Annotated in this window: 39 protein-coding genes and 4 pseudogenes (2 of these 43 cut by a window edge); 23 read left to right on the top strand and 20 right to left on the bottom strand. The window is 61.2% G+C overall.

Annotated elements, in window-relative coordinates; all coding sequences use genetic code 11:
• A pseudogene (locus CAG02_RS30310) lies at positions 1–126 on the bottom strand (HAMP domain-containing protein); its annotated part reaches 1,164 nt to the left of the window's first position; the annotation flags it as partial.
• Positions 127–440: 314 nt separating this feature from the next.
• On the opposite strand from CAG02_RS30310, the gene CAG02_RS22310 reads away from it, so the two are divergent.
• From CAG02_RS22310 to CAG02_RS30320, 3 genes and pseudogenes are all read left to right on the top strand, one after another.
• On the top strand, positions 441–1,760 hold the full coding sequence (locus tag CAG02_RS22310; protein ID WP_085712531.1) for a Na+/H+ antiporter family protein: 1,320 nt from the start codon (positions 441–443) through the stop codon (positions 1,758–1,760).
• A gap of 125 nt (positions 1,761–1,885) precedes the next feature.
• Positions 1,886–2,662 (top strand): annotated as a pseudogene (locus tag CAG02_RS30315) (cache domain-containing protein); the annotation flags it as partial.
• A 312-nt stretch (positions 2,663–2,974) separates the two neighbouring features.
• Positions 2,975–3,568: pseudogene (locus CAG02_RS30320) on the top strand (methyl-accepting chemotaxis protein); the annotation flags it as partial.
• 21 nt (positions 3,569–3,589) lie between these two features.
• Here CAG02_RS30320 and CAG02_RS22320 read toward each other — a convergent pair.
• Positions 3,590–4,525, bottom strand: a complete 936-nt coding sequence (locus CAG02_RS22320) for a LysR family transcriptional regulator (RefSeq protein ID WP_085712529.1) — start codon at positions 4,523–4,525, stop codon at positions 3,590–3,592.
• Between the two features lie 111 nt (positions 4,526–4,636).
• On the opposite strand from CAG02_RS22320, the gene CAG02_RS22325 reads away from it, so the two are divergent.
• The 3 genes from CAG02_RS22325 (at position 4,637) to CAG02_RS22335 (ending at position 6,226) form a co-directional block, all read left to right on the top strand.
• On the top strand, positions 4,637–5,125 hold the full coding sequence (locus CAG02_RS22325) for a DMT family transporter (protein ID WP_085712528.1): 489 nt from the start codon (positions 4,637–4,639) through the stop codon (positions 5,123–5,125).
• 4 nt (positions 5,126–5,129) lie between these two features.
• Positions 5,130–5,585 (top strand): DMT family transporter, encoded by a 456-nt coding sequence (locus CAG02_RS22330; RefSeq protein ID WP_085712588.1) that lies wholly within the window; start codon positions 5,130–5,132, stop codon positions 5,583–5,585.
• A gap of 473 nt (positions 5,586–6,058) precedes the next feature.
• Complete coding sequence (locus tag CAG02_RS22335; RefSeq protein WP_085686659.1) at positions 6,059–6,226, top strand: metallothionein; 168 nt, start codon at positions 6,059–6,061, stop codon at positions 6,224–6,226.
• Between the two features lie 23 nt (positions 6,227–6,249).
• On the opposite strand, the gene CAG02_RS22340 is transcribed toward CAG02_RS22335, so the two are convergent.
• Both CAG02_RS22340 and CAG02_RS22345 read right to left on the bottom strand, forming a co-directional pair.
• Positions 6,250–6,522 (bottom strand): hypothetical protein, encoded by a 273-nt coding sequence (locus tag CAG02_RS22340; protein WP_085712527.1) that lies wholly within the window; start codon positions 6,520–6,522, stop codon positions 6,250–6,252.
• Between the two features lie 38 nt (positions 6,523–6,560).
• Positions 6,561–6,788: a DUF6555 family protein gene (locus CAG02_RS22345; RefSeq protein ID WP_064597962.1), complete on the bottom strand. Its 228-nt coding sequence runs from the start codon at positions 6,786–6,788 to the stop codon at positions 6,561–6,563.
• Positions 6,789–6,925: 137 nt separating this feature from the next.
• On the opposite strand from CAG02_RS22345, the gene CAG02_RS22350 reads away from it, so the two are divergent.
• From CAG02_RS22350 to CAG02_RS22360, 3 genes are all read left to right on the top strand, one after another.
• The gene (locus CAG02_RS22350) at positions 6,926–7,714 is read left to right on the top strand and encodes a helix-turn-helix domain-containing protein (protein WP_085712526.1); all 789 of its coding nucleotides are present in this window, start codon (positions 6,926–6,928) and stop codon (positions 7,712–7,714) included.
• Positions 7,715–7,803: 89 nt separating this feature from the next.
• Positions 7,804–7,977: a DUF1427 family protein gene (locus tag CAG02_RS22355; protein WP_085712525.1), complete on the top strand. Its 174-nt coding sequence runs from the start codon at positions 7,804–7,806 to the stop codon at positions 7,975–7,977.
• Positions 7,978–8,007: 30 nt separating this feature from the next.
• Positions 8,008–8,964: a zinc-binding alcohol dehydrogenase family protein gene (locus CAG02_RS22360; RefSeq protein WP_085712524.1), complete on the top strand. Its 957-nt coding sequence runs from the start codon at positions 8,008–8,010 to the stop codon at positions 8,962–8,964.
• A gap of 3 nt (positions 8,965–8,967) precedes the next feature.
• Here CAG02_RS22360 and CAG02_RS22365 read toward each other — a convergent pair whose 3' ends face one another.
• Together CAG02_RS22365 and CAG02_RS22370 are read right to left on the bottom strand one after the other, a co-directional pair.
• On the bottom strand, positions 8,968–9,990 hold the full coding sequence (locus CAG02_RS22365; RefSeq protein WP_085712523.1) for a purine nucleoside permease: 1,023 nt from the start codon (positions 9,988–9,990) through the stop codon (positions 8,968–8,970).
• Positions 9,991–10,004: 14 nt separating this feature from the next.
• The gene (locus tag CAG02_RS22370; RefSeq protein ID WP_085712522.1) at positions 10,005–10,964 is read right to left on the bottom strand and encodes a nucleoside-specific channel-forming protein Tsx; all 960 of its coding nucleotides are present in this window, start codon (positions 10,962–10,964) and stop codon (positions 10,005–10,007) included.
• 405 nt (positions 10,965–11,369) lie between these two features.
• On the opposite strand from CAG02_RS22370, the gene CAG02_RS22375 reads away from it, so the two are divergent.
• The 3 genes from CAG02_RS22375 (at position 11,370) to mnmH (ending at position 24,123) form a co-directional block, all read left to right on the top strand.
• Positions 11,370–21,887: an autotransporter-associated beta strand repeat-containing protein gene (locus CAG02_RS22375; RefSeq protein WP_085712521.1), complete on the top strand. Its 10,518-nt coding sequence runs from the start codon at positions 11,370–11,372 to the stop codon at positions 21,885–21,887.
• A gap of 98 nt (positions 21,888–21,985) precedes the next feature.
• Positions 21,986–23,020, top strand: coding sequence for a selenide, water dikinase SelD (gene selD, locus CAG02_RS22380; RefSeq protein WP_085712520.1), 1,035 nt, complete (start codon positions 21,986–21,988; stop codon positions 23,018–23,020).
• Positions 23,020–24,123, top strand: coding sequence for a tRNA 2-selenouridine(34) synthase MnmH (mnmH, locus tag CAG02_RS22385; protein WP_085712519.1), 1,104 nt, complete (start codon positions 23,020–23,022; stop codon positions 24,121–24,123). Before selD ends, mnmH begins: the two co-directional genes overlap by 1 nt.
• Before the next feature lie 31 nt (positions 24,124–24,154).
• Here the strand turns inward: mnmH and CAG02_RS22390 are convergent, their stop codons facing one another.
• Entirely contained in the window at positions 24,155–24,829 is a 675-nt protein-coding gene (locus CAG02_RS22390) for a histidine phosphatase family protein (RefSeq protein ID WP_085712518.1), read from the bottom strand.
• 295 nt (positions 24,830–25,124) lie between these two features.
• Between CAG02_RS22390 and CAG02_RS22395 the strand changes: the two genes are divergently transcribed.
• Both CAG02_RS22395 and hemB read left to right on the top strand, forming a co-directional pair.
• Positions 25,125–25,823, top strand: a complete 699-nt coding sequence (locus CAG02_RS22395) for a glutathione S-transferase family protein (protein WP_085712517.1) — start codon at positions 25,125–25,127, stop codon at positions 25,821–25,823.
• Positions 25,824–25,966: 143 nt separating this feature from the next.
• A complete protein-coding gene (gene hemB, locus CAG02_RS22400) occupies positions 25,967–26,941 on the top strand; it encodes a porphobilinogen synthase (RefSeq protein WP_085648205.1) in 975 nt (324 codons plus the stop codon).
• Between the two features lie 25 nt (positions 26,942–26,966).
• Here hemB and CAG02_RS22405 read toward each other — a convergent pair whose 3' ends face one another.
• The 4 genes from CAG02_RS22405 to CAG02_RS22420 all read right to left on the bottom strand — a co-directional run bounded on the left by CAG02_RS22405 (position 26,967) and on the right by CAG02_RS22420 (position 31,663).
• Complete coding sequence (locus CAG02_RS22405; RefSeq protein WP_085712516.1) at positions 26,967–27,530, bottom strand: hypothetical protein; 564 nt, start codon at positions 27,528–27,530, stop codon at positions 26,967–26,969.
• The gene (locus CAG02_RS22410; RefSeq protein ID WP_170931633.1) at positions 27,527–28,246 is read right to left on the bottom strand and encodes a hypothetical protein; all 720 of its coding nucleotides are present in this window, start codon (positions 28,244–28,246) and stop codon (positions 27,527–27,529) included. The genes CAG02_RS22405 and CAG02_RS22410 overlap by 4 nt, the downstream gene beginning before the upstream one ends.
• Positions 28,243–29,991 carry an NUDIX hydrolase gene (locus tag CAG02_RS22415; protein ID WP_139831906.1) on the bottom strand — a complete coding sequence of 583 codons (1,749 nt, stop codon included), beginning with the start codon at positions 29,989–29,991 and terminating at the stop codon, positions 28,243–28,245. Before CAG02_RS22415 ends, CAG02_RS22410 begins: the two co-directional genes overlap by 4 nt.
• 142 nt (positions 29,992–30,133) lie before the next feature.
• Positions 30,134–31,663, bottom strand: coding sequence for an FAD-dependent oxidoreductase (locus CAG02_RS22420; protein WP_085712514.1), 1,530 nt, complete (start codon positions 31,661–31,663; stop codon positions 30,134–30,136).
• Between the two features lie 184 nt (positions 31,664–31,847).
• Between CAG02_RS22420 and CAG02_RS22425 the strand changes: the two genes are divergently transcribed.
• Together CAG02_RS22425 and CAG02_RS22430 are read left to right on the top strand one after the other, a co-directional pair.
• Entirely contained in the window at positions 31,848–32,936 is a 1,089-nt protein-coding gene (locus CAG02_RS22425) for a DUF1615 domain-containing protein (protein WP_085712513.1), read from the top strand.
• Positions 32,937–33,025: 89 nt separating this feature from the next.
• Positions 33,026–33,649, top strand: coding sequence for a glutathione S-transferase (locus tag CAG02_RS22430; protein WP_085712512.1), 624 nt, complete (start codon positions 33,026–33,028; stop codon positions 33,647–33,649).
• On the opposite strand, the gene CAG02_RS22435 is transcribed toward CAG02_RS22430, so the two are convergent.
• Positions 33,650–34,090: a CBS domain-containing protein gene (locus CAG02_RS22435; protein ID WP_085712511.1), complete on the bottom strand. Its 441-nt coding sequence runs from the start codon at positions 34,088–34,090 to the stop codon at positions 33,650–33,652.
• Between the two features lie 413 nt (positions 34,091–34,503).
• Between CAG02_RS22435 and CAG02_RS22440 the strand changes: the two genes are divergently transcribed.
• The gene (locus CAG02_RS22440) at positions 34,504–37,809 is read left to right on the top strand and encodes an NEL-type E3 ubiquitin ligase domain-containing protein (RefSeq protein WP_170931634.1); all 3,306 of its coding nucleotides are present in this window, start codon (positions 34,504–34,506) and stop codon (positions 37,807–37,809) included.
• Positions 37,810–37,852: 43 nt separating this feature from the next.
• Here CAG02_RS22440 and CAG02_RS22445 read toward each other — a convergent pair whose 3' ends face one another.
• Complete coding sequence (locus CAG02_RS22445) at positions 37,853–40,627, bottom strand: RHS repeat-associated core domain-containing protein (protein ID WP_170931635.1); 2,775 nt, start codon at positions 40,625–40,627, stop codon at positions 37,853–37,855.
• Positions 40,628–40,812: 185 nt separating this feature from the next.
• Here CAG02_RS22445 and CAG02_RS22450 point away from each other — a divergent pair, with 185 nt between their 5' ends.
• Positions 40,813–43,173, top strand: coding sequence for a DNA polymerase II (locus tag CAG02_RS22450; protein ID WP_170931636.1), 2,361 nt, complete (start codon positions 40,813–40,815; stop codon positions 43,171–43,173).
• Here CAG02_RS22450 and CAG02_RS22455 read toward each other — a convergent pair.
• The 3 genes from CAG02_RS22455 to CAG02_RS22465 all read right to left on the bottom strand — a co-directional run bounded on the left by CAG02_RS22455 (position 43,138) and on the right by CAG02_RS22465 (position 45,701).
• Positions 43,138–43,608, bottom strand: coding sequence for a DUF1810 domain-containing protein (locus tag CAG02_RS22455; RefSeq protein WP_085712507.1), 471 nt, complete (start codon positions 43,606–43,608; stop codon positions 43,138–43,140). The genes CAG02_RS22450 and CAG02_RS22455 overlap by 36 nt on opposite strands.
• A 29-nt stretch (positions 43,609–43,637) precedes the next feature.
• Positions 43,638–44,459 (bottom strand): aldo/keto reductase, encoded by an 822-nt coding sequence (locus tag CAG02_RS22460; protein WP_085712506.1) that lies wholly within the window; start codon positions 44,457–44,459, stop codon positions 43,638–43,640.
• Between the two features lie 93 nt (positions 44,460–44,552).
• Positions 44,553–45,701 carry an aldose epimerase family protein gene (locus CAG02_RS22465; protein ID WP_085712505.1) on the bottom strand — a complete coding sequence of 383 codons (1,149 nt, stop codon included), beginning with the start codon at positions 45,699–45,701 and terminating at the stop codon, positions 44,553–44,555.
• Positions 45,702–45,946: 245 nt separating this feature from the next.
• On the opposite strand from CAG02_RS22465, the gene CAG02_RS22470 reads away from it, so the two are divergent.
• The 5 genes from CAG02_RS22470 (at position 45,947) to CAG02_RS22490 (ending at position 49,980) form a co-directional block, all read left to right on the top strand.
• Entirely contained in the window at positions 45,947–46,696 is a 750-nt protein-coding gene (locus tag CAG02_RS22470) for a hypothetical protein (protein WP_085712586.1), read from the top strand.
• Positions 46,697–46,777: 81 nt separating this feature from the next.
• Complete coding sequence (locus tag CAG02_RS22475) at positions 46,778–47,992, top strand: MFS transporter (protein WP_085712504.1); 1,215 nt, start codon at positions 46,778–46,780, stop codon at positions 47,990–47,992.
• A 102-nt stretch (positions 47,993–48,094) separates the two neighbouring features.
• Positions 48,095–48,880, top strand: a complete 786-nt coding sequence (locus CAG02_RS22480) for a sulfite exporter TauE/SafE family protein (RefSeq protein ID WP_085712503.1) — start codon at positions 48,095–48,097, stop codon at positions 48,878–48,880.
• Positions 48,881–48,893: 13 nt separating this feature from the next.
• Positions 48,894–49,235: a hypothetical protein gene (locus CAG02_RS22485; protein ID WP_085712502.1), complete on the top strand. Its 342-nt coding sequence runs from the start codon at positions 48,894–48,896 to the stop codon at positions 49,233–49,235.
• 181 nt (positions 49,236–49,416) lie between these two features.
• Positions 49,417–49,980 carry a DUF4174 domain-containing protein gene (locus tag CAG02_RS22490; RefSeq protein WP_085712501.1) on the top strand — a complete coding sequence of 188 codons (564 nt, stop codon included), beginning with the start codon at positions 49,417–49,419 and terminating at the stop codon, positions 49,978–49,980.
• Between the two features lie 72 nt (positions 49,981–50,052).
• Here CAG02_RS22490 and CAG02_RS22495 read toward each other — a convergent pair whose 3' ends face one another.
• The 4 genes and pseudogenes from CAG02_RS22495 to CAG02_RS22510 all read right to left on the bottom strand — a co-directional run.
• The gene (locus tag CAG02_RS22495; RefSeq protein WP_085712500.1) at positions 50,053–52,194 is read right to left on the bottom strand and encodes an autotransporter outer membrane beta-barrel domain-containing protein; all 2,142 of its coding nucleotides are present in this window, start codon (positions 52,192–52,194) and stop codon (positions 50,053–50,055) included.
• A gap of 97 nt (positions 52,195–52,291) precedes the next feature.
• On the bottom strand, positions 52,292–55,879 hold the full coding sequence (locus CAG02_RS22500) for an ATP-binding protein (RefSeq protein WP_085712499.1): 3,588 nt from the start codon (positions 55,877–55,879) through the stop codon (positions 52,292–52,294).
• Between the two features lie 3 nt (positions 55,880–55,882).
• Entirely contained in the window at positions 55,883–56,506 is a 624-nt protein-coding gene (locus CAG02_RS22505) for a response regulator transcription factor (protein WP_085712498.1), read from the bottom strand.
• Positions 56,507–56,717: 211 nt separating this feature from the next.
• Positions 56,718–57,671: pseudogene (locus CAG02_RS22510) on the bottom strand (AAA family ATPase); its annotated part runs 180 nt beyond the window's last position; the annotation flags it as partial.

Raw genomic sequence — 57,671 nt, forward strand, 5'->3', positions numbered from 1 at the left:
GACCAGTTCGGAACTGTGCTCCATGCGATACAGCGAAAGACCCACCAACAGGGTCACGATACCGGCCAGGCAGAGGCCGGCGAGCAGGGTGATTTTCCATTGGATGGAAAGTTGTCTGAGCGACATGGAGACGTCCTTATTCGATAAATATCTGAGACTTTGCACTGTAACGGCCGCGTTTCGACTTTCTTTATGGCGCAAACGCAATATGGCGAATTGACGCACTTTGTGGCGGATATGCCGTTGTCGCCGGTTTGATCATGGAAAGTTACACAGTGACGCGACCGGTCGCTTTGACACTGCGCGCGCTCTGCGGCACAGTGCGCGCCCTTCTAATAAGACCCTCTATGCAAATCCGCTGGCGACCCTCGTGGCTTGCCGGCCGGACTCATCCTGTCTGGCGGTGAATGGCTTTACCGTCGTGTTTTTGAGGTAGTGAAATGAATGCAGTGATTGCTGCGGTCGGCGTCATGCTGATCCTCAGCCTGTCCCGGGTGCATGTGGTGATCGCGTTGATCGTCGGTGCGCTGGTCGGTGGCCTGACCGGCGGCCTGGGCATCGACGCCACGCTCAAGGCCTTCAACAGTGGCCTGGGTGGCGGGGCGACGGTGGCGCTGTCCTACGCGTTGCTCGGCGCTTTCGCCGTGGCGATTGCCAAGTCCGGCCTGGCCCATGCGCTGGCCGACAAGGCCCTGGCGATGGTCGATCGCCAGCACGCATCCGGTGGCGGCAGCGTCAAATGGCTGTTGATCGGCCTGCTGTGGGTGGTGGCGATCGCTTCGCAGAACATCCTGCCGATCCACATTGCGTTCATTCCATTGCTGGTGCCGCCGCTTCTATATGTATTGACCAAGCTGCAACTGGATCGCCGGTTGATCGCCTGCGTCATGACCTTCGGCCTGATCACGCCGTACATGGTGTTTCCTGTGGGTTTCGGCAACATCTTCCTCAACCAGATTCTGCTGGCCAACGTCAGCAAGGCCGGCGTCGATATAAGCCAGGTCAACGTCATGCATGCGATGGCCATTCCGGCCGCAGGCATGGTGTTTGGTCTGTTGATGGCGGTGTTCTTCAGCTACCGCAAGAAGCGTGTCTACGATCTGGAGAAGATCGAACAGGTCGAACAGGTCAGCGTCGCCTACAACCCGATGACCATCGGGATTGCCGGTCTGGCGATCGCTGCAGCCTTCATTATCCAACTGCTGCTGGACTCGATGATTATCGGGGCGCTGGCCGGGTTCCTGATTTTCTCGGCGTCGGGCATCGTCAAGTGGCGCGAGACTGACGGCCTGTTCACCGAAGGCATGAAAATGATGGCGATGATCGGCTTCATCATGATCGCCGCTTCGGGTTTTGCCGAAGTATTGAAGGCCACCGGTGAGGTGCGCACGCTGGTCGAAAGCGCGGCGGCGCAGATCGATCACAGCAAGGCCATTGGCGCGCTGCTGATGTTGCTGGTGGGGCTGATGGTGACCATCGGCATCGGTTCGTCCTTCTCCACGGTGCCGATCCTGGCGGCGATTTTCGTCCCGCTGTGCGTGCAACTGGGTTTCAGCCCGATGGCGATCGTCTGCATCGTCGGCACAGCCGGGGCCCTGGGCGACACCGGCTCGCCGGCCTCGGACTCGACCCTCGGCCCGACCTCCGGCCTGAACATCGACGGCCAGCATCACCACATCTGGGACACCGTGGTGCCGACCTTCCTGCACTACAACCTGCCGTTGCTGGCGGCCGGCTGGATGGCCGCAATGGTCTTGTAACACCCCAACCGGATCGTTACTGCTCAGAACGTGGTAACGATCTGGTTAGACCTCAGCTCAACTTTTGCTTTCGCGTGCCGTTAACGCCTTTAACCACGCCAATAAAACCAAAAGAGTGAGCCCCCATGCGCCTGAGTCTCAAGGCTAAAGTCCTGTCCCTTGCCGTCCTTCCGGTCTTGCTCTTTGCACTGGTGATCAGCCTGACCACGCTGTTCATTCTCCAGGAACAGGCGCACAAGGAAGTCGAACAGACCCGCGAACGCCTGCTGGGCGATGCCAAGGCCACTCTGGCCAGTTATGTCGCGGTGGCCATGACCACCATCAAACCGCTTTACGACGCTGCCGCCCCCGGTGACAACGAGGCACGGGCGCAGGTGATCAAGCTGCTCTCGGGCATCAAGTACGGCAAGGACGGCTACTTCTTCGGCTACGATTCCGAGACCGTGCGCCTGTTCAAGTCCACCGATCCCGAAGGCGTGGGCAAAAGCTTCAAGGACAACCGCGACCCGAACGGCGTCTACGTCAACCGCGACCTGGTGAAAGTGGCGAAGGACGGCACTCATTACCTGCAATACAGCTCGCCGCTGCCGGGCAATGCGCAGGTACTGGTGCCGAAACTCGGCTACACCGAATACCTGGCGAAGTGGGACATGGCGGTCGGTACGTCGGTCAACCTCGACGGCATCGAGGCGCAAGTGGCGCTGGTCCAGGCCCAGGTTCAGGAGCGCATGGAAGGCGTGGTGCTGAGCATCGTCGGCGTGGCGGTGGTCGTGTTGCTGGTGATCGCGGTGGCGGGGCTGGTGCTGGCCAACACCATTCTGCGGCCGCTGAACCTGATGAAAGCCAACCTTGACGACATCGCGGCAGGCGAGGGCGACCTGACCCGCCGTCTGACCATCACCAGTCAGGACGAACTCGGCGAACTGGCCGGCTCGTTCAACCGCTTCGTCGACAAGATCCACGGCCTGGTGCGGCAGATCACCGAGATGACCACACAACTGACCGGGCTGGTGACGCAAGTCTCGGATCAGGCCCAGCGTTCGGATCAGGCCATGGAGCGTCAACGCCACGAGACCGATCAGGTGGCCACGGCGATCAACGAAATGTCCGCCGCCGCGCAAGAAGTCGCCAAGAGCGCACAGAACGCCGCCGTTGCGGCGCAGCAGACCGACGAAGAAGGCCAGACTGCCAAACGCGTGGTGGCCGGCAGCATCAAGCAGATTCATGCGCTGGTGGACGACATCCGCAGCAGCGGCGTGTCTCTAGATAGTCTGCAGCAGGACGTATCGTCGATTGTCGGCGTACTCGGAGTGATTCGCTCGATTGCCGAGCAGACCAACCTGCTGGCACTCAACGCCGCCATCGAAGCGGCCCGGGCCGGTGAGGCCGGGCGCGGGTTTGCGGTGGTGGCGGACGAGGTGCGGGCGCTGGCTTCGCGCACGCAGATCAGCACGCAGGAAATTCAGGGGATGATTGATCGCTTGCAGGCCGGTACGCAGTCGGCGGTCGAAGCGATGCGCCGGTCCAGCGAGGCGGGTGACGGCACGTCGGCTCAGGCCAATCAGGCGGGGGCATCGCTGGATGCCATGGCGGATTTGATTGCGACGATTAACTCGATGAACGCGCAGATTGCCAGTGCCGCTGAAGAGCAGACCGCCGTGGCCGAAGAGATCAACCGTAGCGTGCATCAGATTGCGGTGGCGGTGGATAACGTGGCGGATGAGACACAGTTGGGGGCGCAGACTTCGCGGAGTCTGGCGGATTTGGGGCAGCGGTTGGGCAAGCTGGTCGGGCAGTTCCGTATCTGATGGCGTTGCCGGGGCAGGCCGTCAGGGTCTGTCCCAATACGGCACCTCCCCAAAACACTCGATAAAGAAATCAATCACCGTCCGCACCTTCACCGACAACCGCCGACTCCCCGGCCACAGCACCGCAATCTGCTGCGGCTCCACACTGTTCGACACCTGATAATCCCCCAACACCGGCACCAGCGTGCCCTCACGCACTGCCTCGCCAATCAGCCATGACGGAAACATCACCAGCCCCAGCCCCTGCTCAGCGGCCTGGGTCAGGGTGTCTGCATGATTGCCGGTAATCGGGCCTTTGACCGAGTACGGCGTCCACTCGCCCTGATCCTGACGGAAGAACCAGCGTTGCTGTCCGGTCGCACCTTTGTAGGCCAGGCACTGATGGCGGGCCAGGTCTTCAGGATGCTGCGGCGTGCCGAAACGTTTGAGATAGACCGGGCTGGCCGCGACTTGAAAGCGGTGCGGCGCCAGTATCCGTGCCTGCATGCTCGAATCGTGCAGCGGGCCGATGCGGAACAGCAGGTCGGCGCCTTCCTGCAGCGGGTCGATGTAGTGGTCGGTCTGCTGGATGTCCAGCTGAAGCTTCGGATAGCGCTCGCACAAGCGGCCCAGCCATGGCGTCAGATGGCGCTGGCCGAACACCACCGGGGCGTTGATCCGCACCAGCCCGGTGGGTTCGCTTTGCTGTTCCTGCAACGCCTGTTCGGCTTCTTCCAGCTGCACCAGCACCAGCCGCGCGTGGTGGCCGAGCATGCGCCCGGCTTCGGTCGGCGTGACCGCGCGGGTGTGGCGATAGAGCAGTTGCTGGTTCAGCGCCTGTTCCATCAACTGGATTTGCCGGGAAATCGAGGAGGGCGCCACACCTTCGCGGCGGGCCACTTCGGAAAAACTGCCATGGTCGAGCACCGCCACAAACAGCCTTAGCGCCTTGAATCCCAGTTCGTTGAGCCCGTGCATCGTTGATCCTGCTATGCGAGTTGCGCAAAAGTGTTGTCAGGATGCTCCCATTTATCGCACAGCTGCGCCAGCCGATAATCCGCGCCATCGTTTCCTTCAGAGGTTTTGTTGATGCAGTCGTTTGATGAGGTGAGTACCGCGCCGGCGCCGGTCGCGCGGCCGGGTTTGCGATTGTTGCTGTTACCGCTGGTGATTCTGGCCGGCATGGGTTTGTCGGTGGAGGCCGGGTTGCTCGGGCCACTGGGTGAGCAGGTCGGGCATTTGTGGGCGACCTTGAGCATCTTCGGGGTTGGGTCGGCGATTCTGTTTTTGCTGTTGCTGTTTGCAGGGCCTCAGAAAGGCCCGGCGTTGACGGACTTGCCACGCTGGCAGTTGATCGGCGGGTTTCTGGGGCCGATGTACGTGGTGGTGCTGACGCTGGCGACGCCGCATATCGGGATTGCGATGACGATGATCGCGATTCTGTCGGGGCAGGTGGGCAAGAGTGTGCTGATTGACCATTTCGGCTGGTTTGGCGCTACGCGCAAGAAGGTCAACGGCGAGCGGTGGTTGGCGCTCGGGTTGATTGTGGCGGCACTGATTTTGATTGCGCGGGGTTGATGAGATGAGTCTGGTAATTTTGCTGGCGGTGGTGGTGTTGGCCGGTGCGGTGTTGAGTGTGCAGGCGGCGATCAATGGGCGGTTGGGGGAGACTGTTGGGGTGTTGCGCAGCAGCCTTCTGACGTTTGTGGTCGGCGCGGTGAGTACGGCTCTCCTGATCCTGTTTTTCGAGCCTGCTCATGCCGTCAGCCTGCTGGACGTGCCGAAATGGCAGCTCAGCGGTGCTTTGTTCGGTGTGGTTTATATGATGGTCATGGTCGGTGCGGTGCCGCGCGTTGGTACGGCCGTGGCCACGGTGGCGGTGATTGTCGGGCAGCTTGGAATGGGGATGCTGATCGATAATTTTGGGTGGTTGGGGAATCCGGCGATTGAGCTGTCGGGGGCGCGGGTATTGGCGATGATTTGTTTGGGGCTGGCGCTGGTATTCATGTATCGCAGTAGTGTTCGGCAGGCTGTTTGAACGTGGCGGCCTTTGGGCCGACCAGGTTCCCGGGTTATTGGGTACATATCCGTTTCTTCGGGTGCTGGCACTGGCGGTTTCGCCCTTACGGCGAGTCCCTTTGGCAAACGCCCCAAAGGAACCAAAGGTCTGGGCCCCTGCGTTCGGCCCCTCGCTGGGGCTCGGGGTTCCTTCGTTACGGGATTCATCCGGGGGCATCGCCTCCGGTTTGCTTCGCTGCACCTCCTCTCGATGTGTTCGACTTCGTCGAACGGCGCTTCGCGCCTACCCCCGGATGAATCCCTTCACTCAGCCTGCCGAAGGGGCCGGCACGGCAAAAGCGGTACTCGAGCTAACGCTCATCGTGGTGAGTGGTGAGTGGTGGAGGAGTGGGTGGTTTGGTTGTTGGGTTGTCTGGTGGTTTTCACCTTCTACACTGGTAGCACGGCTTGTTCCTTCAGCCTCAGACAACCAACACCAAAGGAGTCTGTTCCATGGCCGACAGAAAATGCGATTGCCCGGGATGTAGCTGCAAGATCAAGGAAGGCGAGCATTCCTATGTGGCGCACGGCAAGCACTATTGCTGTGAAGCCTGCGCTCATCACCATAAGGGCGGTGAAGAGTGTTCCGGCAAGGGTTGCCATTGCGCGCACCCGAAATAACGGGCTGCATGAAAAAGTGGAGCCTAGTCAGGCTCCACTTGCAGTTTCAGGCTGTCGTCGTCCAGGCGTTCGGTGTGGCGGACGGTGCCTTGCAGGCGTCGGCCTTCGACCCGGACGTCGACGGTTATGGCCTGTTCAAGGTCTTCCGGTTGTGGGGCCGGGACGCGCAGGGCGAAGCAGTAGGGATCGTTTTCGACGGGTTCCAGGCCAACCGGGCAGTCGATGCTTCGGGTGACTCGGCCGGAGGCAGTGTCCAGGCTGTAGTCCAGATGCGCCGGGCTGCTGATGGTCGTCATGTGTGTTCCCCCGAAATACTCCCCGCCTGCGCGCAAGTTTAGCTTGCCGGTCGCCACGTGACGTTTTCCACGCCGAATTTTTCTGCCATCGGCTTGCTGGTCTTTTGCACTTTCTCCCGGCCGAAGCGCGGGATGCGACCCACCCCGGCGTCGCAGCTTGCCCAGTGCCACGCCTCGGTGTTGTCCATTTTGTCCGAGCGGATAATGAACGACTTTGGCGTGCCGTGAAGGGTGTAATCGATGACGTACAGTTTTGCGTTGTTCATAAAGCCGTTCTTCCTCCCTGTGGTAATAGAAGGATCGCTGCGCACCGGGAAAATTCACTCGGATTGTCCGACGGTATCTATCAATGGCGATTGACCGGGCGCACTGGTTACCATGACGCCTTCGCCAACTCTGATGAATGTTCGCCATGGCCCTCGCCGCGCCCCCCGATCTGAGTGATACCGATGTGCCGGTGCAGCCGCTGGCGCGCACCTATCCGCGTGGGTTGTTCATCGAACCGCACGAGCATGTCTGGGGGCAGTTGCTGTATGCGATGAGCGGCGTGATGTGGGTCGAAACCCCGCACGAGGCGCTGGTGGTTCCGCCGCAGCGGGCGGTGTGGTTGCCGCCGGGGGTGCCTCACGGGATTCGCGTGGTGTCGGATTTGCAGATGCGCAATATCTACCTGCGCCCGGCGCTGGCGGCGACGCTGGATCAGACGGTGCAGGTGATCGAGGTCGGCGGCTTGCTGCGCGAGCTGATCGTCGGGCTGGTGGCGCAGGGCGACAGCGGCGATGCCGAATATTACGAAGCGCTGGTCGGTCTGGCGCTGCTGGAGCTGAAACGCGCAAGGCGTTCACAGTTGAAGATCCCGCTGCCGGACGACGCCGACCGGCGGCTGATGAGTCTGTGTCAGGCGGTGATGGCCGCGCCGTCGCTGGACATTCCTTTCGAGCAACATGCCGAAAACGCCGGGGCCAGCGTGCGAACGTTGGCGCGGTTGTTCAAGGAAGGTCTGGGCATGGGCTTCGCCGAGTGGCGGCGGCAGGTGCAACTGGCGACGGCAGTGGCCGAGTTGATCCAGGGCGTGCCGGTCAGCGCGATTGCCCGGGAGCTGGGTTATTCGCCAAGCAGTTTCAGCGATATGTTCCGTCGTGAGCTGGGCGTGGCGCCTTCGCAGTTCGGTGCCGGTCAGCTTCCGGGCTGATTTGGCCGAAATTCAGAAGTCCTTGGCCGGTGCTTTCGCACAGCCTTCCCTAGACTTTGCCCATTCCCTTTATGTGGCGGAGTGATCCCATGAACTACCTGATTTCCCTGGGCATCGGTCTGGGCGTCGGCCTGTTGTATGGCGCGCTGGATTTCCGTTCGCCGGCGCCACCGGCCATCGCGCTGGTCGGCCTGTTGGGCATGCTGGCGGGCGAGCAGTTGTGGCCTCTGGGCCGGCAACTGGTCAGCGGCTGGTTGTCCTGAATTTCCTTTTTTCATTCGGTGGATGAACTCATGAAAGCACTGCAATTCGATAAAACCGGCGACCTGTCTTCCCTGCGCTTCGTCGAGGTGCCGACGCCGGTGCCGGGGGCCGACGAGGTACTGGTGCAGATCAAGGCTGCGGGCCTCAATCCCAGTGATGTGAAGAACGTGCTCGGGCGTTTCCCGTACACCACGCTGCCGCGCATTCCCGGTCGGGACTTTGCCGGGGTGGTGGTTGAAGGGCCGCAAGCGTTGATCGGTCAGGAAGTCTGGGGCACCGGGCGTGAGCTGGGTTTTTTCGCCGATGGCTCCCATGCGCAGTTCGTCAAACTGCCGGCCAATGGCGTGGCGCACAAACCTTCGCACCTGAGTTTCACCCAGGCCGCCAGCCTCGGCGTGCCTTATACCACGGCGTGGGATGCGCTGGAGCGCAGTCTGGTGAATGCCGAAACCCGTTTGCTGGTGATCGGTGGCGGGGCGGTGGCGACGGCGGCACTGGCGCTGGCCAAGGTGCGTGGCGCGCAGTTGCTGGCGGCGGCGCGGCGGCCGGAGCAGGTCGAGGATTTGCAGGCGCAGGGTTATCAGACGATCCAGTTGGACAAGCCTGAAGAGCTCGGCGCGCAGGTCAATGCGGTGTACCGCGGCGGCGCCGACGTGATCTTCGACACCACCGGGTTCTGGCTGCCGGCTTCGGTTTCCGCATTGGCGCCGTTCGGGCGTATCGCGATCATCGCTGCGCCGGTGGACGGTCATGTACAACTGCCGGCGCTGGCCCTGTATCGCAAGGGGGGCTCCGTGGTCGGCATCAACTCGTTGCTGTACGGCGTTGAAGCCTGTGCGGCGATGCTCGAGCAGTTCGGCCGGTTCTTCGACGAAGACCTGCTGCCACTGCCGCAAGGACTGGTCGAAGCACCGTTGGCCGAAGGGCTGGCGCGCTATGCCGATGTCAATCAGGGCAGCGGCGACAAGGTCATCCTGATGCCTTGATCCTTATGCGTCCGGCACGCCGTGCTCCCACGCCGACCAGTGCTTCAGGATGTCCTGCACCAGCGGGTTCCCCGTGCGGTAGAGGTTTTCCAGTGCTGGGACAAATCCGCCCTGATCGGCGTACTTGAGCAGGTTGTCCACTTCGCTGCCGCCCGGCGCCGGGCGGTCGAAGTCGGAGCCGGCGCGCACCACGGCCAGGCGCTGCACGTCCACCAGACCTTCGCGGCTGGCGCGCAACAAAGCCTCGTAGGTGGAGTTGTCTTCCTGTTGGGTGGTGCAGTATTCACCCTTGTTGTCGGTCAGCAATCTGGTCCAGACCTCGGCGCGTTCGCTCAGACGCGTGCCGGAAAACCAGGTGTTGCCCGCCAGCGTGTCGCAGCGGGTGACCACCGGCGGCTGATTGGCCGGTGCTGCCGGGTATTTCTGGCGCCACGCGGCCGACTCCTTGCTCTCGCTCAGTTCGACCTTGTGGCTCAGGGCGAAGGCCTTGGCCTGCAGTTTCGGGTTGAGTTCGAAGACCTCGGTCTTGTAGTCCAGCGGCGGTTTTTCGTTCGGACCTTTGGTGTTGATGCCGAGGTAACCGGTCGGCCAGCTCGACGGCGCATCGCGTGAATCCAGTTCCCACTGGGTGCCGAACTCCACCAGATAGTGCGCCCAGGCAGCGGTGCCGATGGTTCCGTGTTTCGGGCTGATGCCGGCAATCCCGGCGATCAGGAAGTAGCTTTTGCGCAGGTCGAATTTCGGTGACAGCGCCAGTGCCAGGGTCGAGGCAGCGGCGTTGGTCTGGCCCATGCCGGTGGTCATCAGGCACACCTGCTGCGTGTTGCAGCGGATGGTCGGGTACTCGGCCGACAGGCCCGGCACGCGGATTTCCTGTTTGAGTTCGAGGCGCTCGATCCAGTTTTGCGCCTCCGGGGCGAACATGGTGATCAGCACCACTTTCGGTTGAATCGGCGCCTCGGCCGCCCAGGCGGTGGAGGAGAGCAGGGCCGCAACGGCCAGTGATACACGCGTCATTGCTTTCATGATGGCTCCTGGATTCAGAACTGATAACCGATGCCGGCGTAGTAACCCCAGCCGTTGGAACGTGCGCGGAAGTTGCCGTCGCCGAAGTTCAGCTCGCTGCCGTCCTCCCAGTTGCCGCCGTTGTGGAAGTAACGGCCGACCAGGGTGAAACGCAGGTGGGTGAAGGAGTACAGCAACACGTTGGTCGCCACCGTGGCATTGGCGGTGCGCGCCGGGTTGTCCTTGTGCAGGTCCGAGCCGAAGTCGAAGTTGGTGAAACCAATGTAGGTCAGCGAGGCACCGTTGCTGAATTTGTCGATCGGCACGATGTACTTCAGCTGCGCACGGTAGCCGTCCCACGAATATTCGTTGCTGGCGCCGTAGTTTTCCCACTGGTAGCGCCCGTACAGGTTGGCCGACAGGTTGACCCGCGAGTGGGTGTCGATGTCGGTCCCCAGACCGCTGTACAGCGTGTTGGCGCGGTTTTCCTTGCGGCTGCCGTGGTCGTAGATCCAGTCGAACGCCACGTACCATTCCTTGAACGGCCCGATGGCCAGGCTGCGGCCGGCGAGATAGTCGATGGAAATGCGCGGTTCGTGCTCCATGAACACCGGCGAGCCGTGATCCCACACGCCTTTGTCGTGGCTGTTGCCGATGTTGAAGATCTTCGGAATGTCGATGTAGCCGTACAGCTCGAACGGCCCTTTGCGCCCGAAGTATTCGTATTCCAGGTAAATATCGTCGGCCGGTTGCGGGCCGAAGCTGATGTCCTTGCTGCCGATCAGCATCAGGTCCTGGTTGTACCAGTCCGACAGGTACGCGCCTTTTTTCGGCGGGCTGGCTTCGGGGCTTAGGGCTTCGCCCTGGGCGGATTCCTCGGGCAAGGCAGGTTGCGCCAGCGCAGTGTGGCTGAGAAATCCGGTAACGCCGGCCAGTAGCAGGGAAACAGCAAACGGTCGCGCACCACGACGGCGGCGGCAGGAAGAAGCGTGCATTCAAAGTCCTTTTTGCGGATCAGGGCCCGGTTTTTCGGGGCTGTACGGTTTTGTTACGAAAATGCGGTCAACAGCGACTCGCAAACGTTTGCACAAGCCGTACCAATTTTCGCAATGCCCTGAAAAATCGATCAATTCGGTGGTTTATCTGGCACCTCGGTCAGGTGCGGGCCTGGCTCGTATCAAGCACCTCAAAACCCTGTTCAGAACGGCTGGAAGTATCACCGCAGCGCCTTATCGCACAAAAGTATTAACACTATTTAATCAATGCCCCATCGCAGGGCATCAACTAGCGTGTGTCTGGAATAGACGGTTTATCTGATGACCGTCATACGCTTGATACGCGTGTTGGATCTTGCCGCCGCACGCCTTCAAGGATGAAATTGGCCACGAAAGGAGTAACCCGTGGAAGCAAGGTTTGGTGTCGCCCTCGTTTCGCGCTTTTCCCCACTTTCCCTTGCAGTGCACCTGAGCGTCGCCGGACTTCTGTTCGGCGGGGTCAGCGAGCAGGCGTTCGCCACCTGCTCGGCCGCGGGCTCGACGATCACCTGTTCGGGTGTTCCGACGCTGCCGCTGTTTCTCAATGACTACAGCAGCGCCAGCAGCGGCGTGACGGTCAACGTCACCAACGGCGCGCAGATGAACTCCACCCTCGGCGGCAAGGTGATCAACCTGACCGGGGCCAACATCAACCTGAACAACTCCGGCACCATCGACCCGGCCTTGCTCGGCCTGGTTTCGATTCTCAGTGGCGGTGCGTTCATCGGCACCGGCGCGACCAGCACGGTGAGCATCGCCAACAACACCACCGGGATCATTCGCGGCACCGGCATGCTGCTCGGCCTCAACCTGACCAGCATCGACGGTCTGGGGATTGCCGTGAACAACTCGGTGTCGGGCACGACGACCATCACCAACGACGGCACGATTACCTCGACCGGGCTGTCGGTCGGCGGGATAACCCTGGCCGATACCCCGGTGGTCGGGGTGTATGGCGGTTCGCAGGTCAACATGACCAACAGCGCCAGCGGCACGATCAACGGCCGGATGGCGTTCGAAACGTCGGTGGCGGGCAACACCTTCACCAACGCCGGTAACATCACCGGCGGTTTGTCGATGGGGGCGGGCAGCACCAACACCTTCTACGCGATCACCGGTTCGAGCGTTAACGTCGGTGACGGCGTGCAAGTCTCTGTCGGCCTTGGAGGCCTGATCGGCGTCAACCTGACCTTCGCCCCGACCGGCACGATCGATGGCGGCGCGGCGGGGACCAACACGCTGATCCTGCAAAACCCGATCGGCCTCGGCGGCGGCACCACCGGGACCGGCACGGCGTCCAGCGCGGTCTATGTCAACTTCAACAACCTGACCCTCAATAGCGGCACCTGGACCTTGCAGGGTCCGTTGGTCAGCGGTGCGACCACCCTCAATGGCGGTGTCGCGCAGTTCAACGACAACGGCGCGTTCGGCAGCGGAGTGCTGACGTCCAACGGCGGCATCCTTCAGGCCAGCAACGCCGGTTTGACGCTGGCCAACCAGATCAACCTCGGTGCGGGCGGCCTGACCCTGCAGGGCATCAACGGCACAACCCTGAACGGTGTGATTTCCGGTACTGGCGGCCTGACCAAGATCGGCAGCGGCCAGCTCAACCTCAACGGCATCAACACATACACCGGCAACACCGTACTCAACGGCGGTGTGGTGCTGGTGGGCAACAACCAGGCGTTCAGTACCGGCGGCATCACCGTCGGCGGCTCTTCGAGCATCTCGGCGACGGCGCCGATTTCGCTGGCCAACGCGATCACGCTCAACAGCACCCTGACCGCGACCGGCACCGGTGCGCTGACCCTGGGCGGGGTGATCAGCGGCGCCGCCAACCTGACCAAGACCGGCAGCGGCAGCCTGACCCTCAACGGCATCAACACCTACACCGGGATCACCAGCCTCAGCGCCGGCACCTTGCGCGTCGGCAACAACAACGCCCTGGGCACCGGGGTCCTCAACACCAGCAACGGCACCAGCCTCGACAGCACCGGCAACGTGACCCTGGCCAACAACGTCGGCATCACCGGTGCGTTGAACGTGCTCGGCAGCAATGCCCTGACCCTGGCCGGCATCGTCTCCGGCACCGGCGCGATCACCAAGAGCGGCAGCGCCAGCCTGACCCTGACCGGTAACAACACCAACAGCGGCACCACCGCGCTTAACGGCGGCACCTTGTTCGTCGGCAGCAACACCGCCCTCGGCACCGGCGCATTGAACGCAGCGGCCGGCACTACGCTGGATGCGACCACGGCGGTGACCCTGGCCAACGCAGTGGCGCTGGCGGGCGGGCTGACCATCGGCGGCACCCAGGCGCTTGGCCTGAGCGGCGTCATCAGTGGCGCCGGCAGCCTGATCAAGGGCGGCACCGCGAACCTGACCCTCAGCGGCAACAACACCTTCTCCGGCGGTACCACGCTGAACAACGGGACGCTGATCGTCGGCTCCAACACCGCGCTCGGCACCGGCGCACTGACCACGGCGGCGGGCACCACCCTCGACGCCAGCACCACCGTGGCGCTGAGCAACGCCGTCGCCCTCGGCGGCAACCTGAACATCGCCGGCAACGCCAACCTGACCCTCGGCGGTGTGGTCAGCGGCAGTGGCGGGCTGACCAAGAACGGCGCGGCCAACCTGATTCTCAACGGCGCCAACACCTTCAGCGGCGGCACCACCCTGAATGCCGGGACGCTGACTGTCGGCAACGCCGCCGCACTGGGCAGCGGCGCCCTGACCGTCGCCAATGCCGCGACCCTCGACAGCAACACCTCGGTCATCCTCAACAACAACGTCGCCCTCAACGGCAACCTGTCCATCGCTGGAAGCAACGGCTTGATCCTGGGCGGTGTGCTCAGTGGCGCCAGCCAACTGATCAAGAACGGCACCGCCAACCTGACCGTCAACGGCGCCAACACCTTCACCGGTGGCACCACGCTCAACGCCGGCAGCCTGACCGTCGGCAACGGCGCGGCACTCGGTACCGGCACGCTGACCGTGGGGGGGAGCGCAACGCTCAACAGCAGCGCCAACGTGACGCTGAACAACGCGATTGCCCTGAACGCCAACCTGACTGCCGGCGGCGCCAACCCGCTGACCCTTGGCGGCGTGATCAGCGGTGGCAGCAACCTGATCAAGACTGGTTCTTCGACCCTGACCCTGACCGGCAACAACACCTACACCGGCGCTACATCGTTGAACGCCGGGACACTGATCGTCGGCTCCAACACCGCCCTCGGCACCGGCGTACTCAATGCCGGCAACAACACCACGCTGGATGCCAGCACCGCGACCAGCCTGGCCAACAACGTCAACCTCGGCGGCAACGTGACCATCGGCGGCAGCAACGCGCTGACCCTCGCGGGCGTGGTCTCCGGTGTCGGCGGCCTGACCAAAAGCGGCCCCGCCGACCTGATTCTCAACGGCGCCAACACCTACTTCGGCAACACCGCACTCAACGTCGGCAAGCTGATTGTCGGCAGCAATACCGCGCTCGGCAGCGGCGCATTGAACGCCGCGGCGGGCACCACGCTGGACACCAACACCGCCGTCACGCTGGGCAATCAGGTCAACCTGGCCGGTGCGATGAACGTGGGTGGCAGCGCAGACCTGACCCTCACCGGCACTGTCGCCGGAGCCGGCAGCCTGGTGAAAAACGGCGCGGCCAATTTGAACCTTAATGGCACCAACACTTACGTCGGCGGCACCACGCTGAACGCCGGTACGGTGACCGCCGGCAACAGCTCGGCCCTCGGCACTGGCGCCTTGACCGTCGGTGGTGCAGCAACCCTCGACAGCAGTTCGCCGCTGGTCAGCCTGGCCAACGCGGTCGTGCTCAATGCGGCACTGAGCGTCGGCGGCACCCAGGACCTGACCCTCGGCGGTGTGATCAGCGGCGCCGGCCAGTTGATCAAGAACGGCGCGGCTAACCTGACCGTGAACGGCACCAACACCTACAGCGGCGGCAGCACACTCAACGCCGGTACGTTGACACTGGGCTCGGCCGCTGCCTTGGGCAGTGGCGGCCTGACCGTCGGTGGCGCGTCGACGCTGGATACCAGCACCGGCATGAGCATCGGCAACAACATCACCCTCAACGCCGGCCTGACCCTGGCCGGCAGCAACACCCTGAACCTCAGCGGCGTGATCGATGGCGCCGGCAGTCTGACCAAGGACGGCTTCGGCGACCTGACGCTCAGCGGCAACAACACCTTCACCGGTGCGCTGAACATCGCCTCCGGCAGCGTCACCACCGTGAGCAGCGGGGCTCTGGGCAACACCTCCGGCGCCAACATCAGCGCCGGCGCCAATCTCTATCTCAACAGCAGCGCCAGCCTCAACGGGCTGAGCGGCAGCGGCAGTGTGCAGATCGCCGGCGGCAACACCCTGACCGTGGGCGGCGTGAACAGCACCAGCACCTTCGACGGCGACCTCGGCGGCAGCGGTGCGCTGACCAAGGTCGGTACCGGGACGCTGAACCTCACCGGCAGCAGCGGCATTACCGGCAATACCAATGTCAACGCCGGCACGCTGAATCTCACCGGATCGCTGGCCAGCACCCAGCTCAACGTCAACAACGGCGCCACGCTCACAGGTACCGGTTCGGCGCTTGGCTTCATCACTGTCAACAGCGGCGGTCATCTGGCGTTGTCCTCGGGCAATACCTTGTCCACCTCGTCGCTGATCCTTACGGCCAACAGTAATGTCGACGCGAGCCTCGCCACGCCATCGACTTCGTCGCTGATGAACATCGGCGGCAACCTGACCCTCGACGGTAATCTCAACGTCACCGATGCCGGCGGTTTCGGTGTCGGTGTCTATCGCCTGTTCAACTTCATCGGTGCACTGACCGACAACGGCCTGACCGTGGCCGGCGTGCCGGTGGGTTACGGCCTCGGCGACATCCTCGTGCAGACCCTGGGTAATCAGGTGAATCTGGTAGTGTCGGCGCCGAACACCAACCTGCGTTTCTGGGACGGCAGCCAGACAATCCCGAACGGCACGGTGGATGGCGGCACGGGCACCTGGGATGCCGGCGGCACCAACTGGACCAATTCCAACGGCACGCTGAACCAGACCTGGGCCGGCGACTTCGCGGTGTTCCAGGGCACGGCGGGCACGGTGTCGGTCAACGGCACGCAACTGTTCACCGGGATGCAATTCCTCACCAATGGCTACAACGTGGTCAACGGTACGTCGGGTCTGCTGACCGCCGTCAACGGCAGCGGTGGCACCACGGCGATGCGGGTCGATCCGGGCGTGACCGCCACCGTCGGTGTGAACATCGACGGTAGCGGCATTCTTAACAAACTCGACGCCGGCACCCTGGTGCTCAACGGCGCCAACAGCTACACCGGCGGCACGCAACTGGACGGCGGCACCCTGGTCGTCGGCAGCAACACCGCGCTGGGCACTGGCGCACTGATCGCCAACGCCGGCACGCAGCTCGACAGCAACACCGCCGTGACCCTGACTAATGCGACCACGCTGAACGGTAACCTCACCGTGCTCGGCAGCAATGCGCTGACCCTCAACGGTGTGATCTCCGGCACCGGCGGTTTGATCAAGAACGGTTCGGCCAGCCTGACCCTCGGCGGCAACAACGCCTTCCTCGGGCCGGTGGCACTGAACGCGGGCGGTCTGATCCTGGCGTCGAACAGCGCGCTGGGCTCGGCCACCCTGAACGCGGCCAACGGCACCACCCTCGATGCCAGCGGCGCCTTCAGCGCGGCCAACGCGATCAACCTGGCGGGCAACCTTGCTATCGTCGGCAGCAACGATCTGACCCTCAGCGGCGCCATCAACGGCGCCGGCAGCCTGACCAAGAATGGTGCGGCCAACCTGATCCTGAGCGGGGCCAACAACTTCCTCGGTGGCGTCACCCTCAATGCCGGCACCCTGACCGCCGGCAGCAACGGCGCCCTCGGTCTGGGCAACCTGACCGTGGCCGGTGCCTCGGCGCTGGACAGCAACACCTCGGTGTCGCTGGGCAACAACGTGGTGCTCAACGCCAACCTGACCAACACCGGCAACAGCGACGTAGCCATCAGCGGCGTAGTCAGCGGCACCGGTGGATTGATCAAGAACGGCGCCTCGAACCTGACCCTCAACGGCATCAACACCTACAGCGGCGGCACCACGCTGAATGCCGGCACTGTGACCCTCGGCACCTCGGCGGGCCTGGGCTCCGGCGCGGTGACCGTGGCGGGCGCCTCGACCCTCGACACCACGGCGCCGCTGGTACTGGCCAACAATGTCAACGTCAATGCCAACCTCAGCGTGGCGGGCAACAACAACCTGACCCTCGGTGGCGTGATCGCCGGGGCCGGCACCCTGACCAAGAACGGTCTGGCCGACCTGACGCTGACCGGCAACAACACCTTCAGCGGCACCTTCGATGTGCAGTCCGGCAGCCTGACCACCCTGGGCAACTCGGCACTGGGCAGCAACGCCGGGGTCAATCTCGGCGCTGCGGCGACCCTCAACCTCGGCGGCTCCGGCAGTCTCGCCAGCCTGACCGGCAGCGGCACCGCACTGATCGGCGGCGGCAACACCCTGAGCATCGGCGGCAACAACGCCAGCAGTATTTTCGACGGTGTGCTTACCGGCACCGGCGAACTGAGCAAACTCGGCACCGGAACGCTGACCCTGACCGGCCTCAACAGCCTGACCGGCAACACCACGGTCAACGCCGGCACCTTGAACGTCAGTGGCTCGCTGGACAGCGCCAGCGTACTGGTCAACAGCGGCGGCACCCTGACCGGCGGCGGCTCGCTCGGCGGGGCGGTGACCGTGGCGGATGGCGGTCATCTGGCCGGCGCCACCGGCAGCACGCTGTCGGTGAATTCGCTGGTGTTCAACGCCAACTCCAACTTCGACGTCGGCCTCGGCGCACCGGTGTCCGGTGGCGGCAACGCGCTGGTCAACGTTGGCGGCAACCTGACCCTCGACGGCACCCTCAACGTCAGCGACATCGGCGGTTTCGGCAGCGGCGTGTACCGGTTGATCAACTACACCGGCGGCCTCACCGACAACGGCATGCTGATCGGCACCGTTCCGGGCAGCGTCACGCCTGGCGACCTGACCCTGCAAACCGCGCTGGCCAACCAGATCAACCTGCTGGTCAGCGCACCGGGCGTCACCGTGCAGTTCTGGGACGGCAACCAACTGATCGCCAACGGTTCGGTGGATGGCGGCAACGGCACCTGGGGCACCGGCACCACCAACTGGACCGATGTCAACGGCACCACCAATCAGGCCTGGACCAACAGCTTCGCAGTGTTCCAGGGCGCGGCGGGCACCGTGACCGTCAACGGCGCGCAAACCATCACCGGCATGCAGTTCGTCACCGACGGCTACAACCTGCAGAACGGAACGGCGGGTTCGCTGAATCTGGTCAACGGTTCGCTGGGCAACGCCACCGTGCGGGTCGATCCGAACGCTACGGCGACCATTGGCGTTGCGCTCAACGGCGCCGGCACACTGGGCAAATACGACACCGGCACCCTGGTGCTCAACGCCGCCAACGGCTACACCGGCGGCACTGCGCTCAACGGCGGCAAGATTGTGGTCGGCAACAATGCGGCCCTCGGCACTGGCGTATTGACCGCCGCCAACGGCACGGCGCTGGACAGCAACACGGCGGTCAGCCTGGCCAACGATGTGGTGCTCAACGGTGGGCTCACCGTTGCCGGCTCCAACGCGTTGACCCTCGGCGGCGTGGTCAGCGGCAGCGGCAGTCTGATCAAGACCGGTCCATCAAGCCTGACCCTCAATGGCAGCAACACCTACAGCGGCGGTACCCAACTCGCTGGCGGTACGCTGGTTCTGGGCAACAACAGCGCGATCAGCAGCGGTGCTCTGACTGTGTCGGGCAACGGCACCCTCGACAGCACCTCGGCGCTGCAACTGGCCAACGCCATCAATCTGGGTGCGCAACTGACCCTGGCCGGCAACCAGAACACCACGCTGATCGGTGCGGTCACCGGCAGCGGCAGCCTGGTGAAAAACGGCAATGGCGATCTGTTGCTCAGCGGCGCCAACACCTACAGCGGCGGCACCACGCTGAACGGCGGCAGCACCCGTGGCGATACCAGCAGCCTGCAAGGCGCCATCGTCAACAACGCGACGCTGACCTTCGAGCAGAACAGTGACGGCAGCTACACCGGCAATCTGACCGGCGCCGGCATCCTGAACAAAACCGGCACCGGCGCCTTGCTGCTGACCGGCAACAACACCTTCACCGGCAACACCTCGGTTCAGGCCGGTACGCTGAACGTCAATGGCGTGTTCAACAGTGCCAGCGTCGATGTCGCCAGCGGCGCGAAGATCGGCGGCAGCGGCCAGTTCGGCGGGGCCGTGCAACTGGCCAGCGGTGCGACCCTGCTGGGTGGCGGCAGCGCGACGCCGTTGTCGGTCGGATCTCTGGCATTGTCTTCGGGGACCAATCTGGACTTCACCCTCGGCTCGGCCGCCAGCTCCACAACCGTGGTCAACGTTGCAGGCAACCTGACCCTCGACGGTACGCTGAACATCACTAACGCCGGCGGCTTCGGCACCGGTGTGTATCAACTGTTCAGCTACGGCGGCACGCTCACCGACAACGGTCTGGTCTACGGCAGCCTGCCGGTTTCGGCGGCCAATCTGACCCTGCAAACCGCGCTGGCCAATCAGGTCAACCTGCTGGTACAGAACACGCCGGGCGAAGTGCAGTTCTGGAACGGCGGCAAGACCAACCCGGACGGCAGCATCGGAGGCGGCAGTGGCGTGTGGGGCCCGAGCACCAACTGGACCGACCCGACCGGCACTCAGGCGCTGGGCTCCAATGGCCAGTTCGCGGTGTTCGGCGGGCAGGGCGGGACGGTCACGGTGCAGGGCAATCAGAACTTCACCGGGCTGCAATTCCTCGTCAACGGCTACAGCCTGGTACCGGATGCCGGCGATACGCTGACCCCGGTCAACGGACCTGGCGGCACACCGGCGCCGATCCGCGTCAATGCCGGCGCTACCACGCAAATCGATGTGCCATTGATTGGCGCTGGCGGGATCGAGAAACTCGACTCCGGCACCCTGATCCTCACCGCAGCCAACACTTACAGCGGTGGCACCACCGTCAGCGGCGGTACGCTGATCGGTAACACCACCAGCCTGCAAGGCAATATCGTCGATAACGCTTCGGTAGTGTTCCAGCAGAACACCGATGGCCAGTTCAATGGTCGTCTGAGTGGCGTCGGCGCACTGGCAAAACGCGGTGCGGCGCGCATGCTGTTGACCGGCGACCAACCGTTCAGCGGCACCGTGTCGGTGGATCAAGGCGTGCTGCAAGTCGGCAGCCGGGCAGCGCGGGCATCGCTGGGCGGTCAAGTGACCGTCGCCAACGGCGCAGCCCTGAGCGGTAACGGCAGCGTCGGTTCGGTGGTCAACCACGGTGTGGTGGCCTCCGGTGGCGGTGACGGCACCTTGAGTGTGGCGGGCAACCTGACCAACGCCCCGGACGGTGTGCTGGCCCTGACCGTCAGCTCGCCAACCGCTACGCCTCTGGCCGTCGGCGGCACGGCAACCCTGGGTGGAGGCCTGCAAGTGAACAGCCTGGCGCCGTTTACCGGCAACACCGTGTACTCGCTGATCACCGCCGGCGGTGGCGTGAATGGCACGTTCAGCGCCGCCGATCTGCCGCAATACGCGTTCCTCGACACGGCGCTGGTGTACAGCCCAGACGCGGTGAACCTGGTGGTCAGCCGCAACGGCAATTCGTTCGCCGACGTCGCCGCCACCCGCAACCAGCGCAACACCGCCTCGGCGTTGATGCGCAACGGTCCGGCGGGTGCTGCGTTGCAGAATGAAATCGTCAACCTCAGCGTGGCCGGTGCGCGTCACGCCTTCGACAGTCTGTCGGGGGAAATCCATGCCAGCACCGCCAGCGCGGTTCTGGAGGATTCACGTTTCGTGCGTGAAGCGGTCAACGACCGGATGCGTCAACCGACCTGCAGCGCATCGGACGATCCACGCCGGACCCTGGCACCGAGCGACACCCAGTTGAGCAGCAACGGTTGCCACGGTGAAATGGTCGGCTGGGCCCGCGTCATCGGTGCCTGGGGCGACATGGGCGGCGACAGCAACACGGCGAAAGTCGATCGCAGTCTCGGCGGTTTCATGCTCGGAACCGACAAGCAGCTCGACGATCAATGGCGCGCCGGGATGGCCGCGGGTTACACCCGTGGCAACCTCAACGCCCACGATCGCAACTCCGATGCCAAGGTCGACAGCTACCACCTGGCGGCGTACCTGAGTTCGCAGTTCGATGCACTGGCCGTGCGCCTCGGCGCGGCTTACAGCTGGCACAGCATCGAGACCAAACGCGACGTCAGCGTCGGTGCCTACAACGACCGTCTGAAGGCCGACTACGACGCCCGCAGTGCCCAGGTGTTCGGTGAAGTGGGTTACGCCATCAATGCGGCCGGCGTGGCCATCGAACCGTTCGCCGGCCTGGCCTACGTCAACTACGACAGCGACACCGCCAAGGAAAAAGGCGGGGTGGGGCGCCTGAAAGGCGATGCCGATCAGGACATCACCTACTCGACCCTCGGTGTGCGCATCGGCAAGTTGGTGACCCTGGCCAACGGCAGTCAACTGACCCCGCGCGCAGCCATCGGCTGGCGGCATGCCTACGGCGACACCAAGCCGGATGCCGACCTGACCTTCATCGACGGCGGCGCGTCGTTCAGCACCCAGGGCGTGCCGATCGCCAAGGACAGTGCGCTGCTCGAAGCCGGCGTGGACTTCCAGATCAGCCCGACCGGCAAGCTCGGCATCGGCTATTCGGGCCAGGTGTCCAGCGACAACAACGACAGCGCGATGACCATCAGCTTCAGCCAAAGCTTCTGATCGTGGTCGAAGCACTTTGACCGCCCGAAAGGGCGGTTTTTTTTGCTCGGCAATCCCCTCTGCTAGAATCCGCCCCATTCCCAGCCAGAGGTTGCCCCATGAGCGAACCCATCCGTCTGACCCAATACAGCCACGGTGCCGGTTGCGGCTGCAAGATTTCGCCGCAGGTGCTGGAAGTGATCCTTGCCGGCAGCGGCGCGCAGAACCTCGACCCGAAGCTGTGGGTCGGCAACGCCTCGCGTGATGACGCGGCGGTGTATGAAATCGATGCCGAACGCGGTGTGGTGTCGACCACCGACTTCTTCATGCCGATCGTCGATGACCCGTTCGACTTCGGCCGCATCGCGGCGACCAACGCCATCAGCGATATCTACGCCATGGGCGGTGACCCGTTGATGGCCATTGCGATTCTCGGCTGGCCGGTCAACGTGCTGGCGCCGGAAGTGGCGCGGGAAGTGATTCGCGGTGGTCGCGCGGTGTGCGACGCGGCGGGTATTCCGTTGGCCGGTGGCCATTCGATTGATGCGCCGGAACCGATCTTCGGACTGGCCGTCACCGGTCTGGTGGAAAAGCGCTTCATGAAGCGCAACGACACCGCCACCGCCGGATGCCTGCTGTACCTGACCAAACCGCTGGGCATCGGCATCCTCACCACCGCGGAAAAGAAGGGCAAGCTGCGTAACGCCGACATCGGCGTGGCCCGGGACTGGATGTGCACGCTGAACAAGCCCGGCAGCCGTTTCGGCAAGTTGTCCGGGGTTACCGCGATGACCGACGTCACCGGTTTCGGCCTGCTCGGGCATCTGGTGGAAATGGCCGATGGCAGCCACCTCACCGCGCGCATCGCCTATGACCGCGTGCCGCGTCTGGACAGCGTCGAGTACTACCTCGATCAGGGCTGTGTACCCGGCGGCACCTTGCGCAATTTCGACAGCTATTCAAGCAAGCTCGGGCGTGTGCAAGAACTGCACAAGCGAGTGCTGTGCGATCCGCAGACCAGCGGCGGCCTGCTGCTGGCCGTGACCCCGGAAGGCAACGCCGAATTCCTCGCGGTCGCTGCGGAGCTGGGCCTGAATCTGGCGCCGATCGGCGAACTGGTCGAGCGACAGACCCACGCAGTCGAGGTGATTTGATGCTCCCCGACTGCACCGATTACCGCGACATTTTCCTCAACGACCGGCCGCTGATGGATGCCCGCGCGCCGGTCGAGTTTCACAAGGGCGCGTTCCCCGGCGCGGTCAATCTGCCGCTGATGAATGACCTCGAACGGCAAAAGATCGGCACCTGCTACAAACAGCATGGTCAGCAGGCCGCCATCGAACTTGGCCACCATCTGGTGTCCGGTGCGGTGAAGGCCGAACGCATCGAGGCCTGGGCCGAATTCGCCCGGGCCCATCCCGACGGATATCTCTATTGCTTTCGCGGTGGCCTGCGCTCGCAGATCACCCAGCAGTGGCTCAAGAGCGAGGCCGGGATCGATTATCCGCGCATCGGTGGCGGCTACAAGGCCCTGCGCAACTTCCTGATCGACACCCTCGAACAAGCGGTGAGCCAATGTGATTTCGTGCTGCTGGGCGGCATGACCGGCACCGGCAAGACCGAATTGCTGGTGCAATTGCGCAACGGCCTGGACCTGGAAGGCCACGCCAACCATCGCGGTTCCAGCTTCGGCAAGCGCGCCACCGGCCAGCCATCGAACATCGACTTCGAAAACCGTCTGGCCATCGACCTCCTCAAGAAACGCGACGCCGGTATCGACCAGTTCGTCCTCGAAGACGAGAGCCGGGTGGTGGGCAGTTGCGCGCTGCCGCTGCCGTTGTATCAGGGCATGCAGCACTACCCGATGGTCTGGCTGGAGGACAGTTTTGATGATCGGGTGCAGCGGATCCTGCGCGATTATGTGGTGGATCTGTCGGCCGAGTTTTCGACGGTGCATGGCGAGCAGGGTTTCGAGCTGTTCTCCGAACGTTTGCTCGAGAGCCTGAACAATGTGCAGAAACGTCTGGGCGGCGAACGCCACCGGCGGATGCTGCTGTTGATGGAAGACGCGCTGGCCGAGCAGGGGCGCAGCGGTTCGGTGGACTTGCACCGGGGCTGGATCGAAGGCTTGCTGCGTGAATATTACGACCCGATGTATGTGTTTCAGCGCGAGAAAAAGGGCGCGCGGATCGAGTTCGCGGGGGAGTGCGGGGCAGTGATCGAGTATCTGCGCCAGCGGTTGAATCAGAAGCGCTGAAACGAGAGCCCCGGCAGGGGCTCCAAGGTACTCAAGTCGGGCAAGTGACCTTGCCGTTGTCCAGCCCCTGCTTGTAGCTGTGGCTCTGCAGGCTGGCCTTGCCGTTGTGCCAGGTCAGGGTCAGCACATACAGCGAGTCATAGTCACCGGACGCCCAGTCCTCGGTGATGGTCTGTTTCTCGCCCACCGCCTTGCCGGCGACCTTGTTGATCAGCTCCGGCAGGTAACCGTGGGACCACGCGGTGTAGATGATCGAGTTGTGGTACTTGTCGGCGATCAGTTCCCGGGCCAGGTCGCTGGTGTCGTTGGCCGAGAACTCGATGTTCACCGGCAGGCCGAGCTTGATGGCGGCGGGGCTGATGGTCATCAGGGGGCGGATGTAGCTGTAGGAGTTGTCCAGCTCGCCTTCCTCGACGTTGCGCGTCGGGTTGGCGGCGAACACGTAGTCGGCCTTGCCGAATTTCTCCGGCAGCAGGGTCGACAGTTCGATGGCGCGGTTCAGGCCTTGGCAGTTGAGCTGGCCGAGCCCGCCGGCAGGTTTTTCCCCGTGGCGCAGGAAGATCAGGGTCTGGGTGCCGTCCACCGGTTGCGCGCGGCTTTCGCTGGATTCGAGGGACAGGAACAGCGCGCTCATCGCCAACAGAGAGGGCAGGGCAACGTAGGCGCGATGTTTGAAACGTCTGGCGACTTTCATCAAGTTCGTCATGAAATAAAGGATCTTCAGTCTGTTCGGTTAAGGCTGACAAACCTCTGCACCGCAGGCTGCCGGGGCCGGGTGTTTTCCCTGTCTTGAGTGGTTTCCTTGGAGCCCTCTGCAGGCCTTTGGTTCGAACCGTTTGGCGGGGCACACTTTAAAGGCGTCGCCGCACGGCTGGAGGGCAGGTTAACGACAGGATGTTGCGGATTTAAGTAAGTCCGCTGGCCGGGACAAAAAGAACCCGAGCCAGCGCGGAAAACGTGGATTATGCTCAGGCCTTTCATTTTGTGACTGGATGCTACACATGACCGATCTGTCCGCGTTCCCGATCACCCAGAAATGGCCGGCGCAGTACCCTGACTGGATTCAGCTCTATTCCCTGCCGACCCCCAACGGCGTCAAGGTCTCGATCATGCTCGAAGAGATCGGTCTGCCCTACGAGCCGCACCGCGTGGGCTTCGACACCAACGACCAGATGTCCCCGGAGTTCCTGTCGCTGAACCCGAACAACAAGATCCCGGCGATCCTCGACCCCCACGGCCCCGAGGACAAACCGCTGCCGTTGTTCGAGTCCGGCGCGATCCTGATTTACCTCGCCGACAAAAGCGGTCAGTTGCTGGCCCAGGAAGGCGCACTGCGCTACGAAACCATTCAGTGGCTGATGTTCCAGATGGGCGGCATAGGCCCGATGTTCGGCCAGCTCGGCTTCTTCAACAAATTCGCCGGCAAGGACTACGAAGACAAGCGTCCCCGCGACCGCTACGTCGACGAAAGCAAACGCCTGCTCAGCGTCCTCAACACCCGCCTCGAAGGGCGCGACTGGATCATGGGTGAGCGCTACACCATCGCCGACATCGCCACGTTCCCGTGGGTGCGCAACCTGATCGGGTTCTACGAGGCGGGCGATCTGGTCGGCATCAAGGACTTCCCGAACGTCACCCGGGTGCTGGAGCGCTTCCTGGCACGGCCGGCGGTGGTACGCGGGTTGACCATCCCTTCATAAGTCGGTGTGGGCCGGGTGCGCACATTATTGCGCGCCCGGTAATGCACTGTTGATTGATCCAGGTTTGTACCCCGTCCCCAGCAAGGCATAAGCTTCGCCCCTACGACTTTCGTCTCATCTGCCCGTTTTTCAGGAAAGGCCCCATGTCCAGTCAGTTCCCCGAAGCACGTCCACGCCGTCTGCGCCGCAATGCGAGCCTGCGCAGCCTGTTCCAGGAAACCGAGTTTTCGCTTAACGATCTGGTGCTGCCGATCTTCGTCGAAGAAGAGATCGACGACTTCGTGCCGATCAAGAGCATGCCCGGCGTGATGCGCATTCCGGAGCGCAAACTGGCCGGCGAGATCGAGCGTTACGCCCGTGCCGGGATCAAGTCGGTGATGACCTTCGGTGTGTCCCATCACCTGGACGCCAACGGCAGCGACACCTGGCGCGAAAACGGTCTGGTGTCGCGCATGTCGCGGATCGCCAAGGACGCCGTGCCGGAAATGATCGTGATGTCCGACACCTGCTTCTGCGAGTACACCGACCACGGCCATTGCGGCGTGATGCACAACCATGAAGTCGACAACGACCAGACCCTGATCAACCTCGGCAAGCAAGCCGTGGCCGCCGCCCGTGCCGGTGCCGATGTGATCGCACCGTCGGCCGCGATGGACGGCCAGGTGCGGGCGATTCGCCGGGCACTGGACGATGCCGGGTTCACGCAGATTCCGATCATGGCTTACTCGACCAAATTCGCCTCGGCGCTCTACGGCCCGTTCCGCGAGGCCGGTGGCAGCGCGCTGAAAGGCGACCGCAAAAGCTATCAGATGAACCCGATGAACCGCCGCGAAGCCCTGCGCGAATCGTTGCTCGACGAGCAGGAAGGTGCCGATGCGCTGATGGTCAAACCGGCCGGCGCGTACCTGGACATCATCCGTGACATCCGCGAAGCCTCGAACCTGCCGCTGGCGGCGTATCAGGTCAGCGGCGAGTACGCGATGATCAAGTTCGGCGCCCAGGCCGGGGCCATCGACGAAGATCGCGTGGTGCGCGAAAGCCTCGGTGCGATCAAGCGCGCGGGTGCGGACCTGATCTTCACCTACTTTGCGATGGACCTGGCGCTGGCCGGGATCTGAAACCGGAACAGTGTTGCGCCGGCGTTTATCGCGCCGGTTTGAGGTTGAAGTTCGTTGGCAGTGTCTGTTCTCCAGCCGCATAAATACCCGAATACGGGGAGCGGCTAGGAGAAAGCTGTTGATGGAATCGCAAGTGGCAGAACTTGACACCCGGATAGATTCGAATGCGGTCGTGAGACAGGTTGATGATTTCCAGTGTCAGCCTTGAGGCGATGCCCATGCCGAAAGTGGCTGCCACGAAATTGGAACCGAAATTCAGATTCAGTCCAATGCGGGCATAGCACGACAGCAGACCCATATCGGCACACAGGTTGTGCCCCAACCGCAGCCTTTCCAGCGATGAAGCCAGGTAAAGTTTTCCGGGCTCCAACACATAACCTTCGGCCGGTATCGTGACTTCGGTGAATAAGGAAGCCGTGTCCGTTGAGCGGCTGTCGATGACGACCGGCGCGGAATCGCGAACCAGCAATCGGTCGTGCAACCGAAGCAGATAGCTGGACGAGCGCAGGCATTGAACATCGAAATCGATGATTTCCAGCTCCGCACCGTTCTGTGCTTGCAGAATATCGGCGTCACTCAAAACACTCACAAAACGATCTCCGTAGCCTGGTCGCACTGTTCGATGTCAAACAAGGCTGAGTAATTTTCCGGCGCGAGCAGATAGCTGCTGATGCCGGCGTCGCGGATGATTTCCAGTGACGCCCTGTCCATGATGTAGTGACCGGAGTTTAGGGCTTCAAAGGACTCGGCGCGCTCGATGAGGTTGTCTATCGGCCATTTCTCGATACGTGTGGGAGCATCGAATCCTGCGGAAAACAAAGGCACTTTTGCCTTGAAGACGATCAGTCGTTCGGCGGATATCGCCTGTGCCGCCGCCGCTGCCAGGGAGTCGGTGGATGCAAATCGTGTATCGGGATCGACAAAAAAGACCGATGCATCGCTGGCGGCCATGACCGTTTTCAACTCATGGACGGGCAGAAGTGTGTCATGGACGACGGCGTCGTATTTTTCGCAGCAGGAAAGGAAGATTCGCTGCAAGGTTCTCACATGATCTGTGCCGATTATTTTCAGGTCATCGCTGCTGGCACCCAGTTCTTTTGCAAGGTTCAGTTGCAGGTGCGAGCCGACGCCGCCCGAGACGATCACCAGTTTGTGGGTGTCATTCCGAGAGGAGATCAAGGTGAGCAGGTCACGGTAGAAACCGGCGTCTATCCGATAGTCACGGTAACCCAGCCATTCGATACTGGAGGCGGCCGGCCCCTTTTTGATCATGCCTGCACCTGGCAGTTTGATGACGATGGTCATGACAGATAGCCCAGTTGCTTGAGTACGCCGAGTGCGCCGGGGGTGAGTTTGTCCGTGTAGCCTGAAAGCTTCTCGACTGGAACAAACTTGTCGTAACTGATTTCGGAACTGTCGAGAATGAAGTTTTGACTGGTCAGTTGAGCCTTGAATACAAACCATAGATGTCTATTGCCCCCGTGACGGCAGGCGTCGTCAAGTAAAAACGCCGGTGCAATCAGTTGAGGTGAAGTCAGGGTAACACCCAGTTCTTCATAAACTTCTCTGTGGATAGCCTCTACTGGGGTTTCATGTCGATTCACGTGCCCGGCGACAATGCTGTATTTTTCCTGATAGAAACTGTCGGATTTTTTTATTAATAGTATTTTTTTGTTTTGTTCGATCATCAGAGCTACGGAGAAGTGAGTGACTGTCCCATCAGGTGACATGATTTCACTAACTTGATCGCCGGTCTTTAGGAGTTCGGAAACTTTTAACAGGGTGCGCGAGATGTCATTAATTATTTTGTCCGATTCAGGATCCTTGGCGGTGTCCCTTATTCTTTTTTGTGAGCTGGAAAGTTCTTTTGATGTGAAACCTTGTGTGTACAGCCATTGGCACATTTCTTTTATGGCTTGTTCGGTGATGGCTTTTCTTGACGTGCTGTCGAGTTTGATTGTTTCTACTTGATTGCTTTCGCGGAAGTTTTTCAAGTCTTCTTTTAAGGTTTTTATCTGATCGTACTGCACAACATCCACTGCAAATCGGTAGATGTTGTTGGCGTAAGTCAGAGGTCCGGGCTGAATTTGTGCATAACCCTGCTGCTCCAGCATTTTTATTTTCACGCCGGGATAACGTTCAGTGAAGAGGTGCAACTCGATGTTCAGGTCCTTCGAAAGCTTGGACAGTTCGCGAATGGCACCGAGAATCTTGATCATCCTGCGGATCATGTCAGCTTCAATGTTTACACCGTAATCTGCGTGGTCAACAAATTGGCCCCACTGTCTGGTGAACGCAGGGTTTTCATATTCCTGTTTGAGGTCAAGCAGAGATTGGTGAGTATCAATGTAGGGACTGCAGATATAAAAATGCAGAGTTTTAATATCTTCCTTGTGATTGGAAATGGTGGTGATGAAGTCAGAGGAAAGTTGTGAAGTTGTTGTGAAGATGTGAATGATTTCGTTGTCGGTGTCGTCAAGCTTTTTCGAGAATACGTCATCTGATACGAGCTTTAGATCGTCGCCAATCACATAGTCGGAAAGGGGGGTCAACGACTCTACGATTTTTTGGGTAGAAGGGAAGTCGGACGTCGCTTTTTTAAGAAGAAAACGCCGATATTCGTGCCATTTCGAAGCTTTGCTGACGGCTGTTTTGAAGTCTGAAAATTTAAGTGAACTCGATTGTTTTATATCTTTCTCACCTTGTAGGGTAATCACCAGTGCTGCGGCTGATTTGTCAGAAAGCCCGTCAATGAATTCGCGTGTGAGGCTGTCATCTTTGAGAATCCAGCGTTTGAAAAAATCTTTGAGTTTTGTGAGGTTTTGCGGGCTTGGATCGGTGAGAAAGATTTTTGCTTTCCATTTCCAGATAAGCGTGAAGGGGGCGCTGAATTTTGTCAGATAGCGTTTAGTTGTAAGGTCCCAGAAAAGAACGTTTACAATGAGTGCGCCGATAAGCTGAAAGTAAAATTCTGATGTTTTGAAGGTAAGGTCGTATAGGTAAAGTATTGCGAGTGTAAGCAATACATGTTTGAAAATTCCTTTATACACAATCGTCCTCGGTACAGTAGGTCGGAAATGATCTGAAAAGATTCAAAATTACCAGTCAGAGTTAGACGGCGTTGAATGGATGGGTGGCATGGTAGCACAAAGCTATTATTTGATCAGGTTTCAGCCGCGCCGCGCCCTATGCTCAAGCAAAAAACGGCCGGACCCCATGGTCCCGAAAATACCGTTCGATCACCTTCGGATCCGCGCTGTTGTCGGCAATCGCCACGTACGTATCCGGGCGCAGCAGGTAAAAGCCGTTGCGCCCCAGTCCCGCCGTTTCAAACGCCGGCCGCCAGTCGAACACGTGCAGCGGCAAGTGATGTTCATTGCACCAGGCGATCATTTCGTCGCTGGTGTCGCCGTACACATGCACCTGCCAGCACGGGTTGCGCAACGGTTCGTAATTGTCCCCCTCGCCATCATGGGCCCACGGCAAACGGTCGCCGCCGTGCACGTGCCCGGCCACGCCTTCGCTCAATGCCATGCCCCGATAGTTGACGGTGATTTGCGACACCGTGCGAAACAGGAACTCGCGGCTGGTCTCGAATGAGGCCATTTTCGGGATCACGAACGGTGCCAGTCGTGTGCGCAACAGATCGGCCATTCGCCCTTCGGCGGTGACGAAGCTGAAGACCTTGTCGGTAGTCGACACCAGGCGCCGGGCGAAGGCGATGCGTTCGGTTTCGTAGCTGTCGAGCAGCTTTGGCGTAGCTGCGCCGCCGAGCACCGCCGCGAGTTTCCAGGCCAGGTTGATTGCATCGCCGATGCCGGTGTTCATGCCCTGGCCACCGGCGGGGCTGTGCACGTGGGCCGCGTCGCCAAGCAGAAACGCCCGGCCCTTGCGAAAGTGATCCGCTACCCGGTGATGCACGCGGTAGGTGGAGAACCAGTTGACGTCCTCAATGTGCACGTTCAAATGCTCGATGGCGCGGCTGCTGACATCGGAGAATTCCAGAGTTTCGGCACGATCCGCACGTTCGTCGCGCACCGTGCCGATCAGCCGCGCGCGACCTTCGCCGGCCAGCGGGAATACCGCGAGAAAGTCCGCTTCATCCAGATCCAGATGCAATTCGCCGTTGAGCGCCGGGCCGCTGGCCTTGACGTCGGCGACATAAAAAATCTGCTGATAGGTGCCACCCGGAAAACCGGTATCGAGGGTCTTGCGCACCACCGAGCGGGCGCCGTCACAACCCGCCAGGTAGCAGGCCTGACAGATCTCCTGCTCGCCATCCGGCAGGCGCAAATGGGCGGTGAGACCGTCGCCGTTTTCCGTGAAACTCTCCAGCGTCGTGTTGCGCTCGACGGTCACGTCGTAGTCTTCGAGGCGATCGATCAGCAGTCGTTCGTGTTCGTCCTGCGGGTAGATTTCCAGGAAGGCGTAAGGCGTCAGGCCTTCGCCGATGCGGTTGAGCGGCAGTTGCGCCACGGCTTTGCCCTTGACCCAGAAATTCGCCGCCGCCACCCGGTGCCCGTTGCGCACCACGGCTTCGGCGAGGTCCAGTTGCCGGTACAGCTCAAGCGTTCGCGCCTGCACCGCCAGCGCTCGCGAGGTGGTGCCGGGGCCGGAGGTCTTGTCGAGGATGCGCACGCGCACGCCCAGTTTGCTCAGCCACAGGGCCAGTACCAGTCCGGTGGGGCCCGCGCCGATGATCAGAACGTCACTGCGGTTCATGGTCTGTCCTCCTCGCGTGCCCTTTGCCACTGAGTGTGCAGCAGCAAGTATGGATCAGCGGGCGGGCACGGCCAGTCGGCCTGCCAAACGGGACGATGGAACAGCGTCGCCGGCCCGCAGTCCTATCCTGCAACCCGGGATTGAGCGTAGGGTAAACCCGGCTCAACGGACTTCATGGAGCGTTATGCAAAGCCCTCGATTATTTCTCAGCCTCGCCGCGCTGCTGATGCTGGCCGGTTGCGCCGGGCAGCGCAGTCAGGAACCGGCCCCGCGCCCGCCGGCCGAGGTCAAGGCGCAGATCGTGCGCCTGCTGCCGGCGAAAACCGCCGACCGCCAGGGCTGGGCCACGGACATCTACACAGCGTTCGCCGCCCAGGGCATCAGCCCGACCACGCAAAACCTGTGTTCGGTGCTGGCCGTCGCCGAGCAGGAGTCCAACTTTCAGGTCGACCCGCCGGTACCGGGTCTGGGCAAGATCGCCCGCGACGAGATCGACCGGCGTGCCGCCAAAGTACACATCCCGAGCCTGTTGGTCAGTGGCGCCTTGCAGGTGCGCTCGCCCAACGGCAAGAGCTACAGCGAGCGCCTGAGTGCAGCACATACCGAGAAAGACCTGAGCGCCATTTTCGATGACTTCATCGGCATGGTGCCGATGGGGCGCACGCTGTTTGGCGGCTTCAACCCGGTGCACACCGCCGGGCCGATGCAGGTCAGCATCGAATTCGCCGAGCAGCACGCCAAGGGATATCCGTATCCGGTGAACGGCACGATTCGCCACGAAGTGTTCACCCGCCGAGGCGGCATGTACTTCGGCATCGCCCATTTGCTGGGTTATCCGGTGAGTTATCGCGAACCGCTGTACCGTTTCGCCGACTTCAACGCCGGGTGGTACGCCAGTCGCAACGCGGCGTTTCAGAATGCAGTCAGTCGCGTGTCGGGTGTGCCGCTGGCGCTGGATGGCGACCTGATCCGCTACGACTCGATCATGCCGGGCACCACCGAACTGGCGGTGCGCAGGCTCGGCAAGTCATTGGGCATGCGCAATCCGGTGATCCGCGAGCAACTGGAGAAAGGCAACACCCTGGGATTCGAGGAGACCAGACTCTATCAACGGGTCTTCGAACTGGCGGATAAGGCAGAAGGCAAATCATTGCCCCGGGCGGTGCTGCCGGGGATTGTCCTGCAGAGCCCGAAGATCACTCGCAAACTGACCACGGCGTGGTTTGCCAAGCGGGTCGATGAGCGTTATCGGCGTTGCATGGCCCGGGACTGACGATTCAGTCATCGGCTCGCGGCGGCGATATCCGCCGCGCCTTCTACACTCCTGAGCAGACGGGGAGTCGCTATTTAGAGGGGGGGAACATGTATCAACTTTACGGCCACAGGAATTCAGGGGCGGCGGCTATCGAGGCAGCGCTCGAACTGTGTCAGGTCGCTTACCGGTTCATTGATGTCGAAGCCAGCGCGGAAGCGGCACAGGAGTTGGCCAGGCTCAATCCGCTCAAACAGATACCGACCCTGCAACTGCCCGATGGCAGCGCACTGACCGAAAGCGCGGCGATCCTGATTCACCTGGGCCTGAGCTTTCCTAAGTCAGGCCTGTTGCCGGTCGAAGTTGCTGACCGTGACCAGGCCATTCGCGGCCTGGTGTACATCGTCAGCAATTGCTACGGGGCCATCGGCGTCATCGACTACCCCGAGCGCTGGCTGGTGATGCCGGACGAGGCGTCGCGGCAGAACCTGATGACGGGCGCCCGGGAGCGATTGCACTGGATGTGGGAGGTCTTCGCCGACCAGTTTTCCGCCGAGCTGTACCTGGACGATGAAACACCGGGAGCGCTGGATGTGTTGGCGGCAGTGGTGACGCGCTGGGCCGGCACCCGCGAACACTTGCGCCAGGCCCGGCCGGGGTTCTATGCGTGGCTGCAACGCATCGACCGGCACCCGGTGCTGGCGCCGGTCTTTGCAAGGCACTGGCCCGGTTGATCATTCCCCGCGAATGTACTGCTCCAGCTGTTTGATCAGTTCGGCCTGTTCGGCAATCGCTTCCTTGACCAGGTCGCCGATCGACAGCAGGCCCAGCAGCTTGCCGTTTTCCACCACCGGCAAGTGACGCAGGCGCTTGTCGGACATGATGCTCAGGCAGGTGTCGACGGTCTGGTGGGTGTCCACCGTGATCACGTTCGCCACCATGATGTCGCGCACTGGTGTGCCTACCGAGGAGCGCCCGTGCAGCACCAGTTTGCGTGCGTAATCGCGCTCGCTGATGATGCCCACCACTTTTTCGTCTTCCACCACGAGCAAGGCGCCGACGTTTTTCTCGGCCATCTTCATCAGGGCTTCGAGCACCATGTGATCGGGCTTGATCTGGTGCACTTCCTGATTTTTCTGATCTTTGAGCTTGAGCAGCTGGGCGACGGTTTTCATGGCGGTTACTCAGGTGTTGTCGTTGTTCTCCAAGCATCGTAGACCGTGGCGCACAGAGCAAGGTCGCAAAACGGCAGATAACACGCAAAAAACGTCATTTCCCGGTAAATGGCTTCAACCCACTGCCGATTGCAGGTGTGACCGCAAGTACTCACAAGTTTCGAAACAGAGTCCGGAGCGAACGGCGCAGCGTTTTTTGTAGACTCCAGGGCCCTGAATGTCATGGATGACAGCATTAAATGCAAAATGTACGGATCAGCAGTCAACAACCGCCCGAGAATGCAGCGGCCCGATCAATCGCAAGTTCAATGCCTTCCTGGTTGTTGAAGTCCAGAGATGCTCATCGTCTCGCCATGCGGACGGCAGCCAGGCGTGATCTGCCCTGGTATCACCAGGCGCATGCAGCGCAACGCATGGCCCTCAAAAAGGCACTTGCGGCCAGTTGGCACTCACGCAACGAGTCCGACAGGTTTTTTGGTCGTCTCCAGCAAATTGAAGCGTTCGCCGAGCCGTTATTGGTCGAAGCGCTCAAGACCCGATTCGCCGTCACAGTTGATATCAGAAATACCTTCCTCAGAACGTATCGTTCAACCGGGTTGGCCGATGGATTCGAAGTGCGGACAGTGTCCTTGCTCGACGCGGCGTTGAACAACTTCGAAGCAAAGGAAACCCGCGCTGGCTATTTCGACGCCGCAAGCCAATTCATAACCCGACCTTCGGCGGCGGGACAGTTCGAGATCGTGCCGATCAAGTCACGGCTGTCGGTCGGGGCCTTTGCCTCACTCTGTCGTGAGCTGGACATCGGGCGTCGATACCAGACTTATCTCGACGTTTTTTTTGACTTCACCCAACCGGTGGTCAAGGCACGGCTGAAACTGGCTTTCCAGGCCTGTGAAAAAGACGCTCTGGTGGTGGCGAGCGAACTCGCACTCATGAAAGGAGACATTGATTCGCAGACCCATGCGCTGCTTTTGCGGCTGGCACAAGGAGACCGGTCATTAACGCTCGGCGCAAAATCCCTGCATTGTCATACGGTCACGATGATGGGCGTCGATCTGAGTTCAATCCTGCTGATCGCGGGAGATCTCGAGGGCAGTCGTTCGGTCGAACCCGTCATTGCCTACGTCCCTCATGACCCCCATCACCCGATCAGGCGCTATCCCTCGGCTGCACGATTCGCTGCAGTGTTGACTGAGCAGTTGCGGACTCCGGCTTACCAGCAGTTTTTCAGCCGCTTCGTTCCCCATCGGCACCGTGGGAATTTCTTCTTCCAGCTCAATGAGCGGCTTGCAAAACTGCAATGGCATGCGCGTGATCCTTACTCGCAACTCCCGACGTGGCGCCCTGAGCCGGTTGCCAGTCCGGACTTGAGACTGACCAGCGCGAGGATTGTCGGTGATGTGTGGGAACACGCCTTTACCCGCCACTTGAACCAGTTGTTTGCCGATGCCAGGACCCGGGCCGTTCCTACCGGCGATGAAGACGCGAAGTCGCGTTGGGCGCGTTGGGACAGTTTTCAGAAAGTCGTCGTCACGGTGCTGGAAGTCGGTGCATTCGTCGCAGCCCCCTTTGTGCCGGTGCTGGGCGAGCTGATGCTGGCCTATACCGCCTATCAGCTGCTGGATGAAACGTTCGAGGGCATCGTGGAGTGGTCCGAGGGGCAGCGTACCGAAGCGGCGGAGCATGTGCTCGGTGTGGTTGAAGACCTGATTCAGTTAGGGGCACTGGCAGCGGCAGGTAGTGTGCTGGGGGCTCTGAAACCGCTCAAGTCATCACCGTGGATCGAACGGATGGAGGTCGTTGATTCAGGCGAGGGTCGATCACGTTTACGCATTGCAGAACCAGAAACGATCCTCCCACAGGACCCGGTGCGAATCGATGAGACGCCGCTGGGTACGGGGGATATGCCAAGTCTGGAGCAGAGGTTCAAAACACTGTATCCGCAATCGACCGAAGAGTCGTTCAATGCCTTTGCACGGGAGTCGGGCACACCTTCTCAGTTACGGCAACGCATTGGTGAGCAAGAACAAAGCTTTCAGGCATTGAACGACACTCTGGACGGGTGGGTGGCCATCGAAAGGGGCGATTTGTTACCGATGGATCAGCGCTACCACAAGGGGCGTTTTGCCGAGGCGATCAAGCGCTGCTGGCAAGCAGCTCATACTCCGTGGATGGACGGCTTCACTCTGGACCTGGACTTTCACTGGACCAGTGACTTCCTGGCTTACTTGCCTGCGCTTGACGTCGAATTCCCGCATGTCAGCGCCTTGCAGTTTCGTAGCGCGGAGCTGCATTCCGATATCGGCTGGTTTCTGGACTATTTCCCGAATCTGAAATCCCTGGACTTGAGTGAAAACAGTCTTGTGGCACTGCCGCGTCTGCAGGGGAAGCTGAAGGGCCTGGAGTCGCTGGATGTATCCGGCAATCAATTGACCCTGAGTGCTGAAGGCATAGCGGACCTTGCAGCCCTGACAAATCTGCAAACGCTGAATCTCGGGAGCAACCCGGAGTTGTCGTTAGCTCCGGATATCAGCCGAATGGCGGAACTCGGCACATTGGATCTGCACGACAGTAACCTCAACGAATGGCCGACAGGACTGTTTGCCTTGCCCAGACCAAGGGGTTTTGAACTGGATTTGCGCGGAAACTCCATTACCCGGGTGCCTGAAGTGATGCCCGGATCCGAGCAGGCCCGGCTGATTGCCCGCACACGATTGAACCGTGATCAACTGCCCGATCAGGTTCGTGAGCAGTTTCGCGATTACATGCGCTCGGTCGGTTATGACCCTGCGCGCAGCTACCCGCCCAAGGGCGAACAAACCTGTGTCCACTGGCTGGAAGGCATGGCCGATGCAGAACGCCTGAGCAGGCAGGCGAAGTGGGATGAACTTGAGGCACAAGACAACGCCCAGGGATTTTTCGAGGTGCTGGAGCAGTTGACCGAATCGGCCGACTACACGAACGAGGCGAGCCGTCCCGAGCTGGTGCAGCGTGTGTGGCGAATGCTTGAGGGGGCAGCTCAAGACGTGCCATTGCGTGAGGAGCTGTTTCGCATGGCCAGCAATCCGGAATCGTGCGCGGATGCCGGCGCGCAGATTTTCAACGAAATGGGCATCAAGGTCCTGATTCGGGAAGCCTGGCTGGCCGGAACGCCCGAAGAGGTCGAAAGCGCACTTGTGCAGTTGGCCAAAGGCAAGTCTCGTCTGGACCAGGTCAATGATATTGCCCGTGCCACCGTCAGAAGTCGCCTGGACGCTGGCGAGCATTTCGTGGTCATCGACGAAGACGGGGAGATGACCGGAACGATCGACGAAGTGGAAATCTATCTGGCGTTCCAGACCGGGCTGGCGGAACGACTGGATTTGCCGTGGCAATCGCGGGGCATGTTGTTTCGAGAAGCGGGCGGGGTCACAGATGCACAGATCGACCAGGCCTGCGAATTCGTTCTGGCACTTGAGGCCGGTGATGGTTTGGTCAACCGGATGATCGAGCAACGCTTCTGGCGCAAGTACCTGAAGCAAGTCCACGCATCGATGCTGGAGCAGAACTCAGGGTTGATACGCGAAAGGTCGGATGAGTTGATCAATCGCTATCTAACGGGGGTTGTCGCTCAAGAGACTTACGAGCGCGAATTAGCTGGGCTGGCTGAAGACCGCAAGACACTATTGAAGACATTGACCCGCCAGGCATTGGCGAAACTGGCCCCTGTGGGCCAGTAACGGCAGCGGGTTTACTTCTTTCCAAGGTTTGACAGGCAGCGTGCTAGCGTCTAAACGTCCTCTGCCTGTTCTCGACCGTGGCCTCTTTGTCCTGTATGTCGGTCCACATCAAGTGGGTCATGTTCGTTTTACCAGTCGGAACAATAAATGGAGCCGTTGTGCTTTCGTAGGTTGCGATCAAAGTCCCTGTGCAGTTGAAACACGCGGGAAAGGCTTTCGCCGCTCTTGCGTATTGCAACTTCTGAGTCACTATTTCAATGTTCGCCGGGTCAGCCATCCCGGTTAGACTTTGTTGCAAATGAAGCATGAAACTGCCCGCCTGGACCTCTGCGTGCGTACCTGGAAGTCCCGCCGATTGAGGTAAATATCCCCCGGAATTTGCTATGTGATTAAGGATGTTTTTCTGAATGATCGGATGAACAGGTGCGACTTCGTATTCCAGGCCGGCCAGGCTGATGGGTGCTGCGTGTTGCCCTTGGTAGAGCATTACCGGATACGCCGGGTCATTGAATCGTTGTATGTACCGCTTGCTCAAGTAATCAAGCATTCTATTGGGGGCCGTGAGGTGAAAGACTCCCCCTGCTATTGGATTATCTGGGTTTAGTGCCGGATCATAAGGTCGGCTGACCCGCATGCCATGAGTGGCCGGCTTTAGTGTTAACTTAAATGGGGCTCCACTTTTTGCGATCCCGCCCTCTCGTGGGATGTTGAAAAAGTCTGAGGCGCTGAAAATATCCTCCTCTCCTGATGCGGCGTGTATTGATGCCCCGGCATGAGCAACAAGGACTTTGTCCCGTAAATCTGCATTGAACTGTGCATCGCTGTTGTGCCGAATAAATGTCTTGCTATCACTTGCCTGCACGTTCTTGAGAGTTGGCGGATTGAGTATTCTGGTTGTTCGATTGCTTACCAGGCGATTGAGTTTGTCACCATGCAGCCCGTTGACGTCGACAGTGCTCATTGGGTTATTGCTCACCATCGCATACAGATTCCATCCGTCCACCGCTCCTGTCGGGTCTGGACTCGTCCAGCGCTGCAGCCACGGTGCGTAATAACGTCGCCCGTAGTAATACAGGCCGCTGTCATCCATCTCCTGACCTGAATAGCGGATCGTCTTGTAGCTGACCTCAAGCTCCGAATCTGCGGTCAAGAAGGCTGTGCCGCCGAACGGGTAGTATTCCTCACGGCTGATCAGACGGGCTGCCTGATCAAGTTCAATCAGGCTCGACCGTTGAGCGTCGTCGAGGCAATAACGCAGTTGATCGTTGGCGACCCCGCCGGGTTGTTTGTCCAGCCAGTGCAGGCAGCGTATGTTGCCGATCTCCTGCGGCAACGTGATGACATGCAGTCGCTCACCGTTGTCACGGCTGCGAATTTCCAGGCCGGGCAGATACAGGACTTCGTGAAAGTGAGTGGTCGAAGGCGTATAGGTCTGGTGATGCTTGTAGACCCTGACGCCTGCGCGGTAGCTATAGACCTCCCGGTCGTCGGGTGCGGTCTCGCGTTCAATCAGTGTGAAGCAGGCCAATTCATTGTAGGGATTCCACTCCAGTGGCATGCCCGGCTGAAGCTGTCGAAGATTGCCATGAGGGTCGAACAGCGTAGAAAAATCCGGATCGGGATCTCCCTCCTGCCATTGCACACCCCGATTGCTGGAGGGCTGGATGAACATCTGCCGGGTATAGCTGCCCACCGCACGGGAATGAACCAGTTTGATCAGGTTGCCCCCCGTGTCGTAATCATAGGTCTGGCGGTAATTGAGGTGTCGGGAAGGATCGCTTGGGGCCGGGCGGCCGGGAATGCCCGGGGCGGGCGGTGCATCGTGGCCGGTCGCGCTGGCGAGGCGGTAGAGCGAGTCGTAAGTGAAGTGGCGTTCTCCATCGATGGACTGGTTGGAAAAGAACCTCCGCTTGAGTGTCAGATCCTTGATGCTCAGTACATTGCCGGTTCTGTCATGGGAGTAATGCAGATTCTGCCGAAGGGCCTGGCCCGGTATCCCGGACCTGATGCCTGTCACCCAGCCGTTGGCGTCATCATGGATCCATTGGCGCACCACCCCGTTGCCTAACGCGTATTCAATGGGCTTGCCCTCGGCGTTGTAGTGAGCCTGCCTGAGTATTTCCTGCACGACGCTGCTGTTGGCCAGCTGCAAGGTCAACAGTTTCAATTGTCCGGCAACGTTGTAGAGCGATTGCTGCCGATTTCCACCGGCATCTGTCTGGCTGAACGGCCTGCCGTCGGCATCGTATTGCCAACGAGTGGTGTAGACATTGCCATCCAATAGCGTCTGCTGCTCTGCAAAGGGCAGGTATTTCAAGCTGAAGGGGCCGAAAGCCGTTGAACCCGATGTGTCGACCTTGTTGATCAATTGACCGCGCACGTTCAGATCGGGGGCGGCATCGGCCGGGCCATAGGTCAGCACCTCGACGTCAGGCAGGTTATTCAATGCAATCGTCCGCAAACGTAGTTGCGTGTCATAGGTATTGCGCCAACGATTGCCGCGCTCATCCCAGCGATCAAGCACTTCGCCGGCAAGCCCGTAAAGTTTCACCTGCCGGCCGGAGTCAACGCTGTCCACCTTGAGTGGATCTCCAGACAATCCGTAAACGGTTGTCAGATTGGCTTTCGAACTGCTGTCGGACAGGCGCGGATCCCGGTTTTCACGGGGTCTGCCCAGCGCATCGTGATGGTGTCGGGTGATCAGAGCCTCCACGGGCGTGCCGGGCAACTTGCGCAGGTAGGCTACTTCCCGGGCAACCAGGCCCCGGCCATCAAAGGCACTGATCGAGGGCGTACGCCAGTGAACGCTGATGTCCATGTTTCGGCTCCGATGGCGCAACTGCGCCAGCAGGGGTCCAGTATTTGCAGAGGCTGATGCTATCAACGTCACGGCACGTCGTAACCTGTCAGATCTGACAGGTGCGTAGGGTGTCAAGCACGCCAACACGAATGCACGAGGGCGCGTAGAATCGCCTCTTCGAATCATTTTCCGAGGTCGCAGTGGTGGATTTACAGCAGGGCTTCGTCCTGACCCGGCATTGGCGCGATACCCCGGCCGGCACCGAAGTCGAGTTCTGGCTGGCGACCGACGCCGGGCCGCGCCGCGTGCGCCTGCCGCATCAGCCGTCGGTGGCGTTCATCCCGGCGGCGCAGCGCGAGCAGGCCGAGCGGGTGCTGGCGGACGAAAAGAACGTCGAACTGCGCCCCCTGGCCCTGCAGGATTTCGAGCATCGCCCGGTGCTCGGGCTGTATTGCCAGCAACACGGTCAGTTGATGCGTCTCGAAACGGCGCTCAACCGCCACAGTGTCGATGTCTTCGAAGCTGATGTGCGACCGCCCGAGCGCTATTTGATGGAGCGTTTCATCACCGCGCCGGTATGGTTCAGTGGCACGCCCGATGCCGAGGGTGTGCTGCTTGACGCCAACCTCAAACCTTCGCCCGACTATCGTCCGCAACTGCGACTGGTCTCGCTGGACATCGAAACCACCGAGCAGGGCGAGTTGTACTCCATCGCGCTGGAAGGCTGCGGTGAGCGACAGGTGTACATGCTTGGCGCGCCGAACGGCGATGACAGCATCGTCGACTTTGATCTTGAGTACTGCGAATCGCGCACGCTGATCCTGAAGAAGCTCAACGACTGGTTTGCCCGCCACGACCCCGACGCGATCATCGGCTGGAACCTCGTGCAGTTCGACCTGCGCATCCTCCATGAACACGCCCGGCGCCTCGGCGTGCCGCTCAAGCTCGGGCGTGGCGGTGAAGAAATGCAGTGGCGCGAACACGGCAGCCGCAATCATTACTTCGCGGCAGCGGCAGGAAGGCTGATCATCGATGGCATCGAATCCCTGCGTTCGGCGACCTGGAGTTTCCCGTCGTTCAGCCTGGAGAACGTCGCCCAGACGTTGCTCGGCGAGGGCAAGTCCATCGACAACCCGTACCAGCGCATGGACGAGATCAACCGCATGTTCGCCGAGGACAAACCGGCGCTGGCCAAGTACAACCTCAAGGACTGCGAACTGGTCACGCGAATCTTCGCCAAGACCGAGCTGCTGAAATTCTTGCTGGAGCGCGCCAGCGTCACTGGCCTGCCGGCGGATCGCAGCGGTGGGTCGGTGGCGGCGTTCACCCATTTGTACATGCCGTTGATGCACCGTCAGGGTTTTGTGGCGCCGAACCTTGGCACCAACCCTCCACAGGCCAGCCCCGGCGGGTTTGTCATGGACTCGCAACCGGGGCTGTACGAATCGGTGCTGGTGCTCGATTACAAGAGCCTTTATCCGTCGATCATCCGTACGTTCCTGATCGATCCGGTGGGGTTGATCGAAGGCTTGCAGCATCCTGACGACAGCGATTCGGTGCCAGGCTTTCGCGGTGCGCGTTTCTCCCGTACCCGGCATTGCCTGCCGTCCATCGTCGCCCGGGTCGCCGAAGGTCGGGAAACCGCCAAGCGCGAACACAACGCGCCGTTGTCCCAGGCGCTGAAGATCATCATGAACGCCTTCTACGGTGTGCTCGGTTCCAGCGGTTGCCGGTTTTTCGATACGCGGCTGGCGTCGTCGATCACCCTGCGTGGTCACGAAATCATGCTGCGCACCCGGCAGTTGATCGAGGCGCAAGGGCATGCGGTGATCTATGGCGATACCGACTCGACATTCGTCTGGCTGCGTCGCCCCCACGGTCAGGAAGAGGCGGCGACCATCGGCCGAGCGCTGGTGCAGCACGTCAACGACTGGTGGCGCGAGCATGTGCGCGAGCAATACGGGCTGGAAAGCGCCCTCGAATTGCAGTTCGAAACCCACTACAAACGCTTTTTGATGCCGACCATTCGCGGTGCGGAGGAGGGCAGCAAGAAGCGCTACGCCGGTCTGGTGACCCGCGCCGATGGCAGCGAGGAAATGGTCTACAAAGGCCTGGAAACCGTGCGCACCGACTGGTCGCTGCTGGCCCGGCAATTCCAGCAGGAACTGTACGAGAAGATCTTCCAGCGCAAGCCGTATCAGGATTACGTGCGCGAGTACGTGCGCAAGACCCTGGCCGGCGAGTTCGACGAGCGACTGGTCTACCGCAAGCGCCTGCGCCGTACTCTCGATGACTACGAACGCAACGTGCCGCCGCATGTTCGTGCGGCGCGACTGGCTGACGATTACAACGCGCAGCACGGTCGCCCGCGGCAATACCAGAACGGCGGCTGGATCAGCTACGTCATCACCCTGGCCGGCCCCGAGCCGCTGGAAGTACGCCGCGCGGCCATCGACTACGACCATTACATCACCCGCCAGCTGCAACCGGTGGCAGATGCGATCCTGCCGTTTGTCGACGACGATTTCTCAACCCTGATCGGGGGGCAACTGGGCCTGTTTTGAGTCCAGCAGTTGCAGGGTCCATTCGTCCTGAATGCCGTGGAAATAACGCTCCAGCGCTTGATGCCAGAGGCTGTCGTCGTCAGCGAACTGGGCGAACAGGGTCATCGATGAGTGGAATTTCAGGTCGTCCGGGTGGCCGAAGATCTCGGCAATCGAACGCTGCGGCACATTGAGCACAAGCTGCGCGCAGGTGCGCAGTCGGGCGCCGAGCAGCTCATGGGCCAGATAGGCCCGGGCTTCACCGGCGGAGCCGATGGCGAAGCGCCGGGACATCTCGCTGCCCCCGAGCCCGGCGAACTGCGGGAACACAAACCACATCCAGTGGCTGCGCTTGCGGCCCTCGCCGAGCTCGCGCTGGACCCGTTCGAACACCGGGTCCTGGGCGAGCACGAAACGTTGCAGGTTGAATGGATCGTCCTGATCAGTGCTTCTCATGGCGAAGCCCTCTGTCAGTCGGCGGTGGCTCAGACCATGGCCAGCCGCTGCTTGCGTTGTGGCGCGTGAAACGCCTGGTCCAGCGCCGCCAGATCCCCGGCATCGAGTTGCAGCTGCGCCGCTTGTGCATTGAGCTGCACGTGTTCCGGGCGCACGGCCTTGGGAATCGCAATCACCCCATCCTGACGCAGAATCCACGCCAGCGAAACCTGTGCCGGGGTCACGCCGTGACGAGCGGCAATCTGTTTCAGCACCGGCTCGGCCAGCATCGCGCCGCCCTGGCCGATCGGGCAGTACGCCATCAGCGGCATGCGCTGTTGTTGGCACCATGGCAGCAGGTCGAATTCGACGCCGCGCTCTTCCAGGTTGTACAGCACCTGATTGGTTGCGCACGCCGATGAAGACAGTTCTTCGAGGTCGTCGACATCGAAATTCGACACGCCCCAGCGACCGATCTTGCCGTCCTCGCGCAGGCGCTCGAAGGCCTCGACGGTTTCGTCCAGCGGATACTGGCCGCGCCAGTGCAGCAGATAGAGGTCGATGTAATCGGTATCGAGCCGGCGCAGGCTGCGTTCGCACGCCTGGGGAATGCCTTTGCGGCTGGCGTTGTGCGGGTAGACCTTGCTCACCAGAAACACTTGATCGCGCAGGCCGGCGATGGCTTCGCCGACCACGCTTTCGGCACCGCCCTCGGCGTACATTTCGGCGGTGTCGATCAGGGTCATGCCCAGCTCGATGCCGCTGCGCAGGGCCGCCACTTCACGCTTGTGCGCAGATCGGTCTTCGCCCATGCGCCAGGTGCCCTGGCCAATCACCGGAACCTGCACGCCAGCCAGTTCGAGGGTACGCATTCAAACCTCCTATCTGAAAACGGTCGATACCTTTAAGTGGGCAGCAGGATAGCCCACGGGTTCCGTCCGGTTCCAGAAAGGAGGCGAGGGTGGCTATTTCGCGGAAAACTTCAACACCACACTCTGCGTGTAGGTCTGTCCCGGATCCAGACGGGTGCTCGGGAAGTTCGGCTGGTTCGGTGAATCCGGGTAGTGCTGGGTCTCCAGGGTGAACGCGCCCCAGTGCGGATAGACCTTGCCACCCTTGCCCTTGACCGTGCCGTCGAGGAAGTTGCTGGTGTAGAACTGCACGCCCGGTTCGTTGGTGAACAGCTGCAAATGCCGACCGGATTGCGGGTCGCTGACTTCGGCGGCGAGTTTGCTGACGTCACCCTTGGTGTCCAGCGCCCAGTTGAAATCGAAGCCGCCGTGTTTCTCTTCGGCGAATTTCAGTTGCGGGTGATCGGCCTTGATGTGCTGGCCGATGGCGGTGGGTTTGGTGAAGTCCATCGGTGTGCCGGTCACAGGCGCAAGCTCGCCGGTCGGGATCAGTTTGGCGGTCACCGGCGTGTAGTGGCTGGCGTGCAGGGTGGCGACCTGCTTGAGGATGTCGCCGTTGCCGGCGCCGGCAAGGTTGAAGTAACTGTGGTTGGTCAGGTTGAGCACTGTCGGTTTGTCGGTGCTGGCCTTGTAGTCGATACGCAGCTCGTTGTTATCAGTCAGGCGGTAGGTCACTTCGGTGGTGAGGTTGCCGGGGAAACCCATTTCGCCATCCGCCGACAAGTACGTCAGGGTCACGCCCACCGAATCCTTGTCCTTGGTTTCCTGTGCCTTCCAGACCTTCTTGTCGAAGCCCTGAGTGCCGCCGTGCAAGGCATTGGTCTTGTCATTCTGCGGCACTTGATAGCGTTTGCCGTCGAGCTCGAAGGCGCCATCGGCCAGGCGATTGCCGAAGCGGCCGATGGTTGCGCCGAAGTATGCGGTGCCTTTCTGGTAACCCTGCACATCGTCGAAACCGAGGACGATGTCGTCGAGCTTGCCGTGTTTGTCCGGCACCTGCAGCGCCTGCAAGGTCGCGCCGTAGGTGATGACCGTGGCCTGCATGCCGTGGCTGTTGCGCAGGATGTATTGCTCGACGGGCGTGCCGTCATTGGTTTTGCCGAAGGCTTTGTGTTCGCTGGACAGGCCGGCGGCCTGGGCGGAAAGGGTGGCGATCATCAGGGACAGTCCGAGGCCGCAGAGTGAGTGTCGGGATTGAAGCATGGTTGACCTTCCTTTTTGTTGTTGTTTTCAAAATCACTAAATAGTCATGCTAATTGGCGTGTGAGTGAAAATTTATAGACGATTAAACGTTTATTGCAAAAATAAAGTCGGACTAAATGCTGATTCGTCGAACGCCGAAAGTCGGGAAAACGCTGCGGCACTGCACTTTTGCGCAATCCCCGGCTCTATCCATGGCCAGGTTGCGGTGACTCCCGCCGCACAGGAATGTGTCCGTCAAAGAATTCATGCCGAGAGTTTTGCCCCACATCGCTGCATTCATTCATCGCCCGTGCCTGTTGCTGGCCTGCCTGTCGACGCTGTTGCTCGGCGCTTGCAGCCATCAGGACGGCAACAATTTCATCAGCCAGATGCGCGAGGGCAGGCCTCAGGAATTTCTCCAGACCAGCGTCGACCGCATGGCCACGCTTGCGATGCGCGACAACCTCGACAGCCTCTATCGCCTGATGGGCAAGTTGTACCTGCGCAACCCGGACGAACTGCGCAAATCCGGCTTCCTCGACATTCGCACGGCGGTCAAGCAAGTGCGGCTGGCCATCGAACAGCAGCAACCGCTGCCGACGCTGGGCGGCAAGAAAGATCTGGCGGCGCTGAGCTACGCCATGAGCCCGGAGTTCCTCGGTGACCGGGTCGGCGCCTTCATCTATGCCATCGGCAGCTTGTTGGTCACGGCCCACGGCAACCGCATCGAGTTCTACATGACCGATGCGATCAACCCGACCTTCGTCAACAACGCCGCACGCAACATCGAGAAAGCCACGTGGATCCTTGCCCAGCGGCAGAACAAGGAAGGCCAGCCGCTGCTGTTCTCCAACGAAATTTCAGAAGAGGGCAGCAACCTGAGCTTCGCCACGGAGTTCGGCAAAGTCGTGGCGCGCCTCGATCTGCTGACCCAGATGCTCGACGAACGCTACCGGCGCATTGGTTTGAATTACGCCCAGAGCTTGCTGTTCTTGAATTTTTTGCCAGTGCAGTGAGCCAAGTCGGGTAGAGTGGCGGACGACTGTGTTTGTATACAATCCGTCGTCCGATTTGACTCAAAGGGAGCTGCACCTGTCATGACCGACCCCGCAAGCGCCGAATTCACGAGCGTGGAACGTGCCACCCGCACCGACAAACTGCCTTACGCCGCGCTGCTGGCGTTTGCCATGACCGGCTTCATCGCCATCCTCACTGAAACCTTGCCGGCCGGTTTGTTGCCGCAGATCGGCGCGGGCCTCAACGTCAGTGAAGTGCTGGCCGGGCAACTGGTGACGCTGTATGCACTGGGCTCGATTGTCGCGGCGATTCCGCTGACGGTCGCCACCCGAGGCTGGGGGCGCAAGCGGGTGCTGCTGATGACGGTCGGCGGGTTTCTGCTGTTCAACACCGTCACCACGTTTTCCACTCATTACGGCGTGACCCTGGCGTCGCGGTTCCTGGCCGGGATGGCGGCGGGGCTGTCCTGGGGGATCATGGCCGGTTACGCGCGCGGGATCGTGCCGGTGCATCAGCAGGGCCGGGCGCTGGCGATTGCCATGCTCGGCACCCCGGTGGCGTTGTCGCTGGGTACGCCGGCCGGCACCTGGCTGGGCAATGTGATCGGCTGGCGCGCCTCGTTCGGGATCATGTCGGCATTGGCACTGGTGTTGGCGGCGTGGATCGTCATCGCGGTGCCTGATCGGCCGGGTCAGGCCCGCGCCGAACGTTTGCCGCTGATGCAGTCACTGCGCTTGCCCGGCGTGCGCCCGGTACTGTTCGTGGTGCTGACCTGGATGCTCGGCCACAACATTCTCTACACCTATATCGCCCCGTTCCTGATGCAGGCCGGCCTCGCCGGGCGGGTCGATCTGGTGCTGCTGGTGTTCGGTCTGTGCTCGCTGCTGGGGATCTGGATCATCGGCCTTTTGGTGGATCGCTGGTTGCGCGGGCTGGCGCTGATCAGCCTTGCGGTGTTTGCCGTGACCGCATTGGTGCTGGCGCTGGCCGCACCGTCGCCGTGGCTGATCTATGCCTGCATGGCGGTGTGGGGATTGTCGTTCGGTGGCTCGGCAACGTTGCTGCTCACCGCTGCAGCGGACTCTGCCGGTGACCATGTCGATGTGGTGCAGGCGATGCTCACCACCTCGTGGAACGTGGCGATTGCCGGCGGCGGATTGTTTGGCGGGTTGCTGCTGGACCGGGCGGGAGCGATGTCGTTTCCGTGGGCGCTGTTGATTTTGTCGCTGATCGCGCTGACCACGGTGTGGATAAATTCCACCCACAGTTTCAAACCTGGCCGCCGGCAACACTGAAGCACGAAATGGCATAACGATAGATCGGATCGATATAGGTGGTTATAAGAAAAATCGCTATGCTGCGGGCCAGATTTTTCCTGTCGTCTTCTGGATGTCTTCATGGAATTGGCAAATTTCGGCCTGGTGATTGCCGGGCTGGTGGTGGGCTTTATCGTCGGCATGACCGGTGTCGGCGGCGGTTCGTTGATGACGCCGATCCTGCTGTGGTTCGGCATCAACCCGGCCACGGCGGTGGGCACTGACCTGCTGTACGCCGCCATCACCAAATCCAGCGGCGTGCTGGTGCACAGGAAGAACAAGAACATCGATTGGGCCATCACCGGCTGGCTGACCCTGGGCAGTGTCCCGGCGGTGGCGATGACCTTGTGGTTCCTCAGCACCCTGCACACCGCGCCGGATGCGATGAACGCCATCATCAAGCAGGCGCTGGGCTACGTGCTGTTCGCCACGGCGATGGCGATTCTGTTCAAGAAACGCCTGCTGGAATTCGCCCACAAACGCGCCGGCGGCAACTACAACCCCAGCGGCACTCGCTTGAATATCATGACGGTGATCACCGGCCTGATCCTCGGCACCATGGTCGCCCTGACCTCCATCGGCGCCGGCGCCCTCGGCACCGTCGCGCTGTTCATCCTCTATCCGCTGCTGCCGACCCGCCGTCTGGTCGGCACCGAAATCGCCCACGCCGTACCACTGACTTTGGTCGCCGGCCTCGGCCACGCGAGCATGGGCAACATGGACTGGGGCGTGCTGGGCTTCCTGCTGGTGGGTTCGCTGCCGGGCATCTGGCTCGGCAGCCACCTGACCGGTCGGGTCTCCGATGAACTGCTGCGTCCGTGCCTGGCGACGATGCTGGTGTTGATCGGTTACAAACTGGCGTTCTGATCGGCAGGCAGCCATGAGCGAAACAACATTCCATTGCAATGGCCGCCTCGCCATTACGGTCGAGCCCCGGGAAATGCGCATGAGCCACTGGTTCTACGCGCCGCGGGTGGTCGATCGACAGCGCAATCAGACGCTGCTGGACTTGAGCGCAAGCCAGTGGGATCTGATCTCCAGCGAAGAAACAGCCGACGGCATCGACCTGTTGCTGCGCAAGTATCCGGGTGACATGCCTGCGGTGACCTTGAGCGTCAGCCTCGCTGACGGAGCGCTGCGGCTTGAAGGCCGACGTGTCGATTCGTCCGGGCTGGAAGCGGCGTTGGATTTGGTACTGCTCCAGGCGAGCACTTCTGGCTGAATCGTCATCCCGATACGGTCATAAAAGGTAATCAAATGCGCGACATGATCGAGCGCATGCGGTTGCGCAAAATCGTTGCTGACCTACGCTTTGAACAAGGCGAAACATATTTGCCGGACAACCCCGGAACAATCGCCACGATGCGCAATCATTAGAGCGTGGATATCAAAAGGAGATGCGCATGCTCATCAGGTCATTGACCCTGACACTCTTGCTGGCGATTGCCGGCCCCTTGTTCGCCGGGGACAACGATTCCCCTCTGGATGTCGACAAAGGCAACTACCGCCCCTTGATCGTCATCGCCAGCAGTACGGTCGACCCGGTCTGGGTGAGCCTGAAAAAGTCCCTTGAGGACCCGGCCAACAAGCAGGGGATCGCCGACCGCAAGCTCAAGGTCTACACCATCCTCAATATGGCCGGGCAGCTCGACGGCAAGGATCTTGGCCAACAGGACACCATGGCGTTGCTGCGCTCGCTGAAGCTGGGCGCCGGGGCCTATCCGAAAGTCTTTCTGATGGGCAAGGACGGGGAAACCAAACTGTCGGCCGCCGGGGAGGAGGCGAAGTCGGTGGACCTGAAGAAAGTCTTCGACACCATCGATGCATTGCCGGCCGCCGAAAAGGAACTGGTCGCCGCGCCTCCACCTCCAGCGGCCACCGAGGCGGCACCGGCCAAGGGAACGAAGAACGGCAAACCGGCAAAACCTGCGAAACCAACCAAGCCGCCGGAAATGCCGGACGATTGAGAGCGTGGCTCGGCTGGAATGAACAGAAAATGGCGAACGGATTTACCGTTCGCCATTTTTATTGCCCATTCATTACCAGTTGTAGCGATACCCGACATTCACCGCCCAGGGCTGTTCGATATCACTGCCTTTGGCGTACTGCCCCTCGACATACACATGGTGGTTTTGCGCTGCCGTCAGCATCAACCCGCCACCCAGTTCCGCTCGTGATCCGGGCAGGCGACTGTCCAGGCGTGCGCCGTTGACCTTCACTTCGCTGTCGCCGGCATGTTCGGTGACCCACGCGGCCTTGACGTACGGTTTGATCCGCAGGCCCTTGTCCAGTTGCAATTCGCGCCCGAACTGCGCACCGACCCGACTCTGCACCGAGGTCAGCGCATCCTGCTGTACATCCAGTCCATTGCTGGCGGTGTAACGTCCGCCGCTGATGTGCGTGACCTGCACGCCGACCTGAGGTTCGACGAACCAGTCCCGGCCCAGATCGATGACCTTGCCGATCTGCGCCTCGGCACTGACGGCGTGGTTGTCGTAATGGGCCTTGACCGGTTCGCCGAGGTTGCTGGTGATCTTGATCTCATTGTTCAGCCGCGAATATTTCAGGGCGCCGTCGACATACAACCCGCCCTGATCCTGATAGCTGGCGTAGGCACCCAGCGTGGTGCTGTCGATCGTGCCTTTACTGCGCTCACCGAAATCCTGGCGGCCCTGACCCTGGCCGAACAGGGCGCCGACATACAACGTTCCACTGGCCATCGGCAGCGCAGTGTCGGCACCGATTTCCATGCCGTTGGCCTGTTGCTGAAAAGCGCGGCTGGTGCGGGTGTCGAGTTTTTGTTCGGCACCGTAACCCCGGGCCCAGATGCCGCCCTGATCCTTGCCCGAACGCAAATCGGAAAAGTGCTGTCGGGTGCTGCCGTTTTGCGCATCGAGCAATGCGGCAGTGGCGGCCTGGTTGGCGACGGCGGCGTTCGCACCTTTACTCAGAATCTGTGATTGCGGCTGAGGCTGAAGCTGCGGTGTCGCTGGCGGTTGAATCACTACCGGTTGCACCACGGCTTCCGGTTGGTCATCGACCGGTGGAACCTGCGGCTCCTGGATACTTTCATCCGGAGTGCTGATCGCCGGTTTGCCCAGATACCAGTCATTCCCCTGTTTCTGCAGCGAGTAGCGGTAGGCCCCGGCATCGACCGTGCCGCCGAACAGCTGGAAATCACCATTGCCGCCATTGCCCTCGACCATTTTCAGAGCCTGCTGTGCGCCACTCGGTGCATTGCCGGAATCCGCCACCACCAACGTGTGCAGATCGCTGATCGGGCCTTGCACCTTGAGCAGATCACCGCGCAACGACGCCAGATCGGTGTTCATTGCAAACGTTCCGTTGCCGGTCAGCGGGCCGTTGATGGTCAGGGTGTGAAATGCCCCGGTGACGGCGGGGTCGGCAAACTCGACCCGGCCATCGAGGCGATTGGCTCCGTTCAATGCGGCGTCACCCTTGAGGCGCAGCAGGGCGCCGTCGTTCAGCGTGGTGTCGCTGGCGGTGGCTGCGGCGCCCAGCACCATCAAGCCGCCCTGATTGACCGTGGTATTGGAGACCGTCGTGCCGGCCACGCTGGTCATGGTGCCGCCCAGATTGATCCGCGTATCGTCGACCGATGCGGTGTCGTTGACCGCCAGTTCGCCGCCGGCATTGACCGTGGTCTGTTGCGCATGACCATTCTGGTAGACAGTCATCAGGCTGTTGGCGACGCGGGTATTTTTGGCCTGCGCATCGCCGTAGACATACATCTGGCCACCGTCGAGTCGGGTGTCGCTGACTGCGGCGTTTTGCGTCACTTCAAAAAAGCCGTCGTTGACCCGGGTCGTCAGCGCTGTGGCTGACCCGGTCAATAGCAGGATGCCGTCGTCCATCAGCGTATCGGTCAGCTTCGCGCTGTCCTGGGCGTGCAGTCTGCCGCTGTCCTTGATCGTGGTGCCGCTTGCCACGCTCTCCTCCAGCAACTGAAGCGTTCCCAGACTTACCGTGCTGTCGGTCAGTGTTGCGCCGGTGCCGGCGTAAACCGTCAAACCGTTATCCACCAACAGGTTGCTCTGTGGCGAAGTCAGGCAAGGTTGACTGTCGCAACTGGCAGCCTGCGCCACCATGGGCGCGGCACTGAGCACCAGCAGGGCACCCGAAAGTGATACCCGAGAAAACCGTACATTCAACGCAAGCATGATGATCCGCCGACAACCGCTATAAGAGGCGGCGAATTCTGCTCAGGCGAGTGGTCGGGGTAACGCAGGCACTTCCCAAGTTTCTGTAGGAAGCGTCCTACACGGAAGCGCTGTGCAAGGCCACTTGCAGGTGCGACTGCAAACGCTTCATCTGCTGCCCGAAGGCTTCGAACAAGCGGTGCACTTCCTGGCGCGTGGTGCTGACTTCGCAGGTCGCTTCCAGTTGTTCGCATGCAGCGATCAACGGCGCAGCATGAATGATCCGCGCGCTGCCGAGGATCTTGTGGCAGCAGCGTTTCATCCCGGAAAAATCACCGGCCTGGAACAGCGCCTGCATGGTTTCGAAATCTTCCTGATTGGTGCGCAGTACGGTGGCGAGCAGTTGCCGGGTCATGCTCAGGTCGCCTGCGGTGATGGCGGTGACCTTCGACAGATCGAAGCACGGCGCAGTGGCCTGCATGGCCCGCTCGGCCTCGCGCAGGTAGCGTTCGAGCACAGGGCGGGTGAGGGGTTTGAACAGGCAGTCGTTCATTCCGGCCTCGAGGCAGCGCTGGATTTCCTCGGGGCGGGCATTGGCCGTCAGCCCCAGAACATGGGTCGGTGCACGGCCTTCGGCGGCTTCGATGGCGCGCAACTGGCGGGTCATCTTGTCGCCGTTGAGCAGCGGCATGTTGCAGTCGGTGATCAGGTAATCAAAGGTGTCTTCCCGCCACAGGCGCAGGCCTTCGATGCCGTTTTCGGCGCAGGTGACACGCATGCCCAGGGACTCCAGTTGACGCTGCAGCACCACGCGGTTGAACTCGTGATCCTCGACGATCAACACGTGGCGCACAGGCAGTGGCGGCAGCGTTTCTTCGTTGGTTGCTGGAGTTGCCTCGTCATCCGGCAGGCGTTTGACCGGCAGTTCCAGGGTGAAGCAGGCGCCTTGTCCCGGCTGACTCTCGCAGGTCAGCCGGCCGCCCATCAGCTCGGTCAATTGGCGGCAGATCGACAGCCCGAGACCGCTGCCGACCTGAGCCTCACGATCACCGACCTCGAATTGAGTGTAGGGCTGGAACAGGCGCTGGCGCTGCTGTTCGTCGAGGCCGCTGCCGGTGTCGTGCACCGCCAGGCGCAGTCGGGCCAGTTCGCCGTCGGGCTCCAGGCGCAGCTCGACCGTAACGGTTCCCTGAGCGGTGAACTTGATCGCGTTGCTCAGCAGGTTGGAAAGAATCTGCCGAAAGCGCAGCGAATCCAGCTCTACGGCGCTGTCGGCGTGGTCACTGATGAAGTTCAGCTCGAGGTTTTTCTGCCGGGCCAGGCTGGCGAATCCCTCGATCACCGTGCGCGCCAACGGTTCGGGATGGCAGCGGCTGTTGCGCAGTTCGAACTGGCCGGCCTCGATTCGGGTCAGGTCGAGAATTTCGCCGATCAGTTCCATCATGCCGCCGGCGGATTGCTGGGCGATATCGATCAGTTCGGTGTCGTCCGGACGCGGTGCGGACTGGTGACGCAGCAGTTCGAGCACGCCGATCAATGCGCTCATCGGTGTGCGGATCTCGTGGCTCATCACCGCCAGGAAATGGCTCTTGCCGCGGTTGGCCGCCTCGGCCTGATGTTTGGCCGCGAGCAAGGCGTGTTGCAGATGCTGCTGTTCGGTGAAGTCGATCCAGCCGCCGATCACGCCGGTCATGGTCCCGTCGGAATCACGGTAGGGCAGGGCCCAATGGTAGATGTGATAGGTCTTGTCCTTGACCGTCATGGTGAAGCTGTCGAACGAGGGTTCACCGCTTTCCAGCGTGGCGCGGTGGATGCGTTTGTACTGGTGGGCAGTGTCCAGCGGCAGGATGTTCGCCTCGATCAGGCCTTTGTTCAGCACTTGCTGCGGCTCGACTTCCATCACTTGCAGATACGCGCGGTTGCAGCTCAGCAGCAGCCCTTTGCGGTCACGCACGTAGATCGGGTGCGGCGTGCCGTCGACCAGCACCTGCATGAACAGCAACTGATCGCTCAAGGCTTTTTGAGCCTTTTGCCGCTCGGCGATCTGCCGGCGCAGACCCAGGTTCCACGCCAGAATGACCAGCAGCACGGTCAGCAGCGCCAACACCGCACGTAGAATCCAGTTCTTGTAAGTGCTCCAGGTGTCCTGGCTTTCCTGGGAATTCTGCCAGCGGCTGGCCAGGTCACTTAACTCGTCCGGGGCGATATCGAGCAGTGCCTTGTCGAGAATCGAAACCAGCATGGCGTTCTGTTTGCCGGTGGCAAAACCGATCAGCGCCGGTTGTGCACCGAGTACCGAATCGATTTGCAGGCGACCGCGAAAGAATCGGTCGATCAAATATGCCGCGCCCATTTGCGGCTGGATCACGCCATCGACCTGGCCTTCGGCGAGCAGCTCATAGGTCTCGATCGGCGTGTCGACCTGCACGGTGCGGATATCCGGCCACTCGCGCTCCAGCCAGTTGGCGGCGGCCGAATCCTTGATGATCGCGACGCGCCGCCCCTTGAGGCCCGCAAGACCCGGGCGTTCCGCTTGGGTGCGGGTGACCAGGACGAACGGATTGATCGCATAGGGCCGGGAGAACGCCAGATGTTCCTCGCGACGGGCGCTGTAGGTCATTGCCCCGATCAGGCTGGGTGGATCCCGTTGCGCGCGACCGGTCACGGCGTCGATGGAGGACATCTTGCTTGGCCGGAACGTCAGGCCGGTGCGGTCATTGATGGTTTCCAGCAGATCGGCGGCCATGCCCCTGAGCTGGCCTTCGTTGTCGAAGAAACTGAACGGTGAATACAAGTCATTGGCCAACACTTCGATCTGCGGATGGTCCTTGATCCACTGCTGTTCGGCAGCCGTCAGTTGCAGGCGGTTGTAACCGAGTTTCGGGTTGGCGCCGATGCCCCAGCGCCGGGCGATGACCGTGCGTTCCTGCGGCGTGATCTTCGCCATCGCGGCATTGAGCAGGTTCAGCAGCCGCGTATTTTCCTGCTGCGTGGCAAAACTGAAGCCCAGGCCTTCGGAGTCGCGCTGGATGGTCTGTTTCAGGCTCTGCTGGTAACTGCGTTCGAGCAGGTATTGCGCGGAAATCGCATCGGTCAGCAGCACCGTGCCTTCGCCATAGGCTACCCGGCCGAGGCCTTGCTGGGTCGAGCCGACCGCTTGAAGAGGATGACCGGGGAACAGCGACGCCACCCGTTCCTCGGTAATCCAGTCCTGGTCGAACAGCACTGTGGTGCCGGCCGGTAACCGGTCATTCGGCCAATGGGTGCCGAAATGGCTGATCAACACGGCCTGATCGTACGCGTAGGGCGCACTCAGGCGCAGATCGTTGTAGTTCGCTTCGAGGTGGTTGATGCGCGGGACCAGATCGACATCGCCCCGTTGCAAGGCGGCGAGGGCATCCGACTGACTGTCGTATTGCTCGACTTCCACGCGCAGGCCGAGGCTGCGAGTCAGCAGGTCAAGATAGTCGGCCGACAGCCCTTCGTAATCCTTTTGATTGGCGGTGATGTCCAGCGGCGGTCGATCCGGCGCATAGACCCCGGCGCGCAACACGGTTTTGTTGGTCAGCCATTGGTGCTGGGCGCTGGTGAGGGGCAGGTCGAGCCGGTCGTCCCCTGCACGGCTGAGCAGGTTCAGCGGCCCGGCATTCGCCGCAAGCGTCAGCAGCGCAAGGCTCAACGCGCCCAGCCATCGCCCGAACCTCATGGTTCAGACCAGGTGATTGCGTTTGGCGAAATCGATCAGCTCAAGCAACGTGCCTGCGTTGAGTTTCTGCATCAGACGGGTCTTGTAGGTACTGATGGTCTTGTTGCTGAGCAGCATGTCATCGGCGATCTGCTTGTTGCTCTTGCCTTGGGCCAACCCGTGCAACACCTTGAGCTCACGGCGCGACACGCCATCGAGCAGTTGTGCATCGTCTCGGGCAAAGTCGCTGGCCCGCACCGAGTTCAGCGCATTGACCGGAAACCACGTCTTGCCACTGGCCACCGCTTTGAGCGCGGTGACGATCTCCACTGGATCATCGACCTTCGACAAAAACGCCGACACCCCGGCCCGCAGGCATTGCGCCGCGTAGGCCTGGCTTTTCAACCCGGTGTGCACCAGCACATGGGCCTTGCTGCCGCCGATGCGCAAGCGGTCGATCACCGCCATGCCATCGAGCTGCGGGATATCCAGGTCGAGCACAATCGCATCGGGCCTGAGCGCAAACGCCTGGCTCAACGCATCCACACCGTTGTCGCACTCACCCACAACCTCATGGCCCTCGCGGGCCAGAATCATCCCGATCGCCATGCGCACTACCGCGTGATCATCGACCAACAGCACTTTCATGGATCAACCCTCAGGCCCTGTTTCAGCATAGTCCGCGGGGGCTGACGAGCCCGGCGGATCGGATGCGTGGTGGTGGGGCGGTGAAAAAAAGGCGCGATCCTACAAGGTTTACGGGGGGAAGCAATGGGAGGTGTCGTGCAGAGGTATCTTTGGCGCTGGGGTGTAACTTTTTGTCAGGGGGGAGGGGCATTACCCCTTAACCGCCATTGAACTCGTGAAGTTCACCCTCTCTCAAGGCATAAACCAGAGCCTCTTTTGCATCCGCGATGACCAAGGGAGACTGGGTTGTCAGCACGAATTGGCAGTTCGGAAATGTTTTGCTCAACCGCTGGATAAGGTTGAACTGCCATTCCGGATGCAGGTGAAGATCCACTTCATCGATAAGTACGATGCCTTCGCCGTGGAGCGGATTGTCCAGTGACGGGTTCATCATGGCCAGTCGGCGGGCGATGTCACCGACCAGCGCCAGCATCGACTTTTCGCCTTGCGACAATTGGACGACATTGAAAGTGACGCCGTCCTTGTCTATCGCCATGTGCAGGCGAGGTTGTCGCTGTACTCGCAGGTTGCTGAAGCCCGGCATGAAGGCCGCGATGGCGCAGCGGACGGCCGTCAGTTGGGAGTCGCGAGACGAAGCTTTGAGATTGGATAACGTCTTCCAAGCTTCGCTCTCGGCACCCAGCTTTCGAGCTATTTCGTTCAATGCGGAATCGGAAATGCCGGACTCGTTTTCGCTGTCTTCACGCTCCCGAAACCATTCAAAGAAGTGGCGAAAGTCGGTGCTGTATTTCAGTGAGTCGTCGTAGCCCGCCAGTTGATCGAAGGTTTGTCCGCTTTTGATTTTCAGCGGGATTTCGAGAACCGAGCGCTCCACCGGATAGTAGGCGATCAGGGGAAGTGAGGCGTTGTCCCCGGCTGTCAGCAGGGCGCGATAGTGATCGGCGAGCAGATTTACGTCTTCCAAGGAGCTGCGCAGAGTAGCTTTCCCTTCCTGTTTGCTGTGTGACATGCCCCATACGAATACATCGTCTTCTTCATCGGGATCAGACTCGGCATTGACTCGGGGATGTGCAGGTTCTGCTACCGCGATCGAGACGATGGCAGCAGAAGTCCCGTTGCGAATGTATTCCTCTGCGATATGGCTGCCATTGCCTTTTCGGGTGCG

It is taken from the genome of Pseudomonas sp. R43(2017) (genome assembly GCF_002112345.1).
GTDB classification, from domain to species: Bacteria; Pseudomonadota; Gammaproteobacteria; order Pseudomonadales; family Pseudomonadaceae; genus Aquipseudomonas; species Aquipseudomonas kribbensis.

Coding starts and splice junctions, on each gene's coding strand:
- CAG02_RS22310 (WP_085712531.1), top strand. CDS start 441: ATGAATGCAGTGATTGCTGCGGTCGGCGTCATGCTGATCCTCAGCCTG.
- CAG02_RS22320 (WP_085712529.1), bottom strand. CDS start 4,525: ATGCACGGGCTCAACGAACTGGGATTCAAGGCGCTAAGGCTGTTTGTG.
- CAG02_RS22325 (WP_085712528.1), top strand. CDS start 4,637: ATGCAGTCGTTTGATGAGGTGAGTACCGCGCCGGCGCCGGTCGCGCGG.
- CAG02_RS22330 (WP_085712588.1), top strand. CDS start 5,130: ATGAGTCTGGTAATTTTGCTGGCGGTGGTGGTGTTGGCCGGTGCGGTG.
- CAG02_RS22335 (WP_085686659.1), top strand. CDS start 6,059: ATGGCCGACAGAAAATGCGATTGCCCGGGATGTAGCTGCAAGATCAAG.
- CAG02_RS22340 (WP_085712527.1), bottom strand. CDS start 6,522: ATGACGACCATCAGCAGCCCGGCGCATCTGGACTACAGCCTGGACACT.
- CAG02_RS22345 (WP_064597962.1), bottom strand. CDS start 6,788: ATGAACAACGCAAAACTGTACGTCATCGATTACACCCTTCACGGCACG.
- CAG02_RS22350 (WP_085712526.1), top strand. CDS start 6,926: ATGTTCGCCATGGCCCTCGCCGCGCCCCCCGATCTGAGTGATACCGAT.
- CAG02_RS22355 (WP_085712525.1), top strand. CDS start 7,804: ATGAACTACCTGATTTCCCTGGGCATCGGTCTGGGCGTCGGCCTGTTG.
- CAG02_RS22360 (WP_085712524.1), top strand. CDS start 8,008: ATGAAAGCACTGCAATTCGATAAAACCGGCGACCTGTCTTCCCTGCGC.
- CAG02_RS22365 (WP_085712523.1), bottom strand. CDS start 9,990: ATGAAAGCAATGACGCGTGTATCACTGGCCGTTGCGGCCCTGCTCTCC.
- CAG02_RS22370 (WP_085712522.1), bottom strand. CDS start 10,964: ATGCACGCTTCTTCCTGCCGCCGCCGTCGTGGTGCGCGACCGTTTGCT.
- selD (WP_085712520.1), top strand. CDS start 21,986: ATGAGCGAACCCATCCGTCTGACCCAATACAGCCACGGTGCCGGTTGC.
- mnmH (WP_085712519.1), top strand. CDS start 23,020: ATGCTCCCCGACTGCACCGATTACCGCGACATTTTCCTCAACGACCGG.
- CAG02_RS22390 (WP_085712518.1), bottom strand. CDS start 24,829: ATGACGAACTTGATGAAAGTCGCCAGACGTTTCAAACATCGCGCCTAC.
- CAG02_RS22395 (WP_085712517.1), top strand. CDS start 25,125: ATGACCGATCTGTCCGCGTTCCCGATCACCCAGAAATGGCCGGCGCAG.
- hemB (WP_085648205.1), top strand. CDS start 25,967: ATGTCCAGTCAGTTCCCCGAAGCACGTCCACGCCGTCTGCGCCGCAAT.
- CAG02_RS22410 (WP_170931633.1), bottom strand. CDS start 28,246: ATGACCATCGTCATCAAACTGCCAGGTGCAGGCATGATCAAAAAGGGG.
- CAG02_RS22420 (WP_085712514.1), bottom strand. CDS start 31,663: ATGAACCGCAGTGACGTTCTGATCATCGGCGCGGGCCCCACCGGACTG.
- CAG02_RS22425 (WP_085712513.1), top strand. CDS start 31,848: ATGCAAAGCCCTCGATTATTTCTCAGCCTCGCCGCGCTGCTGATGCTG.
- CAG02_RS22430 (WP_085712512.1), top strand. CDS start 33,026: ATGTATCAACTTTACGGCCACAGGAATTCAGGGGCGGCGGCTATCGAG.
- CAG02_RS22435 (WP_085712511.1), bottom strand. CDS start 34,090: ATGAAAACCGTCGCCCAGCTGCTCAAGCTCAAAGATCAGAAAAATCAG.
- CAG02_RS22440 (WP_170931634.1), top strand. CDS start 34,504: ATGGCCCTCAAAAAGGCACTTGCGGCCAGTTGGCACTCACGCAACGAG.
- CAG02_RS22445 (WP_170931635.1), bottom strand. CDS start 40,627: ATGGACATCAGCGTTCACTGGCGTACGCCCTCGATCAGTGCCTTTGAT.
- CAG02_RS22455 (WP_085712507.1), bottom strand. CDS start 43,608: ATGAGAAGCACTGATCAGGACGATCCATTCAACCTGCAACGTTTCGTG.
- CAG02_RS22460 (WP_085712506.1), bottom strand. CDS start 44,459: ATGCGTACCCTCGAACTGGCTGGCGTGCAGGTTCCGGTGATTGGCCAG.
- CAG02_RS22465 (WP_085712505.1), bottom strand. CDS start 45,701: ATGCTTCAATCCCGACACTCACTCTGCGGCCTCGGACTGTCCCTGATG.
- CAG02_RS22470 (WP_085712586.1), top strand. CDS start 45,947: ATGCCGAGAGTTTTGCCCCACATCGCTGCATTCATTCATCGCCCGTGC.
- CAG02_RS22475 (WP_085712504.1), top strand. CDS start 46,778: ATGACCGACCCCGCAAGCGCCGAATTCACGAGCGTGGAACGTGCCACC.
- CAG02_RS22480 (WP_085712503.1), top strand. CDS start 48,095: ATGGAATTGGCAAATTTCGGCCTGGTGATTGCCGGGCTGGTGGTGGGC.
- CAG02_RS22485 (WP_085712502.1), top strand. CDS start 48,894: ATGAGCGAAACAACATTCCATTGCAATGGCCGCCTCGCCATTACGGTC.
- CAG02_RS22490 (WP_085712501.1), top strand. CDS start 49,417: ATGCTCATCAGGTCATTGACCCTGACACTCTTGCTGGCGATTGCCGGC.
- CAG02_RS22495 (WP_085712500.1), bottom strand. CDS start 52,194: ATGCTTGCGTTGAATGTACGGTTTTCTCGGGTATCACTTTCGGGTGCC.
- CAG02_RS22500 (WP_085712499.1), bottom strand. CDS start 55,879: ATGAGGTTCGGGCGATGGCTGGGCGCGTTGAGCCTTGCGCTGCTGACG.
- CAG02_RS22505 (WP_085712498.1), bottom strand. CDS start 56,506: ATGAAAGTGCTGTTGGTCGATGATCACGCGGTAGTGCGCATGGCGATC.